We start from the raw sequence: 57671 nt of genomic DNA on the forward strand, positions 1-57671 counted from the left end.
GTCAATCGCGCGGTGGATCTGCTAACGCAGGCGAAAAAAATCGCCTTCTTCGGATTAGGCTCTTCCGCCGCCGTGGCGCATGATGCGATGAATAAATTTTTCCGCTTCAATGTGCCGGTGGTGTATTCCGATGACATCGTATTGCAACGAATGAGTGGTATGAACTGCAGCGATGGAGACGTTGTGGTGCTTATCTCACACACCGGGCGCACCAAGAGTCTGGTCGAACTGGCGCAACTGGCGCGTGAAAACGATGCCATGGTGATTGCGCTAACTACCGCGGGAACGCCGCTGGCGAGAGAGGCATCATTAGCCATCACGCTTGACGTACCCGAAGATACTGACATTTATATGCCGATGGTTTCGCGGCTGGCCCAGCTCACGGTGATTGACGTACTCGCGACCGGGTTTACCCTGCGCCGTGGGGCAAAATTCCGGGATAACTTGAAGCGGGTCAAGGAAGCGTTGAAGGAATCGCGCTTTGATAAGGAACTGCAGGTTAGCAGTGATAATCATTAAAAGTTTATAACAAGCTTGTAACCTATTTGTACATTCGGTTAAGTTCCAGCATTAGACTATGCACAGGTGAACGTCCGAATTCCTGTTCACGCAACACCAAAATTGTTTCAGCAATGGAGTATTACATGTCCAGAAGACTTCGCAGAACCAAAATCGTGACCACGTTAGGCCCGGCTACCGACCGCGATAATAACCTCGAGAAAGTGATAGCGGCTGGCGCTAACGTTGTTCGCATGAACTTCTCACATGGCAGCGCCGAAGATCATAAAATTCGTGCCGACAAAGTGCGCGAAATTGCGGCCAGACTGGGCCGCCATGTCGGTATCCTCGGCGATCTGCAGGGTCCTAAAATCCGAGTTTCCACCTTTAAGGAAGGCAAAGTCTTCCTTAATATTGGCGATAAATTCCTGCTGGACGCCAACCTCGGCAAAGGCGAAGGCGACAAAGAAAAAGTCGGTATCGACTATAAAGGTCTGCCTGCTGACGTCGTACCAGGCGACATTCTGCTGCTCGACGATGGTCGCGTACAGCTGAAAGTGCTGGATGTTAAAGACATGCAGGTATTCACCGAAGTGACCGTTGGCGGCCCGCTGTCCAACAACAAAGGCATTAACAAACTGGGCGGCGGCCTCTCTGCCGAAGCGCTGACTGAAAAAGACAAAGCCGATATCCAGACTGCCGCCCTGATTGGCGTCGATTATCTGGCCGTCTCCTTCCCGCGCTGCGGCGAAGACCTGAACTATGCTCGCCGTCTGGCGCGTGATGCAGGCTGCGATGCCAAAATCGTAGCAAAAGTAGAACGTGCAGAAGCCGTGTGCAGCCAGGACGCGATGGACGACATCATTCTTGCCTCTGACGTGGTGATGGTTGCCCGTGGCGACCTCGGTGTAGAAATCGGTGACCCAGAACTGGTCGGCATTCAGAAAGCCTTGATCCGTCGCGCACGTCAGCTGAATCGCTCGGTTATCACCGCGACGCAGATGATGGAATCGATGATAACCAACCCAATGCCAACCCGTGCAGAAGTCATGGACGTGGCGAACGCCGTGCTGGATGGTACCGATGCGGTGATGCTGTCTGCGGAAACCGCAGCCGGTCAGTATCCGTCTGAAACAGTCGCCGCGATGGCGCGCGTGTGCCTGGGTGCAGAAAAAATCCCAAGCATCAACGTTTCCAAACACCGCCTGGATGTGCAGTTTGATAACGTGGAAGAAGCCATCGCGATGTCAGCGATGTATGCGGCCAACCACCTGAAAGGCGTGTCAGCGATTATCACCATGACCGAATCCGGCCGTACCGCACTGATGACCTCACGTATCAGCTCCGGCCTGCCAATTTTCGCTCTGTCCCGTCACGAACGCACCCTGAACCTGACGTCCCTGTACCGTGGTGTAACCCCGGTTTACTTCGACAGTGCGACCGACGGCGTGGCCGCGGCGAGCGATGCGGTAAACCTGCTGCGTGACAAAGGCTATCTGGTTTCTGGCGATCTGGTTATCGTCACCCAGGGCGATGTGATGAGTACCGTCGGCACCACCAACACCACCCGTATTCTGACTGTCGAATAACCCGTCTGTGGGTAAAAAAAAGGTTCATCACGCTTAACCGCGATGAACCTTTTTTTATTTCTTCTTCGGGAACAGCTCTTTACGCTTATACGGCTCAATATCACCAGGCTTGCGGGTTTTGAGCAGCTTGAGGATCCAGGTGTACTGCTCGGTATGCGGAGTAACGAAGATTTCTACCTCTTCGTTCATCCGGCGCGCAATCGTCGTATCGTCGGCAGTCAAAATATCGTCCATCGGTGGGCGAATTTCTACCGTCAGACGGTGCGTTTTTCCGTCGTAGACCGGGAACAGCGGCACCACTCGGGCGCGGCAGACCTTCATCAAACGACCAATTGCTGGCAGTGTCGCTTTATAGGTCGCAAAGAAGTCGACGAATTCGCTGTGCTCAGCGCCATGATCCTGATCGGGCAGATAGTAGCCCCAGTATCCCTGACGCACCGACTGTATGAAGGGCTTAATGCCATCGTTACGTGCATGCATACGGCCGCCAAAACGGCGACGTACAGTGTTCCAGATGTAGTCGAAGATCGGGTTGCCCTGGTTGTGGAACATGGCTGCCATCTTCTGCCCTTTCGAGGCCATCAGCATTGCCGGAATATCCACCCCCCAGCCGTGCGGCACGAGGAAGATCACCTTTTCGTTATTGCGTTGCAGTTCTTCAATAATTTCGATGCCGTGCCAGTCGACACGTTTCAGGATCTTCTTCGGGTCCCGCAGACCCAGCTCCGCCATCATCACCATCGCCTGCGGCGCAGTGGCATACATTTCATCAATGATAGCTTCACGCTCGGCGTCCGTTTTTTCCGGGAAGCAGTAAAGCAGATTAATTTGCGCGCGGCGACGGGAGCTTTTTGCCAGTCGCCCGACCTTTTTGCCCAACGCGCCAAGGACAGGATCGCGGAAAGACGCAGGGGTGAGCGCAATACCCGCGAAAGCCAGAACGCCTAACCAGGAGCCCCAATAGCGCGGATGTAAAAAGGATTTTTCGAACTGAGGAATAAACTCAATGTTATTTTTTTTCGTTTCCATGCCTGTTCCAGAGTCGTGCCGGAAAAAGAGAAAGATGCTAATAGTTTAGCGACGTGCCCGGCTTCATACAAAAGAAAAAGCCGATGCCCCTTCAGGCATCGGCTTTTAAGGTCATTTAACCGTCAATGGCTAGTCGATTTGCAGCTGCGGAGCAACCTCTTTGACCTGCACCAGGTAATCACGACGATCGGAACCGCTCAGCCCTTCGGTACGTGGCAGCTTCGCCGTTAACGGGTTAACCGCCTGCTGGTTGATCCACACTTCGTAATGCAGGTGCGGGCCAGTAGAACGTCCGGTATTGCCGGAAAGCGCGATACGGTCACCGCGTTTCACCTTCTGACCCGGTTTCACCAGCAGCTTACGCAAATGCATGTAGCGCGTGGTGTAGGTGCGACCATGACGCAACGCGACGTAATAACCCGCCGCACCGCTGCGCTTCGCCACCACCACTTCACCGTCACCGACAGCCAGCACCGGCGTGCCCTGCGGCATCGCGAAATCGACGCCTTTATGCGGAGCAACGCGTCCAGTCACCGGGTTCAGGCGACGCGGATTGAAATTTGATGAGATGCGGAACTGACGCGAGGTTGGGAAGCGCAGAAAACCTTTCGCCAGCCCGGTACCGTTCTTGTCATAAAACTTGCCGTCTTCAGCGCGAATGGCGTAGTAGTCTTTGCCATCGGAACGCAGACGCACGCCCAGTAACTGACTCTGCTCACGCTTGCCATCCAGTATTTCGCGGGACATCAGCACTGAGAATTCATCACCTTTCTTGAGCTTGCGGAAGTCCATTTGCCACTGCATTGCCTTGATAACCGCGCCTACTTCACTGCTGGTTAATCCGGCATTACGCGCGCTGGTCACGAAGCTGCCGCCAACGGTGCCCTTCAGCACACTGTTGACCCAGTCGCCCTGCTGCGTTTCGCTGCTCATTTTGAAACCATTCGCAGCTTTATCGTAGGTACGGGTTTCGCGACGTGACATTTCCCAGGTCAGACGCTGCAAATCGCCGTCGGCGGTAAGCGTCCACGAAAGTTGTTGACCGATTTTCAGGTTACGCAGTTCTTTATCTGCGGAGGCCAGCTGGCTGATATCACCCATATCAATACCGTACTGGTTAAGAATGCTGCTGAGAGTATCGCCCGTTGACACCACGTATTCATGTACACCGGCTTCGTTATCCACTTTGTCGTCGAGCTCATCCTGCGGGATGGCTTCATCTTCCTGCGCCGCCTGATCGATAGGCTCACTGGCTTCAGGCAGAAGGGAACGGATTTCGCTCTTTTCGAGCTCAATGGTTCTGACAATAGGGGCTGAATCGGGATGGTACACGTACGGTCGCCATACGGCGACCGCTAAGGTGAGAACGGTCAACGACCCCAGCATAACGCGGTGGGGTCGCGGCAAATTATTAAATGCCAGGGCGACAGAGCGGGCTATCTGTTGCACGTATTCACTTCCTCGTTAATCTCCTTTCAGGCAGCTCGAATACTGGTTCGCCAGTTGGGTCAGGAAAGCGGGATAACTCGCTTTGCCCAACTGGATGTTGGTGCCAAGCGGATCCAGCGTTCCCATTCGAACGGAGGTTCCGCGGGCTACCGCTTCCACCACTGCCGGCCTGAATTGTGGCTCAGCAAAAACGCAGGTCGCTTTTTGCTCAACCAACTGTGTTCTTATTTCGTGTAAACGCTGCGCACCGGGTTGGATTTCAGGATTGACGGTAAAATGCCCCAGTGAGGTCATTCCGTAGTGTTTTTCGTAGTAGCCGTAGGCGTCATGAAAAACGAAATATCCTTTCCCTTTCAACGGTGCCAGCTCGTTACCCACCTGCTTATCGGTCGCGGCTAGATTCGCCTCGAAATCCTTCAGGTTGGCGTCAAGTTTGGCTCGACTTTGCGGCATAAGTTCCACTAATTTATCGTGGATTGCAACCGCTGACAGGCGCGCTATCTCTGGCGAGAGCCACAAATGCATGTTGTATTCACCATGATGGTGATCTTCGTCACCTTTTTCTGCTGCATCGTGATTATGACCGTGATCGTCATCATCATCGTCAGCCCCTTTCATAAGCAGCGGTTTTACACCGGGCAACGTTGAAATGGTGACCTTTTTCGCATCAGAAAACGCAGTAGCTGTCTTGTCCATAAATGCTTCCATCTCAGGACCAATCCATACCACTAAGTCGGCGTTTTGTAAGCGTTTTGCGTCACTTGGGCGTAATGAGTAGTCGTGTTCGGAGGCGCCGTCAGGCAGTAAAACCTCAGTCGGTGTAACCCCGTCGGCGATAGCTGAGGCGATGAATCCAAGGGGTTTCAGCGAGACCACCACGGCGGCACTCGCCTGGGTAGCGGCAGCACCCCAAAGTACGGTGGATAATGCTGCGAAAAGAAGCGTCTTTTTATGTAACATAATGCGTCTTATCATCGTAATGAATAAAAGAAGTGTGATATTATAACATTCACTGACTTGTGCAACCTCAAATTGTGATGACGAATCTGGTAACGCTCGAAAATATTTCTGTCTCCTTCGGCCAGCGCCGTGTCCTGTCTGATATTTCGCTGACGCTAAAGCCTGGCAAAATTCTTACGCTTCTTGGGCCAAATGGCGCAGGAAAATCGACGCTCGTCCGTGTGGTTCTTGGACTGGTAGCACCGGATTCCGGTGTCATCAAGCGCGAGGGCAAACTACAGATTGGCTATGTCCCGCAGAAAATACACCTCGATTCCACCCTACCCTTAACCGTTAGCCGCTTTTTACGGCTGCGCCCCGGCACTCGAAAAGACGACATACTCCCGGCGCTGAAACGCGTGCAGGCGGGACATCTGATGGATGCCCCGATGCAGAAGTTGTCCGGTGGTGAAACGCAGCGCGTGCTGCTGGCCCGTGCTCTGTTGAATAAGCCGCAGTTATTGGTGCTCGATGAGCCAACTCAGGGTGTAGATGTTAACGGCCAGGTGGCGCTGTACGACCTTATCGACCAACTTCGCAGTGAACTGAATTGCGCAGTACTGATGGTGTCCCACGACCTGCATCTGGTGATGGCCAAAACCGACGAGGTGCTGTGCCTTAATCATCACATCTGCTGTTCCGGCACGCCGGAAGTGGTGTCGATGCACCCGGAATTCATCTCGATGTTCGGCACTCGCGGCGCGCAACAGCTGGGTATTTATCGCCACCAGCACAACCATCGCCACGATTTACAGGGACGTATTGTTCTGCGTAGAGGGAACGACCGCTCATGATTGAATTACTGTTTCCCGGCTGGCTGGCCGGTGTGATGCTGGCTTGCGCTGCCGGGCCGCTGGGCTCATTCGTGGTCTGGCGTCGGATGTCCTATTTCGGCGATACCCTCGCCCACGCTTCACTGCTTGGCGTGGCGTTTGGCCTGCTGCTAAATGTAAATCCGTTTTATGCGGTGATCGCCGTGACGCTGATGCTGGCGGGCGGCCTGGTGTGGCTGGAGCGCCGCCCGCACCTTGCCATCGATACGCTGCTCGGGATTATGGCCCACAGTGCACTGTCGCTGGGTTTAGTGGTGGTCAGCCTGATGTCTAACGTTCGTGTGGATTTGATGGCCTATCTGTTTGGCGATTTGCTGGCCGTGACACCAGAGGATTTGATTTCGATTGGCCTGGGCGTTGTCGTGGTCGTGGCTATCCTGCTGTGGCAATGGCGCAACCTGCTGTCGATGACCATCAGCCCGGATCTGGCCTTCGTCGACGGCGTGAAGCTGCAACGCGTCAAACTACTGTTGATGCTGGTCACCGCATTGACCATTGGCGTAGCGATGAAGTTTGTTGGGGCGCTGATCATCACGTCGCTGTTGATTATCCCTGCCGCAACCGCACGCCGCTTTGCCCGCACGCCGGAGCAAATGGCCGGTATCGCCGTCGGCATCGGCATAGTTGCCGTCACCGGTGGCCTGACGTTCTCCGCCTTCTATGATACGCCCGCAGGCCCTTCGGTGGTGCTCTGCGCCGCAGTGCTGTTTATCTTCAGCATGACAAAAAAAACCGCCCAATAGGGCGGTTTGTGCATGAAGCATCTACAACGTGTTAAGGCATTTCCGGCGGAGTGATGCCGAAATGGTTCCAGGCCCGCACCGTCGCCATTCGCCCGCGCGGGGTCCGCTGTAAAAAGCCCTGCTGAATCAGATACGGCTCCAGCACGTCTTCAATGGTTTCACGCTCTTCGCCAATCGCCGCTGCAAGGTTATCCAACCCGACAGGACCGCCGAAGAATTTGTCGATAACCGCCAACAGCAGCTTACGGTCCATATAATCGAAGCCTTCCGCATCCACATTCAGCATATCGAGCGCCTGAGCGGCGATATCCCCCGAAATGGTGCCGTCGTGGCGCACTTCCGAGAAATCACGCACGCGACGTAGCAGCCGGTTCGCAATACGTGGCGTACCGCGCGCACGACGCGCCACTTCCAGCGCGCCCTCTTCGCTCATCTCCAGCCCCATGTAACGCGCACTGCGCCCCACAATGTGCTGAAGGTCGGGCACCTGATAAAACTCCAGGCGCTGTACGATCCCGAAACGATCACGCAGCGGCGACGTTAATGAACCCGCACGCGTGGTGGCACCAATCAGGGTAAACGGTGGCAGGTCGATTTTTATCGAGCGTGCGGCCGGGCCTTCACCGATCATGATATCCAGCTGATAGTCTTCCATCGCCGGATACAGCACTTCTTCCACGACCGGGGAGAGGCGGTGGATTTCATCAATGAACAGCACGTCATGCGGTTCAAGGTTGGTCAGCATCGCCGCCAGGTCACCCGCCTTTTCCAGTACCGGGCCGGAGGTGGTGCGAAGGTTAACGCCCATTTCATTCGCGACAATATTCGCCAGTGTCGTTTTCCCGAGCCCCGGCGGGCCAAAAATCAGCAGATGATCGAGCGCTTCACCGCGCAGCTTCGCCGCCTGAATAAAGATTTCCATCTGCGAGCGCACCTGAGGCTGGCCGATGTATTCCTCCAGCAGCTTCGGGCGAATAGCGCGGTCAACCACATCTTCGGGTACGACACTTTCTGCAGAGACCAGGCGGTCAGCTTCAATCATCCGTTACCTCACATCGCGGCGCGAAGCGCGTCGCGGATTAGCGTTTCACTGCTGGCATTCGGGCTGGCGATTTTGCTCACCATCCGGCTCGCTTCCTGTGGTTTATAGCCCAGTGCCACCAACGCAGCAACTGCTTCCTGCTCGGCGTCGTCGGTCGCCTGGCTGGCCGGAGAGGTCAGCACCAGATCGGACGCCGGGGTAAACAGGTCGCCGTGCAGGCCTTTGAATCGGTCTTTCATTTCGACCACCAGACGTTCGGCGGTTTTTTTGCCGATACCCGGCAGCTTCACCAGCGCCACGGAATCTTCACGTTCAACGGCATTGACGAACTGCGCCGCCGACATGCCTGAAAGTATAGCCAGCGCCAGCTTCGGTCCTACACCGTTGGTTTTGATGAGCTCGCGGAACAGGGTACGTTCTTGCTTATTATTAAAGCCGTACAACAGCTGCGCATCTTCACGTACCACGAATTGCGTGAAGACAGTGGCTTCATTGCCCTGCTCCGGCAGTTCGTAGAAACAGGTCATCGGCATATGCACTTCATAGCCCACGCCGCCCACTTCCAGTAATACCAGTGGGGGTTGTTTTTCCAGAATGATGCCTCTGAGTCTGCCGATCACGTGACGCTCCTGCGTTGGGGACAAAATACGAATGTCGTATCATAAAAAAAGGCTGGATAAATATCCAGCCTCCATTGTCTTATTTAGCGTAATCTTCCGCGTGCCAGATTCAGCCGCGTGTCGCTTATTTGCATCGCGTTCTGATTGACGTGGCAATGCGTGATAGCAATCGCCAGCGCATCGGCGGCATCGGCCTGAGGGTTTGCCGGCAGTTTGAGCAGGGTTCGCACCATGTGCTGCACCTGCGTTTTGTCCGCACCGCCGTTCCCCACTACGGTTTGTTTCACCTGACGTGCCGCGTATTCAAATACTGGCAAATCCTGGTTTACTGCCGCCACAATCGCCACACCGCGCGCCTGACCCAGCTTAAGGGCCGAGTCGGCGTTTTTCGCCATGAATACCTGCTCAATGGCAAAAATATCCGGCTGAAACTGGGTGATGATTTCCGATACGCCAGCGTAAATCAGCTTCAGGCGTGACGGCAAATCGTCCACCTTGGTGCGGATGCATCCGCTACCAAGGTAAGAAAGCTGCCGTCCGACCTGGCGAATAACGCCGTATCCGGTAATGCGCGAGCCCGGGTCAATGCCGAGAATAATGGACATCACGCGCCTCCAGAGGGGGTGTTAAGCAGACCCATTAGAGAGTCGCTGCAACCTCATCAGAGATCTCACCGTTGTGATACACTTCCTGCACGTCGTCGCAGTCTTCAAGCATATCAATCAGACGCAACAGTTTCGGTGCCGTTTCTGCATCCATGTCCGCTTTGGTAGACGGGATCATCGACACTTCAGCGTTGTCTGCTTTCAGGCCAGCCGCTTCCAGTGCATCTCGTACTGCACCCATCTCTTCCCACGCGGTGTATACGTCTATTGCGCCATCGTCGAAGGTTACAACGTCCTCAGCACCGGCTTCCAGTGCCGCTTCCATGATCACATCTTCATCGCCCGCTTCGAAGGAAATCACGCCTTTTTTGCTGAACAAATATGCTACGGAACCGTCAGTGCCGAGGTTGCCCCCGGTTTTGGTGAAGGCATGACGCACTTCAGCCACGGTACGGTTGCGGTTGTCGGACAGGCATTCCACCATTACCGCGGTGCCGCCAGGGCCATAACCTTCATAAATGATGGTTTCCATGTTCGAATCTTCGTCACCACCGACACCACGCGCGATGGCACGGTTCAGGGTGTCACGCGTCATGTTGTTCGACAGCGCTTTGTCGATAGCCGCACGCAGACGTGGGTTAGAACCCGCATCGCCGCCGCCCAGACGCGCAGCCGTCACCAGCTCACGAATGATTTTGGTAAAGATCTTACCGCGCTTGGCATCCTGTGCCGCTTTGCGGTGTTTGGTGTTGGCCCATTTACTATGACCTGCCATAAAAAATTCTCCACATCCCGTCGTCTTTGCGTTTTCGATTGCGTTGCCCGCGCCGAAAACACAATTTCTTGGGAAAACTAATTAAGGTTAATTACAAATTCTTCAATCGCCTGCCGGTTGCTCCACGACTTAGTAAGCGCCGCTGCTTCAGGAGCAGCAACCCAGTGCCAGGCGAGATGTTCACTTATCTCAATCTGGCGCTCATGGGGCAGCGCAAGACAGAACCACGATTCCGTATTGCGCTCGATACCCGGCGCGTAGCGATGGCGTAAATGCGTAAAAATTTCAAATTCCACCGTGCGCTGACAGTCAATTAAGGCCAGCGGCTCTGAGGCAACGTCAATGGCGACCTCTTCCTTTACTTCACGCGCGGCGGCTTGCAACGCGGTTTCCCCCTCTTCCAGACTGCCGGTTACCGACTGCCAGAAATCAGGGTCATCGCGTCGCTGCAACATCAGCACCCGCTTCGTATCCTGCGCGTAAATGACGACCAGAACCGAGACGGGACGCTTATACACTTTATCTTTCACGTTACCTCTTTGTTGGCTGCCTTCGTTCATCCCATTCACATAGTTATTTATGCTCATGGGAATTCACTGAGTTGCCGCCGCGATGCAACGCGAATGATTTGGTGTACATATGCCATATTCAGTTTTTCTCTTCCTTTTTCACCACTTCAATACCCAGCTCGGTCAGCGAAGCAGGATTTGCGAAGCTTGGGGCTTCGGTCATCAGGCATGCGGCAGCGGTGGTTTTCGGGAAGGCGATAACGTCACGGATGTTATCAGTGCCGGTCAGCAGCATGGTCAGGCGATCCAGACCAAATGCCAGGCCCGCGTGTGGCGGAGTGCCGTATTTCAGTGCATCGAGCAGGAAGCCAAATTTCTCGCGCTGTTCTTGTTCGTTGATGCCGAGAATGCCGAACACGGTCTGCTGCATTTCACCGCTGTGAATACGCACGGAACCGCCGCCGACTTCATAACCGTTGATGACCATGTCGTAGGCGTTCGCGACTGCGTCTTCCGGGGAGGCTTTCAGCTCTGCCGCAGTCATCTCTTTCGCAGAGGTGAACGGATGGTGCATTGCGGTAAGGCCGCCTTCACCGTCGTCTTCGAACATTGGGAAGTCGATAACCCACAGCGGCGCCCATTTGGCTTCGTCGGTGATGCTCAGGTCTTTACCGAGTTTCAGACGCAGCGCGCCCATTGAATCGGCAACCACTTTTTTGTTATCAGCGCCGAAGAAGATCATGTCGCCGTCTTGTGCACCTGTACGGGCAAGAATGGCTTCCACGATGTCAGAGTTCAGGAATTTAGCGACTGGGCTGGTGATACCGTCCAGACCTTTCGCACGCTCGGTGACTTTGATGTAAGCCAGGCCTTTCGCGCCGTAGATTTTAATGAAGTTACCGTAGTCGTCGATCTGCTTACGACTAAGAGCGGCACCACCCGGAACGCGCAGTGCAGCCACGCGGCCTTTGGCATCGTTTGCCGGGCCGGCAAACACGGCAAACTCAACGCTCTTCAGCAGGTCAGCTACGTCAACCAGCTCCATTGGGTTACGCAAATCCGGCTTATCGGAACCGTAACGACGTTCAGCTTCAGCGAAGGTCATGATTGGGAAATCACCCAAGTCCACGCCTTTGATTTCCAGCCACAGCTGACGAACCAGCGCTTCCATCACTTCACGCACCTGTGGTGCGGTCATGAAGGAGGTTTCTACGTCGATCTGGGTAAATTCAGGCTGACGGTCAGCGCGCAGGTCTTCATCACGGAAGCATTTAACAATCTGATAGTATCGATCAAAACCGGACATCATCAGCAGCTGTTTGAACAGCTGTGGAGACTGCGGCAGCGCGTAGAATTTGCCTTTATGTACGCGGCTCGGCACCAGATAGTCACGCGCACCTTCCGGCGTGGCTTTGGTCAGCATCGGGGTTTCGATGTCGAGGAAATCGTGTTCATCCATAAAGCGACGCACGAAGCTGGTGATCTTTGCACGGGTCTTCAGGCGGTTCGCCATTTCAGGGCGACGCAGGTCGAGGTAGCGGTACTTCAGACGCGCTTCTTCAGTATTGACGTGGTTAGAATCAAGCGGCAGGGCTTCTGAACGGTTGATGATTACCAGGTCGGACGCCAGCACTTCGATTTCGCCGGTCGGCATATCGGTGTTTACGTTTTTCGCATCACGCGCACGCACGGTACCGGTGATTTGAATGCAAAATTCATTGCGCAGTTCAGACGCCAGTTTTAAGGCCTCTGCGCGGTCCGGATCGAAAAAGACCTGCACGATACCTTCGCGGTCACGCATATCGATGAAAATAAGGCTGCCGAGATCACGGCGACGGTTAACCCAACCACACAGCGTCACCTGCTGCCCAACGTGGGACTGACGCAGCTGCCCGCAATATTCTGTACGCATGAGAGTTCCCTTAACTTAGCCGCAGGCACACTTGTCGCAGCTTTATCTGAATGTCACAACTGGATGAAAAAAGGGGGCTATTGTACTAGAAATTCTCGCCCACGATAAGACCGTCGAGCACCAGCCGCACGTTTGCTGTACGCTTATTGCGGGTACTCACAAAAATTAACAAAAATTGTGACGCACGCACGGCACGTCTCAGCGTATTGTTAGCCACCTAATTATGTGATTTAACGGGGATATATATGTTGGAACTGAACGCAAAAAAGACAGCACTGGTAGTCATCGATCTTCAGGAAGGCATTCTCCCGTTTGCTGGCGGCCCGCACACGTCCACTGACGTGGTAACAAAATCGGCCAAATTAGCGGCAAAATGCCGTGAACAAGGATCACCTGTGGTCATGGTTCGCGTGGGCTGGTCAGCGGATGGCGGCGACGCGGTGAAAACGCTGGTTGATGCTCAGGTTCCTGCGCATAAACTGCCAGAAAACTGGATGACCTACCCGACGGCGCTCGGCAAAAAAGACACTGACATTGAAGTCACCAAACGTCAGTGGGGCGCTTTTTACGGCACCGAACTGGAACTTCAGCTGCGTCGTCGCGGCGTAGACACCATCATTCTGTGTGGCATCTCCACCAATATCGGCGTGGAATCCACCGCACGTAATGCCTGGGAGCTGGGCTTTAACTTGGTTATCGCCGAAGATGCGTGTAGCGCCGCTGATGCTGAGCAGCATCAGGGCAGCATGACAAACATTTTCCCACGCATCGCCCGTATTCGTAGCACTGAGGAAATCCTCGCTGCGCTATGACCAACGCTAAGCATTTCACTTTGCAGGAAGGCGACAAGCCTGTGAGTCCCCGGGAGCTGACCGATGTCAGTGCCCGAGGTGAGCATGCGAAGTCAACACATTTGCAGCGTGAAAGGCGACGCGTTTACATCGGTTTGCCGCAATGGTCGCACCCCAAATGGGTGCGCCTTGGCATTACCAGTCTTGAAGAATATGCCCGCCACTTTAACTGCGTGGAGGGCAATACCACGCTGTACGCCCTGCCCCGCGCCGAAATAGTGCAGAGCTGGTATGCACAAACCACCGACGATTTTCGTTTTTGCTTTAAATTCCCGGCGACCATCAGCCATCAAGCCGCGCTTCGCCACTGCGACTCTCTCACCGCCGAGTTTTTCAGCCGAATGGCTCCGTTGGATCAGCGCATCGGTCAATACTGGCTGCAGCTTCCCGCCACCTTTTCGCCTGCCGACCTGCCTGCGCTTTGGCAGTTTCTCGATGGTTTACCCGATGCATTTGCTTATGGTGTCGAAGTGCGTCATCCCCTCTTTTTCGAAAAGGGCGACGCGGAGTTACAGTTCAATCGCGGGTTGCATGAGCGCGGTGTGAATCGCGTGATTCTCGACAGCCGTCCGGTACACAGCGCCATTGCGCACAGCGAAGCGATCATTGACGCCCAGCGCAAAAAGCCGAAAGTGCCAGTGCACGCCGTCGTTACGGCCAATCACCCGATGGTACGGTTTATCGGCAGCGATAACATGGCACAGAATCGTGAACTGTTTGCAGTCTGGCTTAAAGCCCTGCCCAAATGGTCGCAGACCACCACCCCTTTCCTTTTCCTGCATACGCCGGACATCGCCCAGGCGCCTGAGCTGGTTGAAACGCTGTGGACCCGTCTGCGTGACGTCCTGCCTGAGATTGGGCCCGCGCCCGCTATCCCACAGCAAAATTCGCTTTTTTGAGTTATCCTTCCTCGCATAGTCAGTGTCATCTGCTGGTCCGTACTCTACATAATTCGATTTGCGGGAAGGCGGCAGCCTGTGAGTCCCCTGGAGCTTACTCAAGTAAGATACTGGGGTAAGCAGGTGTGGCCATCGCACCTGCCGCTCGAAGTATGACGAGTATAAAGGGAGTTTATATGGTTAGCGCGTTGTACGCCGTGCTGGGTGCGTTGTTGTTGATTAAGTTTTCTTTCGATGTTGTTCGGCTGCGCCTGCAATACCGCGTGGCGTATGGCGACGGCGGCTTCAACGAGCTGCAAAGTGCTATCCGCATTCACGGCAATGCGGTGGAATACATCCCGGTAGGCCTGCTGTTGCTGCTGTTCATGGAGATGAATGGTGCACAAACGTGGATGGTACACGTGTGCGGCCTGCTGCTTATCGCCGGACGCCTGATGCATTACTGGGGTTTTCACCACCGACTGTTCCGCTGGCGTCGTTCGGCAATGAGCGCCACCTGGTGTTCGCTGTTGCTAATGGTGCTGGCAAATCTGTGGTATCTGCCCTGGGAGTTGGTTTTCTCCCTGCGTTAGCGCACAATATGCCGTTTTTTATTTTCTGGAATCACGTTATGCCCCATCGCGACACGCTTTTTTCTGCCCCGATCGCAAGCCTGGGTGACTGGACATTTGATGAACGGGTGGCCGAAGTTTTCCCCGACATGATCCAGCGCTCGGTGCCCGGTTATTCCAATATCATCTCAATGATTGGCATGCTGGCAGAGCGCTTTGTGCAACCCGACACTCAGGTTTATGACCTCGGCTGCTCGCTCGGCGCGGCAACGCTGTCGATCCGCCGCAATATCGCCCATGAAGGCTGCAAAATTATCGGCGTGGATAACTCCCCGGCGATGGTTGAACGCTGCCGCCGTCATATCGACGCCTATAAAGCGCCGACGCCGGTCGAGATTATCGAAGGCGATATCCGCGATATTGAGATTGAGAACGCCTCGATGGTGGTGCTCAACTTTACGATGCAGTTCATTGAGCCGCCTGAGCGCCAGGCATTGCTGGAAAAAATCCTCAAAGGCCTGAATCCAGGCGGTGCGCTGGTTCTGTCAGAAAAATTCAGCTTTGAAGACCAGAAAGTCGGCGAACTGTTGTTCAACATGCATCATGACTTCAAGCGTGCCAACGGTTACAGCGAGCTGGAAATCAGTCAGAAGCGCAGCATGCTGGAAAACGTGATGCTGACCGATTCCGTCGAAGCCCATAAAGCGCGCCTGCGCGCCGCCGGGTTTGCTCACAGCGAACTGTGGTTCCAGTGCTTCAACTTCGGTTCACTGGTGGCCCTGAAAGCCGGGGCAGACGAATGATCGAGTTTGGCAATTTTTATCAGCTGATCGCCAAAGATCCACTGCTCTCTCGTTGGCTCGAAACCCTGCCTGCACAGATCGGCGCCTGGCAGCGTGACGCGCTGCACGGTCAGTTTAAGCAATGGTCTCGCGCCGTAGAGTTCATGCCTGAAATTCAGCCGTGGAAACTCGACCTGCTGCACAGCGTTACCGCTGAGAGTGAACAGCCGCTCGGTGAAGGCCCCCTGATCCGCATCGACAAACTGCTGCGTAACCTGATGCCGTGGCGCAAAGGGCCGTTTTCGCTGTATGGCGTGAACATCGATACCGAGTGGCGTTCCGACTGGAAGTGGGATCGCGTTCTGCCGCACCTGTCTGATTTAACCGGGCGCACCATTCTCGACGTCGGCTGTGGCAGCGGATATCACATGTGGCGCATGATTGGCGCGGGCGCGAAGCTGGCGGTCGGCATCGACCCGACGCAACTGTTCCTGTGCCAGTTCGAAGCAGTTCGTAAGCTGCTTGGCAACGATCAGCGCGCGCATCTGCTGCCGCTCGGCATTGAGCAAATGCCGGTGCTTAACGCGTTCGATACTGTATTTTCGATGGGCGTGCTGTATCACCGACGTTCTCCGTTGGAGCATCTGTGGCAGCTGAAAGATCAGTTAGTCAGCGAAGGTGAACTGGTGCTAGAAACGCTGGTGGTAGAAGGCGATGAAAACACCGTTCTGGTGCCAGGCGACCGCTACGCACAAATGCGCAACGTGTACTTTATCCCGTCCGCGCCAGCGCTGAAGCAGTGGCTGGAAAAATGCGGGTTTGTCGACGTTCGCATTGTCGACATGAACGTCACCAGCACCGAAGAACAGCGCCGTACCGAGTGGATGACCACCGAATCACTGGCCGAATTCCTCGACCCGAACGACAGCAGTAAAACCATCGAAGGCTACCCCGCCCCGATGCGTACCGTAATCATCGCCAAAAAGCCGTAAATTGCCCTTGCAGGTTCAGCGGGGATCAGCCGTCGGCGGCGAAGTCAGTTTGTTTCCGGCAAGCGCGCAGGTCCCGGAGCGTACACATAGTACGTGAGGAGATCGAGCACTTCCCGGGGACAAAATGGCGAGTAAGCCAGGCTGAAAAAGGATAAAAAAAGGCCCCTGTTTAAAAGGCAGGGGCCTGGTACAAATACGCATCACATTGGGCGATATGATGCACGGTAAAAATCGCTATTTGCTGTAACGGTCAACTATCGCCTTCATCTCCGCTACCGATTCGCCATTTACGGCGTATCGTGAGTATTCGTCTGCCGTCGGGTCGGTTGACATCGACAGCCCCGGATTTCGGTATTGCATCACCGAGGGGATCCATTGTCCGGCCGAGCTGTGAAGCTCATTTACGCCTGCATCGAGGAACAATTCCAGGTTGTTCACCCGCACGCCTGCTCCGGCCATAATGATTGGAACATCACCTCGGGCAATTAGTTCCCCAAGAAGTGAAAGACCTTTTTCCGCCGTCTGCTGTTGACCGGATGTCAGAATGCGCGCCACGCCCAGTTCCGCAAGATTATCAAAGGCCTGCTGCGGATTGACGCACATATCAAACGCCCGATGAAACGTAACGGCAAGCGGGCCGGCAGCAGCCATGATTTCGCGCATCCGTGGCATATCGACATTGCCCTTTGCATCGAGAATACCGATAACCAGCCCCGGAAAACCGAGTTCACGCACCGTACGTACATCGTCCAGCATCGCTGCAAATTCACCGTCGGTGTAGCAAAAATCCCCGCCACGCGGGCGAATGATGGGATGTACAGGGATGGTCACCTGCTGGCGCGCCGATTTCAGTACACCTATAGATGGCGTTAAACCGCCTTCCAGCGGCGCGGCACACAGTTCAATTCGGTCAGCGCCTCTTTCCTGCGCCTCACGCGCACATTCCATGCTGTAACAGCACACTTCCAGCAAAGCCATTACCTTCTCCTTTTCGTTCGGGTACGCCATCATGACACAGTCTCAAAACACAGATCCCGAGTAAGCTCACATTGTGCCGTCGCCTGCTTCGCTCGCCACAATTTCTTCGATAGTCCACGGGTGAAATTTAATCGTGACCTTGCCGTCAGTAACCGCCAGCGTCGGATTAGGCAGACGTTCACGCTCACCTTTTGGTGAACTGGTTTTAACGAAAATTCCCGGCTGGCTCAGGCCTTCGTCGGACAGCAGTGCCAGCGCGCGTGCGTTTAAGGTCTCAGGGTCACCCGGCAGTACGATTTCAATATGTTCCCAGCCTTCGTGCGGGTAACGTTTTTCACCCGGCCACGGCAATTCCACCACGCTGAATTGCCAGTGCGCGACGCACACCGGCTCATGCAGTTTGAACAGGCAAATAGGACGACCGTTAATGATGTTTTCCGACAGCAGTTCGCCGCACTGCTCTAACCCACTGCGCCAGCGTTCAGCGGTCGTATTCTGGTGGCAGCGCAGGGAAATATGGTCGGCATTCAGCGGAGCGATGTGCAGGCCCAGACGGTCAGCAAGGTCGGTCAGCGCACGCGTAAAACGCGGCAGATCCGCCTCTATATCCTGTAATGCTTCGATGGTTTTCCAGTTCACGTTTCGCCCTCAGTCCGGTTTTTGCAGGCCGTTAATTTACCCTGTTGACTCCGTACAACCAACTGCTGATTAACGCGCCGCTCCAGGGCTGACGGGCCGCCGCAAATGCAGTATACTGACCGGCTTAATTTGTCCCCATTTCGGCGTTGTTCCGGCACGCGTACAGCGCCATAAACGTAAGGTATTCCGGTGAATATTCAGGCTCTTCTCTCAGAAAAAGTCAGTCAGGCCCTGATTGCGGCAGGTGCGCCTGCCGATTGCGAACCGCAGGTTCGTCAATCAGCAAAAGTACAGTTTGGTGACTATCAGGCCAACGGCGTGATGGCTGTTGCCAAAAAACTGGGCATGGCGCCGCGACAACTCGCAGAGCAGGTTCTGTCTCATCTCAGCCTCGATGGCATCGCCTATAAGGTCGAAATCGCCGGTCCTGGCTTTATCAATATCTTCCTCGACCCGGCGTTTCTGGCGCAGGGCGTGAGCGATGCGCTGAAATCTGACCGTCTCGGCGTAGCGCTGCCAGAAGCGCAAACAATCGTTATCGACTACTCCGCGCCAAACGTGGCAAAAGAGATGCACGTCGGCCACCTGCGTTCCACCATCATTGGTGATGCCGCAGTGCGTACTCAGGAATTCCTGGGTCATAAGGTTATCCGCGCGAACCACGTCGGGGACTGGGGCACTCAGTTCGGGATGCTGATTGCGTATCTGGAAAAACAGCAGCAGGAAAATGCCGGTGAAATGGCGCTGGCGGACCTCGAAGGTTTCTATCGCCAGGCGAAGCAGCATTACGACGAAGACGAAGCTTTCGCAGAGCGCGCGCGTAGCTACGTGGTGAAACTGCAGGGCGGTGATCCGTACTTCCTCGAGATGTGGCGCAAGCTGGTCGACATCACCATGGAACAAAACCAGATTACCTACAACCGTCTGAATGTCACCCTGACCCGCGACGACGTCATGGGTGAAAGTCTGTACAACCCGATGCTGCCGGACATCGTGGCAGACCTGAAAGATCAGGGTCTGGCGACCGAAAGCGAAGGCGCAACCGTGGTGTTCCTTGATGAGTACAAAAACAAGGACGGCGAACCGATGGGCGTCATCATCCAGAAAAAGGATGGCGGCTACCTCTACACCACGACCGATATCGCCTGCGCGAAATACCGTTTCGAAACCCTGTGCGCCGACCGCGTGCTCTATTACATCGACTCCCGTCAGCACCAGCACCTGATGCAGGCGTGGACCATCGTGCGTAAAGCCGGTTACGTGCCTGATTCCGTTCCGCTAGAACACCACATGTTCGGCATGATGCTGGGTAAAGACGGCAAGCCGTTCAAAACCCGCGCAGGTGGCACCGTTAAACTGTCTGACCTGCTGGATGAAGCGCTGGAACGCGCCCGTCGTCTGGTGGCAGAAAAGAATCCGGACATGCCTGCTGACGAGCTGGAAAAGCTGGCCAATAGCGTGGGGATCGGTGCAGTGAAATACGCTGATCTGTCCAAGAACCGTACCACCGACTACGTATTCGACTGGGACAACATGCTGGCGTTTGAAGGCAACACCGCGCCATACATGCAATATGCGTATACCCGCGTGCTGTCCGTGTTCCGCAAAGCCGGTCTGGAAGAGAATGCTATCGTCAATGCACCAGTGGTGATTAATGAAGATCGCGAGTCCCAGCTGGCGGCGCGTCTGCTGCAGTTCGAAGAAACCGTAAACGTCGTTGCTCGTGAAGGCACGCCGCACGTGATGTGTGCCTATCTGTATGACCTCGCGGGCCTATTCTCTGGCTTCTATGAGCACTGCCCAATCCTGAGCGCCGAAAGCGAAGAGATACGCAACAGCCGCCTGAAACTGGCGCTGCTGACCTCGAAGACGCTGAAGCTGGGTCTGGATATGCTCGGGATTGAAACCGTCGAGCGTATGTAATCACAAAAGGCTCGTCACTCTCGGTGACGGGCCTCTTCAACTCGCCTTAACGTATAATTCCCCGCGCAGAACGCGCAAAGAACCTGTCATAAAGCCCAATCACCGGGAAATCACTTTCCAGTATTTTTAATGACTTTTTCACTTCATCTATGGCAAGCGCCTGCTTGTAGACACGCTGATACAGCTCATGAATGAGACTCTGCTGTTCTTTATTTAACGCCTGGAACAGGCTGGATGCTTCATTCACGCCCAGCGGAACCGCATGATTTCCGCCCGCTATCACGAACGGCGGCACATCCTGAACGACGCCGGTCTGGTCAAGGATCCTGGCGCCACTGCCCAGCAGACAGAACTGATGGATGGCACACATGAAGCCAACCTGAGCATCATCATCAAGTACAACGTGCCCGGCAAGCCCGCTATTGTCGCCAATCATTGTCCCATTACCGACCACGCAATCGTGGCCGATATGCACGCCGTTGAGAAACCGATTGTCATTACCAATGACGGTGGTGCTTAGCCCCTGCACAGTCCCACGATGAATCGTGGCATTCTTGCCTATCTGATTCCGATCGCCGATAACGACAGTCGTGGGCTCATTCGCGTATTTAAGGTCCTGATTGGTTTCACCAATGGAAGAGTACTGGCCAAACGTATTGTCGCAACCAATCGTGGTCAGACCGTTAATCACCGAAAAGCCCCCAACAACGGAACCTTCACCTATCACGACGCCTGCAGAAATTACACAAAACGGACCAATGCTGACGTACGCACCGATAACAGCCCCGGGCTCCACCAGACTGCTGGCAGCGATACGGGACAAGGGAGAAATGGACAAAAGGTGATCCTGGTGGGGGGCAAGCAACAGTGCGGAGCATAATGAATTGTGCGGCACTTTACGTCATTTATTTAATATTAAATTTGAACGGGTTTGCCATGAATGTTGGCAGGGTTGATTTAGCTGGAGTTAACAGGCCTGGTCCCCAGGCCTGTCGGTACAATTAAAAGTATTTGCGCAAATATTCCGTTAAGCAGAGGATCGCCATCGCCTGGCCGTAGGGCATGGAGGTCAGCGGAATTTGGCGATAGAACTCCAGATTACTGCCCATGCCGGTGCCAAACGATGTTTGCAGCAGCTCCCCTTCCGGCGAGATATTTGCCACAATGCCCTGAATCGCTTTCTCTGCCACTTCTGCGTATTCCGCAGAAACGTAGCGTTTGCGCACGGCTTTCAGAATACCGTAGGCAAACCCGGCGGTTGCCGAGGCTTCCAGATAAGAGTGCGGATCATCCAGCAGCGTGTGCCACAGACCGCTATCGTCCTGACATTTCGCCAACGCGGCAACCTGTGCGTTCAGCACCTGCCCCAGATAACGGCGCACGGCGTTGTTCTCCGGTAAGTCCACCAGCTCGAGGAAATCCGGAATAACGATAGTCAGCCAGCTATTGCCGCGCGCCCAACGGGCATTGGCAAAGTTATGATTGCCTTCGTAACTCCAGCCGTGGAACCACAGTCCGGTCTCACGGTCCATCAGGTTTTGCACATGTAGCAGAAACTGATAAATCGCCTCTTCCACGTATTCAGGCCGGTCGAGCAGCTTGCCGATTTTCGCCAGGGGCATCACGGTCATCATTAGCGTGTCGTCCCACATCTGTTGATGGTTTTCTTCCGCCAGCGTGATGTGCTGCATGCCGCCATGTTCGGTACGCGGCATGTCGTGCATCGCCCACTCCGCCCAGCTTTCGAGCCACGGCAGATATTCCGGGTTACGTGTTTCTTCGTAGCGATACGCCAGGGTCAGGAACGGCGCCATTGTGTTCACATTTTTGGTGGTTGCCCCTTCGGCAAAGCGGTCGGCGAACCAGCCATCAATGATGTCGCGCATTTGCCCATCACCGGTCTGCTGGAAATACTGGTGAATGCCGTACAAACCCACGCCGTGCGTCCACTCCCAGCCCGCCCATCCTTTGGTATCAATCACCCGCCCGTCGTCCAGCCGCAGCAGGAACTCTCCACTCTCATCCTTGATATTGACCAGATTGTGGGTCACTTTCTGGATCAACGCCTTCAGTTCATCCCGGGCGATGAAGCGCTCCGGTTGACACAGTAACGGGCTATGTTTGACAGGCCAGACTTTCATTTGATTAACCTCTGTTATATTTCGAATTCAATAAAGCAGCCTGCTTCAGCGACGGTGCTGCAGGCTTATTGCGATTCAGATAACCGACATTGTTGTTGCCCCACAGGGTGTCGAACGGCATGCCCGCCAGCATTTCCACCGTGGCTTTCGCTTCTGGCGTTGCGGCTTCGGCAAAGGCATGTCCGGACTCACGCATTTTGGCAGTCTCTTCACGCAGGATGCTGTGGGTTTGCAGGTTCAATTTAAAGCGCAGGGAGACCAGGAAACCGCAGATCAGCACCACAACCGTTCCGACGCTTAAGATCATCAGGATGGTGTGATTGACCTGCGCAGTCTGAATTTTCTGCCCGGAGACAAAACCGGAAATCTGCATGATGATCCCAACCAGCATGATGGCTCCGGCCTGAGAGGCTTTGCGCGTCAGGGTCATGATCCCGGCGAAAATCCCCTCTCGGCGCTGGCCGGTGATCACTTCATCCACGTCGGCAATATAGGTGTAGGTATTCCACGGCACATAGTTGATGCCGCCGCGCCCCAGACCTGCCACGGCTGACACCAGCAGCATCAACGACCAGACATCGCTCAGCCCGGCGTAGTACAGAACGGCGTATGAAAGTGCGCTCAGACCAAACAGCACCACCACAATTCGGTATGACGGGGCAGGCCCAAAGCGGATGCACAGCGGCATCATGGCGATCACCGCGATGAACTGGAAACTCGCCATCGTCCCCATCAGGTTTGAAGCAAATGACGCTTCCTGCATCAGCACAAACACCACGTAGTAGGTAAACACCGCGTTAAACACGTCCTGCGCGATGTAGCCCCCGAGGTACATCCCGAGATGTTGGCGGAAAATTTTGATGCGCAGGGTGGAGTTCAGTTCGATGATCAGACGGTTCAGGCTCTGCGCCAGCGACAGCTGTTTTTTCTCTTCTTCAGCACGCAGCGCGGCTTCGCTCCAGTCTTCACGCGGACGCTCCCAGGTGTAGAACCAGACCAGCGTCAGCATTATTGCGCACAGCACTGAGAACACCAGGCTTGCGTAGAAGAAGGAAATCGCGTTGTCCTTACCGAAATGCGTCAGCAAGATACCCGGCAGGAACGAGGCCAGAATCGCCGACATTTGCGCCATCGAAATACGCGCCCCGGAGAATTTGGTTTTCTGTTTGAAGTCGTCGGTCATTTCCGGCACCAGCGTTTCGTACGGCACCAGAATCATGGTGTAGACGATATCAAACAGCAGATAGGTCAGCAGGTAGTACCAGAATCCCATGTCGCCGACCCACATAAAGGAGTAGCTGAACACGCACGGGATGCCGAGCATGATGAAGAATTTGCGGCGACCGAAGCGTTTGCCAAGCCAGGTTGAGCCGAAGTTATCGGTTAAGAAACCCATCAACGGGCTGACGACAGCATCCAGAACCCTCGCCGTCGCGAAGATTAGAGTGGCTTCAATCGGAGAGAGTCCGCAGAAGGTCGTGTAGAAGTATAAAAGCCAGGCAGCGGTGAGCGCGGTGGTTCCTGCGCCAAGAAAATCTCCCGAGCCGTAGGCAAGATAATTTGCTAATCCGATTTTACGTGTTTTCATTGCCGTAAATCCCGTGTTTTTATCAGGAAAGCCCGCCTCATCTGGTACAGAGGATGCCCTTACACGGCTACAGTAGAGTGATGCCGACGGTTAAACCTTTTTGTTTCTGCCAGATACTCATCGGGGATGGCAAAAATGCAAAGAGTCAGACTACGTGCTTCACTGATTTATAAAACAACGTTTTGATTGATTCAAAAGCAGAGGTCAAAATTGAGAGCCTGCCTGCAGAATGCAGACAGGTCAGAGGGTTCAGCAGGACAAGGTTTGCGTTAGCGGTAATTAACAATAACCTGGTTGCTCTGAACATTGAGCGCGGGGATCAGTCGTCCACCACCCGGCACTTCCCAGACGAAACGCAGTGGCTCCGACGCGGGGATATTCTGTAATCCCCACGTATTGCCGCTTTGCCCGTCGAGTTCGACGCAGCGGGTTTGCGAACATAAACGCACCCGTAGCCCGGCGGGGGTTGGGCCAATCAGCGTGTAACGCCACGCAATCATCGTCACCCGTCCGCTGGCCGGTTGCGATGATACGAGCGGCGAGGACGACATGGACTCGCCGCGATGGCTGAGCATCACGCCTCTGCTGCTGGCCTGCCAGGCGCCCTCACCCGCAGCCTGTGCCATCAATGGCAGTGCTAAAAGCCATAATAAATGACGCATTATTTGCCCCCGATGGTCGCGGTCATGCGAATCTGACGGTTGTCCGACAGCTCCAGATTCGACAACACCACTAACTGCGGCAGATTACGACGCAAGAAGCGCGACAACAGCGGGCGCAGGGCATGATTCACCAGCAGCACCGGTGGCGCACCGAGCATTTCCTGACGGGATAGTGCTTCCTGAGTCTGCGCTAACAGTCTGTCAGCCAGACCCGGCTCCAGCCCGCCACCGTTTTGTAATGCCTGTAACAGCAAGCGTTCCAGCGGCGTATCTAACCCAATCACCTGCACTTCGCCATTCCCCGGGAACCACTGCTGCGTTATCGCCCGGCCGAGCGCCACACGCACTACGTTGGTCAGCTCATGCGGATCGGTCTGCACCGGCGCATGTTCTGCCAGCGTTTCAAGAATGGTGCGCATATCGCGAATCGGCACTTTCTCATCAAGCAGATTTTGCAGCACTTTATGCAGCGTGGTCAGATTCACCACGCCCGGCACCAGATCTTCGGTCAGTTTCGGCATTTCTTGCGTGACTCTGTCGAGCAGCTGCTGCGCTTCCTGACGACCAAAGAGCTCAGCCGAGTGCAGGCTTATCAGATGGTTCAGGTGCGTGGCGACCACGGTACTGGCTTCCACCACCGTAAAGCCCTGAATTTGCGCCTGCTCTTTCAGCGCACTCTCAATCCAGATAGCCGCCAGACCAAACGCCGGATCGACCGTCTGCTCACCGGGAAGTGTGCCTGCCGCGGTACCAGGGTTTATCGCCAGCCAGCGGCCCGGATAGGCATCGCCACTGCCGATATCTACGCCTTTTAGCAGAATACGGTAGCGCGCGGGCGGCAAATCCATGTTGTCGCGGATGTGAACCACCGGAGGCAGAAAGCCCATCTCCTGGGCAAATTTCTTGCGAATTGAACGGATGCGGCCCAGTAGTTCACCGTCCTGCTGCGAATCCACCATCGGGATCAGGCGATAACCTACCTCCATTCCCAGAGTATCTTCCAGCTGCACGTCGTTCCACGTCGCTTCGATGGCCTGAGGATTTTCCTGCGCGCGCACCGGCGTCGCTTCCGCTGGCGCCTGCTGTTCACGACCGCGTAACCACCAGGCCAGGCCCAACAGCGCGGCGGTAAACAGCAGGAACACAAAGTTTGGCATTCCCGGCACCAGGCCGAGCAGGCCCAGTACTGCAGCGCTCAGCATCATGACTCGCGGGTTGCTGAACAGCTGGCCCACCATCTGCTCGCCGACATCCTGATCGGTGGCCACGCGGGTGACGATCACGCCCGCTGCGGTGGAAATGACCAGCGCCGGGATCTGCGCCACGAGGCCATCACCGATAGTCAGTAACGTGTAAGATTCAGCGGCCTTATCCAGCGACAAACCGTGCTGCAACACGCCAACTAACAGGCCGCCGATAACGTTAATCACCATGATCAAAATACCGGCGACGGCATCACCGCGCACAAACTTACTCGCACCGTCCATGGAACCGTAGAAGTCCGCTTCCTGGGTCACTTCCGAACGGCGACGTTTGGCATCTTCTTCACCAATCAACCCGGCGTTGAGGTCAGCGTCGATCGCCATTTGTTTGCCCGGCATCCCGTCCAGCACAAATCGCGCGCCCACTTCAGCGATACGCCCCGCACCTTTGGTGATAACCATAAAGTTGATGATAACCAGAATAACGAACACCACGATACCGATGGCAAAGTTACCGCCGACCAGGAAGTGGCCGAAGGCCTCTACCACTTTCCCCGCCGCAGCAGCCCCGGTATGTCCTTCCATCAAAATGATTCGGGTCGACGCGACGTTCAGCGCCAGGCGTAAAAGCGTGGTAAACAGCAAAATCGTCGGGAATGCGGCGAATTCAAGGGTGCGCTGGGTAAACATTGCCACCAGTAGCACCATGATCGACAGCGCGATATTAAAGGTAAACAGCAGGTCGAGGATAAACGCCGGGAGTGGCAGAACCATCATCGACAGGATCAGCAGGATGAGGATCGGCCCGGCGAGGACTTGCCATTGGGTCGATTTGAAGCTTGCGGGCAGACGCAGCATTGCGACTAAATTAGCCATCAGTGTCATTCTCGTTCAAAAAATCCAGTGCTTCAGGCACCGGCAAATTATCAGGTTTCTTCGGCGGCGAACCGCCCGCCAGACGCCAGCGTTTGAGTTGCCAGACCCAGGCCAGAACTTCTGCCACCGCGGCGTACAGCGTGCCGGGGATCTGTTGTCCAATTTCAGCATGGCGGTAGAGCGCTCGGGCCAGCGGCGGAGCCTGTAAAACCGGGATACGATTTTCTTCGCCAAGCTCTCGAATGCGCAGCGCCACCAGGCCCGCGCCCTTCGCCACCACTTTCGGCGCGCTCATTTTGTTTTCTTCGTACTTTAACGCCACCGCATAATGCGTTGGGTTCGTCACAATCACGTCAGCTTTCGGTACATCCGCCATCATGCGACGCCGCGCCGCAGCGCGTTGCATCTGACGAATACGCCCCTTAACGTGCGGGTCACCTTCGCTCTGTTTAAATTCGTCACGAATATCCTGACGGGACATGCGCAATTTTTTGATGTGGCTGAAAATCTGGAAGAAGACGTCAAACCCGACCATCGGGATCACGCCCAGCGCCACCAGTAAGGCGCAAAGTCCAACCAGATTCAGGGCGTTGCCCATCGCCGTCATCGGAGACTCACTGATCAGGCGCATCATGTCCGGCCAATGCACCCACACAAATATTCCGGCGACGCAGCCCACCAGCACCGATTTGAGAATGGCCTTCAGCAATTCTGCGGCCGACTGTGCAGAAAACATCTTTGCAATGCCCGGAAACGGATTCAGCTTATCGAATTTAAAAGCCAGCGATTTCGGACTAAACACCAGACCTCCCAGCATCACCGGGCCGAGGATCGCCACCACCACCACACCGACAATCAGCGGCATCAACGCCAGCATCGCCTGCTTGAGAAGCAAAATGATTTGACCAAGGATAAGGTTGGGATCGTTAACAATGCTGTGGTCAAAATGCAGCCCGGACGACAACAAACCCGCCAGCCTGCGCGCCAGCGATTCCCCGCCGAACCACAGGACACACACACCAACCAGCAAAATCAAAAATGAGGTCAGCTCGCGCGAACGCGGGATCTGCCCATCCTCACGCGCCTTTTCCAGCCGTTGGGGTGTGGGGGCTTCTGTTTTGTCTTCGTTGTCGCTGTCGTCTGACACAATTTGCTTCTGCGATGATTCACGATAAGACGCATTTTGCCCGATCCCGCTTTCACCAATGGGCAGAACAAGCGCGTGAATCAGGGTCTTTTACGCGTTTTGCACGTCTTTATCCATTTCCAGACCTTTCGTCGTGATAAGTATTTATATTTATACAGCGACTGATACTATTGAACCGCGCTAATGTTAAATGCACGGAATACAAGTCGAAATTTGACACATTAAATTCACATTTGATCACCCCAATTTCATTGATGGTCACAAGTGGACATTTAAATATTAAAACACCCGATCCAACCCAATGAAGCCAAAAAAAAACATAACCACAGAAAATATAAAAATGAAAATGATCTATGCAGGCTATATATTAATTCCATTCCTTTCCTGAGCCATGAGGAATATACTTACCCTATTTCTTTATCAACCACAGTAAGATTCAATAAGCTATTCACCGCACCTGATAGAAACAATACGCCACTATTATAAGGACGCCTCGAAATGAGCATCAAAAGGAAATTATTACTCACACTATTTTTAGCTGCTTCAATCGGTAGTGTTAACGCAGATGAAATGAATGCAGGAGTGGTTCACTTTACCGGGGAAATTATCGATCCGACCTGCGTCATTGATGGTAATGATGGGAAAGATAACAATGTCCCTTTAGGTACCTACCCTAGTAGTTTATTCCAGAATCCTGGCGACGAATCATCACTGATCCCTTTTACTATTTCCCTCAAAGATTGCCCGGTACAATCGACCGGGTTAATCAACATCCAGCTCACATTTGAAGGAACCACAGTCCCAACCAGTAATGCTGATTTACTCGCTGTCAGCACCATCACAACCGGCGGCACAACAGCAGCCACGAATGTGGCCATCGCCGTGAGTTCCATTAACGCCATAACCACGCTGATTAAAATGGATGGTTCTGAGGATCAACTCCTGGTTCGACTGCCAACAATTTCTGGCGATGCCGTCTCCGCTGATCTTGTCGCACGTTACCGGGCGGTTGCCGTGCCTGTGACAGCTGGCCCCGCCGATGCAGATATGACCGTCAATATTCTTTATCGCTAATGTCTTTTATGTGTTTTTTACATCTCAAATGAAAATAGTCACCAACTGCTGACCCATGATACCTGTGGGTCATATTGTATATTAGGGAAAATTCATGCCTGTTCCATTACCGATTATTGTATTAATTTTCCTGACCATGAACGCTATCAATACGGGGTTTGCTGCCGGTGGTATCCAAATTGGCCGGACACGGGTCATTTATGATGCCAGCAAGAAAGAAGTCGCACTGCCTGTCATCAATAAAGAAAATGAACTTCCGTGGTTAGTTCAGTCATGGGTTGATACGGGCGATGGAAAAACCCGTGGACCTTTTATCGTCACCCCACCTCTTTTTCGTCTGAATGCACAACGCGAACAAAGTCTGCGTATCATCTGGTCGGGTGCAGTTATGCAGGAGGATCGTGAGTCACTTTATTACATTAATGTGCGAACCATTCCTGGTAGTGATACGAAAGATGAGAATAAAAATGTGCTAAGGCTCATCTATAAAACTCGCCTGAAGTTATTTTTTCGTCCTAAAGATTTAGAAGGGGAACCCGGAGAAGCCTGCGCGCAACTGCAGTTCACGCTTAATGGCGACGACTTGCAAGTCAAAAATCCTTCCCGCTATTACATCGTGTTCGATTCACTGTATTTCGGTAACAAACAAATTCGCCACGCCGACATGATTGCACCTTTGGCCGGGACATCATTCCCTCTCCCCGTTAAAACAGAAGGCCATAACATTACCTGGCGCTGCATTACTGATTACGGCAATGCGTCCGACAAGTACAGCGATCCGCTGCCGAAGGGATAAGACATGTTGATGGATAAAACAGGGAACAAGAGACTATGCGTGTCGCTCAGGAAGCACTTTGTGATGCTCCATTCCCTGGGAGGATTGCTGTTGCTGGTAGCAGAACCACTGTATGCGCGCGATTTTTATTTTTCCCCCAACTCACTGGAAGGCGGCGCGAATACTTCACAGGTTACCGATCTGTCCATCTTCTCCAATCCGAAGGCGCAAATGCCGGGTAAATACCTTTCTTACATCCGCCTGAATCAGCAACCTGTTGACGAAACCCAGATCATCTACACCAGTGGCGCAGACGGTGCTTTGCACGCACAGTTGACTCCGCTAATGCTCCGTCAATGGGGTGTGAAGGTCGATGACTATCCGGAGATGGCGGCGCTCCCACAGGACCAACCGTTTTCTCTGCCCATTGGACACTATATTCCTTCGGCGCAGGCGGATTTCGATTTTGCCAGCCAGACCTTAAAATTGAGTCTGCCCCAACGGGCGGTGAGACAGGTCAGCGCCGGTTATATCGACCCTTCACGTTGGGATGACGGCATCCCCGTGCTGTTTAGCGATTATGCCTTCAGCGCGCGTGAAAACCATGGTGGTGATACCCGAAGCGATAACAGCCAGTATCTGAATTTACGCAGTGGTATGAACCTCGGGGGTTGGCAATTACGCAACTACTCGACATGGAACAACACGGGTGAAGAAAACGCGTGGCAGACGATCGGCACCTGGTTACAGCATGATATTCAACAACTTAAAGCACAGTTCACCGCTGGGGAAAACAGTACCCGGGGCGAAGTATTCGACAGCATCCAGTATCGCGGTATCAATATCATCTCCGATGAAGAAATGCTCCCGATCGGTGAACGTGGTTTTGCACCGGTTATCCGCGGTGTTGCCATGTCAAATGCCCAGGTCACAGTTAAACAAAATGGCTATGTCATTTATCAGTCCAATGTTGCCCCTGGCGCGTTTGAAATCACTGACCTGTATGCCTCTACGAACAGTGGCGACCTGGAAGTCAGTGTCAAAGAAGCCGATGGAACAGAACATCTGTTTACCCAACCCTTCTCCAGCGTCGCGTTAATGCAGCGGCCGCATCATCTGCGTTTCGAGACCACCGTGGGACGCTATCGTGCGGACAGCGGTAGCGATGATAAAGAACCCTCATTTTTTCAGGGTAGCGCCATTTATGGCGTCAACAATAGGCTAACCATCTACGGCGGAACAACCCTGGCGGAGGAGTATCTCTCCGGCGTCACGGGGGTGGGGGTTAATCTGGGTCAGTTCGGTAGTATTTCAGCCGATGTCACGATGGCACAAGCGCAGAGTCTTGACGGTGAAACCTACCGTGGCCAGTCATGGCGATTACTCTACACTTCCAGCATTGAAGCGACCAACACCCATTTCACGCTCGCGAGCTACCGCTATTCAACAAGCGGATATTACTCTTTTGCTGACGCCAACCATCTCAATCACGAAGACGATAACGACTGGCGTGACGATTATAACAAGCGTAATCGGCTCCAGATGAGCATCAGTCAGCCTTTTGAAAATGGCAGTTTCTATATTAATGGTTATCAGCAGGACTACTGGGGAACCCACCGAAAAGAGCGCAGCATTACTGCTGGTAGCAGCTATCAATATGCCGGGATTAGCTACCATCTCAATCTGAGCTGGAACGATACCCAGGATGATGACAGCGACAGAATGATCTCGTTCGGGGTAAGCATTCCTCTCAGCCGCTGGCTCCCTGACAGCTGGGTGAGCTACAACATCAGCAACACTAAAAATGGCGCGACGGCGCAAAACCTCGGATTGAATGGCACATTATTGGAAGATCGCAGCCTCAGCTACGGACTCCAGCAAAGTCACAGTAACGAATCCCCGCAAAACAGCAGCAGTCTTTACAGCACATGGCGGGCACCGTTCAGCAATCTGAGCGGTGGATATTACACCTCGTCAGACGGCTCACGCCAATACAGCTATGGTGCCAGCGGTGCGGTTGTCATCCATCCTCACGGTGTCACTTTGTCACAACCCCTGGGAGATCAATTTGCCATTATTGATACCGACGGTACTGCTGGCCTGCAATTCCAGAACCAGCGAGGTATACGGACAGACATGTGGGGAAATGCGGTCATTCCTTCGCTGACCGCCTACCAGGAGAATCGCATCGGTCTCGATACCACTCAGCTTCCGAATGACGTGGACAGCAGTGATACCGCCCTGATCGTTGTGCCATCACGTAATGCTGCTGTACGCGCTCATTTTTCCGCCCGTACTGGCTATCGAATGCTGATCACCCTGACCCGACCAGAGGGTAAAGAGGTGCCTTTTGGCGCAATGGCCAGCTCCGCCGACGGCGAACTGAACGGCATTGTTGATGATAACGGCGTGCTGTATCTGAGCGGTGTGTCGGACAAAACTGTGTTAACGGTTCAGTGGGGTACCGCCCCGGATGACCGTTGCAGCACCAGTATTGATTTTATTTCTCTCAGCGACAGCCAACAAGCCGCCCCTGTCAAAATGTTAACCGCCCTCTGTCGTCCGGGAGGACTACAATGACTCTCACTTTTTCTGCCTTTTACCCCATCAGGCGTTCATTGCTGATTGTCGTGTTAATGCTATCTCCATGGCGTGTCCATGCCGCTACCGTTTTACGAAACTGTTTCGCGGCACCCGGAGACTATCAGGTGTCATTAATCCATGACCTGGTCGCCAGTAACAATAGTGCAGGCACTGTATTCACGCCCTCCGGACATCTGGTTGGCAATGGCGCCGCCATCAATGCACAGTGTGATTGTCCGGGTACAATGTCGGCCTCAACCACCGTAATGGGCTACGTATTCGCCAGCACGTCGTTGTCCGCCGGTGTGCCAGGTTATGGCTATTTGACCGACAAAATAGATATCGATATTGATGCCTACACCAACGCCATTAACTCCCCTGACGGCGGTGGCCTGTTCCAGATAGCCCTGAATAACTACCCCTCGACCTCGCCGGTCAGCAAATCCGAAGCAATTACGTCTAACGAGTCCACTGAAACGGTATGCAGTCCGACCACGCAACCCGTTGTTGGCATTGCCGTTCGCCAGTTTAAATGGAACGTTATCGCCGCCCGTCTTTATATCAAAGTACCGATTCTGGGACAGGAGACTATTCCCTCTACGCTCGTCGTGCAAAGTTCGGCCTGCCTTTACTACGGTAGCGGAATGTGCGTCTATGGCGATGCACAACCGGTCGCCAATGTCTGGCTATCAGGGGCACTGAGTGCACCGTTGAGCTGCACCATTAATGCCGGAAGTGTTATCGAGGTTGATTTTGGTAGCCTTGTCAGTACACATTTCCGCGCCCAGGGGAGACCTCCAGACGGGTTTACCCTTAAAAATGTCGATATATCGTTTCATTGCGATGATGCCGCGGTCAGCAACTACGACAAAATTAAGCTGACGCTGACTGCCGATCAAGGGGTCAGCGATCCTGGTGAGGGATTAATCGCGAAAATGCTCGGCAGGGATGATATTGGCGTCAGAATGTATGACACCAATACGAACAACATTCGGCTTGATGGCAGCATGGATTTTCCCATTATTCTCGACGCTTCAGGGAACGGCATCATCAAATTTCAGGCTGCACCAGTGGCGACCAGCGGCAATAAACCCACCCCAGGAAAATTCGAAGGGAACGTAACAGTGAAAATGGATATTCGCTAAACAGTGCTTGAAAACTACGATGGCCCGTTGCAGGCCATCGTCGATTAAAAACCTAAACTGTCGAGCAAGTCATCCACCTGATCCTGACTGGCAACCACGCCAGCCTTGCTGGTATCAACCTGCGGACCATTAAGCAGACTGTCACTTTCACGTTTCTGTCGGGTTGATGCATCCGGCATATTTTCCAGCAGTACCATCAGCAGCTGGCGTTCTATCTCCTGGATAACATCCATCATCCGCTTGATTACCTGCCCGGTCAGATCCTGGAAATCCTGCGCCATCATGATTTCCAACAGTTGGGCATTGGTGAAGCTGGTGTGTTTCGGTACGTCTGATAAATAGCTGCGGGTGTCGGTCACCAGCTCACGCGCATCGCTCAGTTCGATAGGATTTTCAAACCACTGATCCCATCGGCCTGACAATGCTTTGGCTTCTTTTTCCATCTGGTTCTGGTGTGGCTGCGATAGCTCGACGCAGTTCAGCGCGCGCTCTGCTGCCTGTGCCGTCATCTGCACGACGTAATCGAGACGGTCACGGGCATCGGGAATGGCTTCTGCCGCTTCGGCAATCGCCTGATCCAGGCCGAGCTCACGCAAACTGTCGCGCAGCATACGGGTAAGACTGCCGATCCGGGCGATAATATCGCCCGCTGAATGCTCGTCAGTCGGTTTCACGGGGTGTTGGGTCATCGTCATCGCCTCACATACCGAGCTTTTCGAAGATTTTGTTCAGCTTCTCCTCGAGGATAGCCGCCGTAAACGGTTTGACGACATATCCACTGGCCCCGGCCTGCGCGGCGGCGATAATGTTCTCTTTCTTCGCTTCCGCCGTGACCATCAGCACCGGCAATGCTGACATAGCGCCATCACCGCGAATGGTTTTCAGCAGGTCCAGCCCGTCCATGTTCGGCATATTCCAGTCTGAAATCACGAAACCATATCCACCCGTCTGAAGTTTATTCAGCGCATCCACGCCATCTTCTGCTTCTTCAACGTTGTTGAAACCCAGCTCTTTCAGCAGGTTACGCACGATGCGACGCATGGTGGAAAAGTCATCCACAACCAGAAACTTAAGCTCTTTATCCGCCATTTAACTTCACTCCTCTTAAATACGTATTGCCTGTCCGGCACTGATTTTCGCCAGCATCTGCTGGCTTACCTGGCTAAGATCGACCACTTCGCTGACGCCACCCATATTGATGGCCTCACGCGGCATGCCGAACACCACACAACTTGCTTCGTTCTGTGCGATTGTCCAGGCGCCAGCCTGGTGCATCGCTAACATTCCTGCGGCGCCGTCGTTGCCCATGCCGGTGAGGATCACTCCCACCGCATTGCGCCCGGCGTTTTTCGCCACCGAATGAAACAGTACATCCACCGACGGACGATGCCGGTTAACCGGCGGCCCGTCATGAATTTTGATTTGATAGTTGGCCCCGCTACGCGCCAGCTCCATATGTTTGTCACCCGGAGCGATGTAAGCGTGGCCAGGCAAAACGCGCTCGCCGTCTTCGGCCTCTTTCACCGCAATCTGGCACAGCTTGTTCAGCCGTTCGGCGAACGAGCGGGTGAATCCCGGCGGCATATGCTGAGTGATTAAAATCGCCGGACTGGTCAACGGCAGCGGTTGTAGCACGTGGCGAATCGCTTCGGTGCCGCCCGTTGAGGCTCCAATCACCAGCAGCTTTTCAGAGCTGAGCATCGGCCCGGCCTTGAGCGCTACTGGCGCCGCCAGCGTTTTGTGCGCACTAATCTGCGCCCGCGAGGCGGCCCGCACTTTGTCGGCAATCATTTCGCTGTAGGCCAGCATCCCTTCACGAATGCCAATCTGCGGCTTGGTGACGAAGTCCACTGCCCCCAGCTCCAGCGCGCGTAGCGTGACTTCCGACCCTTTGCCGGTCAGCGAGGAAACCATCACCACCGGCATCGGCCGCAGCCGCATCAGTTTTTCCAGAAAATCGAGGCCGTCCATACGCGGCATTTCGACATCCAGCGTCAGCACGTCCGGGTTGTATTTTTTGATCAAATCCCGAGCGACCAGCGGATCAGGCGCAGTTGCCACCATTTCCATATCGCTGTGGCTGTTGATAATCTCCGTCATTATCTGACGCATCAGAGCCGAATCATCCACAGACAACACCCTGATTTTACTCATGATTTATCCTTACTCAGCGCGTACACCGTCTGCCCCCGCAGACTGAACTCGCGCACGAGATTGCTGAAGTTCTCTGAGTGCCCGGCAAACAGTAATCCGTCAGGCTTAAGCAGAGGAACAAAGCGGCGCAGGATCTCCTGCTGCGTCGTCTTGTCGAAGTAAATCATCACGTTGCGACAAAAAATCGCATCGAATGGCCCCGGAACGTTGTAGTTTTTATCCAGCAAATTCACCGGAGCAAAATCAACATAATTCGCCAGTTCCTGCCGCACGCGCACCAGGCCATTGTGTGGCCCGGTGCCACGCATGAAATAGTGCTGTAGCTGCTGCTGCGACAGAGTTTTCAGCTCATCCTGGCGATAAACGCCGTTCTGCGCTTTGTTCAGGACTTCAGTGTCGATGTCGCTGGCGAAAACCTTCCAGCGCCCCGGCGCTGTGCCCAACGTGTCGGCGAGCGTAATGGCAATGGAGTACGGCTCTTCGCCGGTCGATGCCGCCGCGCACCAGACGCGATACTCACCCTGACGCCGCTTCGCGTGCTCAGCCAACGTCGGGAAATGGTGCGCCTCGCGGAAAAATGCCGTGAGGTTAGTGGTCAGCGAGTTAATAAATGCTTGCCACTCGGCGTTATCCTGATTGGCCTCCAGTATTGCCAGATAGCGGCCAAAATCATCGAGACCGAGCTGGCGTAAACGCCGCACCAGCCGGTTGTACACCATGTCGCGCTTGTGATCGGCCAGCACAATACCTGCGCGCTGGTAGATCAGTTGGCATATCCGACGAAACTGCGCGTCGGATAGCGCCAGGCGCTGTGTCATCTGCATGAGGAATGACGATTGCCCGTTGGGCAGAGTTGCAGTCATAGCGCCTTCTTTTTACGTCCTTTCAGGAAACCACAGGCACGGCAACTGGCGGTGCCCCTTCTTGATGATGCGGTACTCTTTTTTCTTCAAGTTCAAATAACGACACCAGCGCGGTCAAGCTATCGGCCTGCCCTGCCAGCTGTTCGGTCGCCGCCGCCGCTTCTTCCACCAGCGAGGCATTTTGCTGTGTCACCTGATCCATCTGGCTTACCGCCAGCGCCACCTGTTCGATACCACGACGCTGTTCGTCAGACGCCGAAGCAATCTCACCCATGATGTCGTTAACCTGGGTGACGGAACGGACGATCTCGTTCATGGTGTTGGCGGCTGTGTCCACCAGCGCCGAACCTTCCTGCACCCGGGCGACCGACTCTTCAATCAGGCCTTTAATTTCTTTTGCCGCCTGGGCGCTGCGGCTGGCGAGATTACGCACTTCCCCGGCAACGACTGCAAACCCACGGCCCTGCTCGCCCGCGCGTGCCGCTTCTACCGCCGCGTTGAGTGCCAGAATGTTGGTCTGGAAGGCAATGCCGTCGATAACGCTGATAATGTCGCCAATTTTGCGAGAACTGGTGGCAATACCGTGCATGGTCTCCGCCACGTGTGACGCCTGCTCGCCGCCGCGTTTGGCCGTCGATGCCGCTGTGCTCGCCAGGCCAGATGCCTGTCGGGCATTGTCGGCGTTTTGCCCGACGGTGGCGGTCAATTGCTCCATGCTCGCTGCGGTTTCTGCCAGCGAAGCCGCCTGCTGTTCGGTGCGCGACGAGAGATCATTGTTACCTGCGGCAATCTCTGAAATCCCGGTATGCATCGCATGACTGCCCTGCCGCACCTGACTTACCGTGTCGCGCAACGCGGTTTGCATCGCTTTCAGTCCGGCAAAAATGGCTGAAATTTCGTTCTTGCCGAACACCGACACCGGTCGCGCCAGGTTGCCCTGAGCAATGCTGGTGAAGTGACTGCTAATAATGTTGAGCGGCTGAACAATCATCCGGCGCGTCCACAGCAGTGCGCCGCTGGTAATCATCGCGGCAAGCACTACCATCGCGATGAAAATTGCCGCCGAACGGTGATAATTTCCTTCGCTCGCGTGGCGCGCATTTTGTACATACGCCCCAATATTCTGCTGCCAGGTATGGTAGTTGGCATCAAACGCGTCCTGTGCCGTTTGCACCGGTGCGGTCATAAAGTCTGAAAGCTGGTTGCTTTCAAGCCAGGTCGCCTGGTGATCGAGCGCGGCGTGCAGGTCGGCATAGGTTTGCTTGCTTTGCGCCTGCAACGTTTTGGCTGCGTCATTCACCGGTGGGATCGCCATAAACTCAGCAAACTCTTTATCCGCCTGTTTCAGTTCCCGGCGTGCGCTGGTCATCAGCTTTTTGATCTCTTCCGGCGGATAACTCAGCGCGGTCAGCGTCCCGGCTTTATTCAGCGCGGTGCTGGCCTGAAGCAACACCACGCGGGCATCCATCAGACTGCTTAACTGCACATTCCCTTGCTCAACCTGACTGAGGTTTTTCTGTCCATCACGAAACGCCCAAAACGACAGCCCATTACTGCCCACCTGTAACAGGCCACACACCACCAGAATCAGAAACAAGGTGGTCGAGATACGAATTCGATTGAACATCACCACTCCCGATATACGGCAACAGGCCGCGTAAAGTTAAAAAGTTTCCCAGTTATCATCGGTTCCGGCGGCGGCAACGTGCGGGCGCAATGGCTCGCGGCTGGCCGGTGGAACGCTTGTCTTTTGACGCATTGCACGGCTACTGACGGTGGCAATCTGAAACGCGGAAACGGCGCGGGCCAGACTGCCTGACTGCTCTTCAAGTGCCGCAGCGGCGGCAGCAGACTGCTGCACCAGCGCGGCGTTTTGTTGGGTGACGCGATCCATTTCGGAGACGGCGAGAGCGACCTGATCGATACCGCGGCTCTGTTCGTCGGAGGCCGAGGAAATCTCACCCATGATGTCGGTGACCCGGGTGACGGCGTTGACAATATCGCTCATGGTTTCGCCCGCGCTTTCCACCAGTACCGAACCGGTGTCCACTTTCGACACCGAGTCTTCAATCAGGCCTTTGATCTCTTTTGCCGCCTGGGCGCTGCGACTGGCGAGGTTACGCACTTCGCCGGCTACGACCGCAAAACCACGGCCCTGCTCCCCTGCACGCGCGGCTTCGACCGCGGCGTTGAGTGCCAGAATGTTGGTCTGGAATGCAATGCCGTCGATAACGCCGGTAATATCAGAAATCTTTTGCGAGCTGGCGGCGATGTCGTGCATGGTTTTCACCACGCCATCCACCACTTTGCCGCCGCGCAGTGCAGTTTCGGAGGCGCTTAACGCCAGCTGTGACGCCTGACGGGCATTTTCAGCGTTCTGTTTCACGGTGGCGGTCAGTTCTTCCATGCTGGCAGCGGTTTGCTCGAGGGCTGACGCCTGTTCTTCGGTGCGGGAAGAAAGATCGTTATTGCCGACTGCGATTTCGCTCGTGCCGGTATAAATGGCGTCAGAACCCTGGCGCACACGGGTGACGGTGTCGATCAGCGACTGCTGCATCTGGTTAACGGTTTCGGCCAGCGTGGCGATTTCGTTACGTCCGCGCACGTTTATCGGCTGCGTCAAATCGCCCTGCGCAATTCGGCGCAAATGCCCCATTACGCCGGCCAGCGGATTAAGCAGAATGTGGCGAATGCCGTACCACGCTGCGGCAAGGATAATCACCAGCACAATGGCGATTGCCGCCAGCTGCAACTGGGCAAATTTATAATCACGTTTGCTGGTGCTGAAGGCGTGCTGATAGAGGGTTTCGCTTTGCGTCGCATATTGGGTCATCGCGTCGGCCAAGCCGTTTTGCATACCCTGCGTTGGCTGGGCGAAATAGGCATCCATGTTGCCGTTTTGCAGAAAGCCCACCAGTTCGGTCAGCCCGGCGAAGTATTTCTGGTAGCTCGTATCCACCGTACCGCTGACCTCCGCCAGTGCAGGCTGTGCGGCCAACTGCGTGAACGCCGCGTAATGTTTTGCCGCCTCCGCCAGTGAGGTTTTGGCGTTGTTCAGCAAGTCCGTTTTGGCGCTGCTTTGCTGATTAGCGGCGTCCATCATCATGCGCGCCGATGAGCGGCTCAGGTTGATGCGCGTTTGCAGCATCAGTTCCCAGGTTTTGCTCAGTTCGGTCTGACGGGTACGCAGCTCATTCGAGAGGGAAAAACTGTGCTGGTTTTGCTGCAGGGACGAGAACAGAAAGCCACCAGACAGCAGCTGAAGCAGTGCGAAGACGACCAGCACCAACATCAACAGGGTGACAACGCGGATACGGTTCAACATACAACACCTTTTCAATAACGTGATAGCGGTGTTATCGGCACGTATCCACAGAACTTTACGTTAAGTCACGCGACGTGATTAAAAGGTGACGTCCACCACCAGCGTGTCGGTGTAACTCCCGGCGGGCGGTGTGGTCTGCCCACTCAGCATTCGGGCGGTATAGTTATAGGTGTTCACCGTTCCGTCAGCGCTGACAGAACTCGCGGCGCTGCTTGCCCAGCGTTCACTCCCGCTCGGTCCCCAACGATTGTTGGTGCTGCCCTTATAGATGTCGTAACTCATCGAATTGTTACCACTGACCATTTTCCGCACCGTGCCGCTGCCCGCGTTCACACCGTTGTTGATGCCCACGGTGTAGACGCTGCCTTTGGTGCAGGTGATGGCGACGGATTGCGACACCGGCAGGAAATTGCTCACCAGTGGCGCACTGCCGAAATTGACATCCGGCGCGCTGATGGTGATGCAATCGGTGGTGACGGTCATGTTTAACAGCGTCGTTACGACAACGGTGCCGGTTTGCGGCGTGCCCAGGCAAATCCCGAGTAACCCGGTCGGACACACGTTATAGCTGATGCTCAGGTTGACGCTGACCTGATAGGTTCCAGCCCGGACGCTCTGCCCCGCCACCGTGCGGAAGTAAATCGGCAAGGTATAGCTTTTTGAGGTCAGCAGACCGAGCAGCGTATTCCCGCTCCAGGTATAGGTTTGCGCGATAGGGGTTTCGGTGGTGTTACTGCAAGAAGATGTGCCGCAGACCCTGACCGGAACCGCATCGGCGGCAGCGGTGTTTTTCAGCGCCGGGCGTGTGCCCGACGTGGCGGTGGCACTGACCACGTTCATGGAGACCGTATCACTGGTCAGCAGGTTCAGCACCGTGTCGCAGCTGACTATCAGATTAGCTGACGTTTGCTGCTCGGTTCTGTTGACCGTGAACGACGAGAGGCTACCCATTGATGCATTCGCCATGCTGACCGTACAGGCCGCGTGCACCGGCAGACTCACCAGGCAGAGAAGGACCAACACCCCTAAAGCGCGACGCATTATTTCGTCTCCCGGCAGATAAGCGGCCCGTAGGTCTGCAGTTTGTGGTCAGGATTCGGCTGCGTCGTGAAATTGACCGCGCAGCGTTTGCCGTCCGGCGTGGTGATGGTCAGTGGGTTATTGTCATTCAGGCTTTCAAGCCAGGCGATGCCATCGTAGCCCACCGGTGCGTCCGCTTTTCCGGCACGCGAAACGATGCTGGCGACGGGCAACGGTTTTCCGGCCTCATCATGGAGAATAACGCTCGCCACGCGTTCTTCTTCCATTGGAAATTCAAGCAGATATCCGCTGTTACGCCGTAACGCAATACGTCTTTCAGTCTGTTTAAGCTGGGTATCCGCCGGCAGGTTCAAGGCATTAATACTGTAGTTCGCGGGGTACCAGGCCGAGACGCCACTAATCAGCAGGTAGCCTTTGTCGTTGGTTTCACCCACCGGCTGATGCTCGTAGCTCACCGGTACCGACGGCTGTCCGTCGGTGCTGATCACCACAAACGCATCGTTGATTTTATTGGCAGCGAAGAGCTGACCATCCATCAGCACCAGCGATCCCATCGCTTCGCCCCACCAGGTCATTTCATTTTCTTCGCCGTAGCCACCGCCCTGCAACTCGATATTGTTGTTGCGCCAGCCGAGCGTCGCCTGTTGGTAGTTGCTCGATTGCGATTGCTGCGCCCAGGCCAGATTCCAGCTAAAGCCACCGTCAGACGGCATGGTGTGGTTGTAACTTACGCGCTGTGTATTACCGTAATCCGGCGTATTTTCGGTACTCACCGCCACGCTGTCCCTGTCGCCAAGCGGGATTTGCAGCGACATTGCCAGCGTCCAGTCTCCGCGCTGCTGGTCGCGGCTGGCCGCCAGATAAATACTGCTGCTTCCCCACAGGTTGCGGCTCCAGGAGAGATTCAGCAGTTCGGTTTTTTGGCTGTCAAAGCTCTGAACGCCAATCCATGCTGCGCCGATATTGCCGTAGTTGCCCATATTCAGCGACAGCGAATACTGGTCGCTGCGCTGGCTGAGGCTGGCGATCGGGTTATTATCGTCGTCGTACAGACGTGGGGTGTCGTATAGCGCGAGGTTGCCGAAGGTTTTATCGCGATGGGTATGCTGAGTAATAAAGCTGAATGCACCGGTGCTGTACTGATAGCCCCAGTTCAGCTGTTGGCCGCCTTCACCCTCCATCTGGCTATGGGTGTAGCTGCCGTTGACGATCCCAAACTGACCGAGCTTCACCAGCGCACCTGCCCCGCCGAGCGCCAGTGATTCCGCGCCTTCTGCGTGGCTTTCCAGCGTCAGATAATCATTCACGCCGTAGCGCCAGGTGCCACTGCCCACCGCCGGACCATAGTCAAAATTTTCAATACCGTAATTACGCCGCAGTGCGCCAAAGGTCACCGCGCCGTCGCTGATACCGGGTTTGAGCATTTCACTGGCGACGTAAAACGGCAGCGTGGTACTGACCTGTCGGCCTAGCGCATCAGTGGTGACCAACACCGCGTTGCCCGCGCCGTTGATGTAGGGCAAGTTGGTTAGCGTAAACGGTCCGGGCTGGAGCTGGGTCGAGCCTGCGCGATAGCCGTCAATGAACAAGTCCACCGACGTCGGCACCGCCGCATCCCCCGTAAAGGTAGGTAACGGCCAGGTAACCAGGTCAGGACGCAGCGAAAAATCGCGCCCGATACGCACCCCGCCGACGCGCACGCTGTTGCTCCAGCTCAGAGCATCGCTGATGGTATCGCCCAAATCCCATTCGAGGACATTGTCATCGTCGGTGTAGCTCAGGGTGGTGTCGTAGCGCATATAGCCGTCGGCGAACTGACTTTCGCCGCTGAGGTTTTGCCGGATGTAACCGGTGGAAGAGAGGCTGTTTTTTCCGCTGAAAAAGCGCAGTTCATGCCAGATGGCCGCCTGGCCCGCGCCGTGCTGAGTCTGACTGGTATAAACATCGTAATTGAGCAGCGCGCCTGTGCCGTCCAGCGGAACAGCGCGTTTGATCCCGCTCTGAAAAGTGGCTTCTTTAGCGGCGAACCAGCCGGACGGCACGGTGAGCAACATCCTCTGGCGGTTGCCGTCATACTCAGTTTTGACCTCATTCAGCGTCGAAATATCAACGTCGCCCGCCGGCAGTTTATCTTTCGGCAGCCCAGCGCGTTGCAGGTCGGCACTGGCGATAAACCAGTGGTTATCACGCAGGGTTACAGGCACCACCGTCTCAGTATCATAGTGGTTAATAATCAGCCCAAGCTGATACACCGAGTGCTGGTTAATCTCGCGTGGATCCGGCGGGGGAGGCAGCAAATCGTCGCCCGATTCTGCCCGACAAAGACCTGAGCTGGTTAGCAATATGCACATAGCAAGTTTTGTCAGTTGCCCGGTGCGGACTGCCATTTCGCGTCCTGTGCGTTGATGGTCGCGTTAATCTGATCCGGATGCGTCACCCCCGGCGGCAGCGGCCAGCGTCGGCTTTCGCCGGGCAGGACATATCCCAGCAGGCCGGGCGCGATTTGCCGTTCGCTGCCTCCCTGTCGCAGTGAAACGTCACTTAATCGCACGTGAACCCGATCGCGGTTGCGCACTTCGATAGCCGGTTTTCCATCGAGAGTGATGTTGTTCCAGCTCAGATTACGGTCATCGACCAGCACATGATTGGCACCTTCATCTTCCACCGGCACGCCCTGGCCGTAGACAAACAGTGGGATCGAGTAGCGCATTTGCAGCTTGAGGCCGATCTGCGGTTGGGTGTTCGCCGCCGGTTGTGGGATTTCATCGATGATAACTCGGTAGGCAAACTCTTTACCCTGCGACACCGGGCTCTGTTTGATCAGACGGATCAGCTGTTTCCCGCCGCGGTCGATGCGCAAAATCGGCGGGCTTGCCACGACATCTTGTTGCTGCTGATAGCGTTCAAAACCGCCCTGTTGCTGCCAGCGAACAATGCGCACCTGCATGGTGGTGGCGCTCGCACCCTGATTTTCAATCCACAGTTCGGTGGCTTTTTTATCCGCAGCCAGAAAAGGATCGATAGGCCAGATAAGCACCGTCGCAGCAGCATGTGCGCCTGTCGATGCCAGAAAGAGTCCGCTCAGACAAATCAGCGCGGACAACGCGCGCGGCAGACAGCTCTGATTCATTGTTTTTCTCCCTGTATTACCATGACAACGTCACGGTGAGTTGGTCAGTGTAATTTCCTGCCGGACTAAAGCCGGTTAACTGCGCGGCCCCATAAAGGGTGAGCGCAATACTGTCGCCGGTGGTGTAAGCCACGGAGACACTCTGATTGACCCCAATTTCACTGTTGGCCGCCAGACTACTGCTGGTGTACAGCCTGTAAGGCACCCGATCGGTGCCACCGGAACGCTGCATATTGCGCACCGTGGTGTAGTTTTGCCCGCCATTAATGCTCATGCTCAGCGCTACGCCCGGTGTACAGGCCAGCGTGAATGAGGCGTTCGGCACGAACTGGGTGCTGACCTGCCCAGACTTCACCCCGCTATAGCTGCCAAAATTCAGCGATCCCATCGCCCCGCCGGTGCCCGTCGCCACGGAACAGCCCGGCGTGATGGTGGCATTGACCTTGAATGACTGGGTGGAGACCGTCAGCGCCTGCACCGGAAAGCCCATAATCAGCAGCGCAACCAGTCCAAAAAGGCGTAACTGTTCCCGGACTTCCCGCAGGAAGCCTGACGCACCCCATGTCATTCGCGGGTTTAGTAATTGACGCTGACGTTAATCGTGTCGGTATAAGTGCCCGGCACGACGGTCACGCTGTTGCCGCCGCCCTGAATACGTCCGTACAAGGTGTAGCTGTCAACACCACCGGTGGTGGAGGCTATCGGCAACGCGGTGTTGTTGGTTATCACGTTGTTGTAGCCGCTGTCGCTATAGAGGCTATACGCTACCCCCTGCTCAGCATTAGTGGTGCTGATGAGATAGCGGCCCGGCGTACCTGGTGTGCCGACCACCGTGCCTGGCGCGGTACTGTTGGCATTTCCGGTGATGGTTACCGTATAGCTATCGGTGGTGCACTGGACGGTAAAGCTGTTGCCGCCGCTGGCGCCTGAAAGCTGAGTGGTGAGTGTGGCGAAAGTTGCCGGATGCGTACCAAAATCGAGCGAACCGAAGTTGATCCCGCTTTGGCTGGGTGAACCGTTGATCAGACAACCATTGGTTAGGGTTAAGGTTGCACCAATTGTGCCAAGGCTGGTCACAGCCTGTGCGCCTGAGGACGCCAGCGCCAGTAAACCGACGGAGGTAATAAGAAGACGTGTTCTGTTCATCGGGTCGTCTCCAGAGTCAGAAGTCCTGGCGCTTTTTTGTTGTGCGTCAGAAGGTTAGCAGGCCACCTCACAGGCGCCTTATCTGAAATTTAGTTCAGGAGATTTCATTCAACCAACTTCGGGAGGTAAATTAAGTCTTTTGCCGTATTTACTTATTTACGTTATATAAATCATGCAATTACAGACGTAACGGCTGACGTAAATGTCACGATGCAAACAATATATTCCCTCTATTGTGATGTAAATCACATATCGTTAACGGAAACATATTAGCGTTACTAACCTGTAGTTAAGGAAGGGTAAAACCAGAGGGGTATTTCCCCCGCAGTTACGGGGGGAAATCATTACGCGGCGCTGATGGCAGCGCTGTCGAGCAGAGACATTTCTTCGCTGTTAAGCAGCTTTTCGATGTTCACCAGAATGAGCATGCGTTCATCGAGTGCACCGAGGCCAGTAAGATATTCGGTCGACAGCGTGACAGCGAACTCCGGCGCCGGGCGAATCTGATCCGATGCCAGGGACAGCACGTCAGACACACCGTCGACTACAATCCCCACCACGCGCTGGCTGAGATTCAGGACAATCACCACCGTGTTGTCATTGTATTCCACATCTTCCTGGCTGAATTTCACTCGCAGGTCGACTATCGGCACAATCACACCGCGCAGGTTGGTCACGCCTTTGATGAACGACGGGGTGTTGGCAATGCGCGTCACCTGATCATAGCCGCGAATTTCCTGCACCTTCAGAATATCAATCCCGTACTCTTCATTCCCCAAGGTGAAGACCAGGAATTCCTGGCCCGAGGGTTCGCCCGCCAGTTTTGCTACATTCGTCATACCGGTCATTTTTTTCCCTTCTTCTTGCCATCAGGCGGCGGTGTTCGCCACACGTTGCTCACGATTCAAACCCTGCAAGGCCTGAACATCGACAATCAGCGCCACGCTGCCATCCCCGAGGATGGTGGCGGCTGAAATACCCGGCACTTTGCGGTAGTTGCTTTCCAGATTTTTCACCACCACCTGGTGCTGGCCGATCAGTTGATCCACCAGCAGCGCATAGCGGCGGCCTGCGCTTTGCAGGATAACCACGATGCCCTGAGTGGCTTCGGTTTTGGCCCCCTGAACATCGAAAACTTTCCATAATTCCACCAGCGGCAGGTATTCGCCGCGTACTTCCAGCACGCGCTCGCCGCCCGCCAGCGGATGCAAATCTTCATCACGCGGCTGTAAGGATTCCATCACCGCATTCAGGGGCAGAATGAAGACTTCACCGCTCACTTTCACCGACATGCCGTCGAGGATCGCCAGGGTCAGCGGCAGCAGAATGCGAATAGTGGTGCCCGCGCCCTGCTTCGATTTAATCTCAACGTGGCCGCCCATCTCCTGGATATTCCGTTTCACCACGTCCATGCCGACGCCGCGTCCAGAAACATCGGTCACCTGCTCGGCGGTAGAGAAGCCGGGGGCGAAAATCAGCATCCCGACATCTTCGTCCGTCATGTTTTCGCTGACCGCCATACCCTGCGACATCGCCTTTGCCAGAATACGTTCGCGGTTCAGGCCTGCGCCGTCATCGGTGACTTCGATGCAGATGTTTCCGCCCTGGTGTTCCGCTGAGAGAATCAGGTTTCCGACCGCAGATTTACCCGCCTCCATGCGGTTTTCTGGCGATTCTATGCCGTGATCGAGACTGTTACGCACCAGATGCGTTAACGGGTCGATAATGCGTTCGATCAGACTTTTATCCAGTTCAGTGGAGCTGCCCATCAGAGTCAGTTCGACTTGCTTATTCAGTTTACCTGCCAGGTCTCGCACCAGACGCGGGAAGCGGCTGAAGACATATTCCATCGGCATCATACGAATCGACATTACCGATTCCTGCAGGTCGCGAGCGTTACGCTCCAGCTGACCCATGCTGGTTATCAAATCGCCGTGCTCAACCGGATCAAGCTCGTTGGAACGCTGGGCAAGCATCGACTGGGTGATGACCAGTTCACCGACCAGGTTAATCAGCTGATCGACCTTTTCAACCGCCACGCGAATACTGGTCGATTCATTGGCCTTCGCCGGTTTTTCTCGCTCGACGCGCGGGGCTGGTGCGGTCTCTTTCGGCACGGCTTTGAGTACAGGGACATTGACCGCCGCAGGCACCGCAAGGGCTTCCACTTCCGTAGCCGTTTCGGCCACAGCGGTTGTCGCTGCGGTTTCAAAGGCAATCTGATCGGCTTCAATCACGAAACACAGCACCGCCACGATATCATCCTGCGAGACCGCGCCGTCGAGATTGGCGCTGAGGGTGTCGGCAGTTTTCACCACATGGCTTATTTGCGCGAGATTGCTGAGTTCTTCCTGCAACATCTCCGGTTCACCGGCTTTCAGGCGCGAAAGCACAATGCGGGTTTGACCCACGCTGTGTTCCGGGGCAATGACCACGTCACTTTCAGCGCCTTCGCTGTCGACCACGGTCAGTTTTGCGCCCGCCGCCGGAGGCACCGCCTCACCTTTTGCATCTAAGGCCAGCTGGCGCAGAGCCTGGCAGATGTATTCAAAGCTGGCAGCGTCCGGCTCCTGCGAGCTTTTATAGGCATCGAGCTGTTCCTGCATAATGTCTTTCGTTTCCAAAAACAGGTTGATAATGTCGGTATTGAGCTGCATCTCACCGCGCCGTGCGTCGTCCAGCAGGTTTTCCATCAGGTGCGTGGTTTCCTGCAAAACTTTAAAACCGAAGGTGCCCGCACCACCTTTTATCGAGTGCGCTGCACGAAAAATGGCGTTCAATTGCTCTGAGTCAGGAGCTTCTGGAACGAGATCCAGCAAGTGCTGCTCCATATCCGCCAACAATTCGTCGGCTTCATCAAAAAATGTCTGATAAAAATCGCTGATATCCATGCTCACGCTATCACCTCTGGAAGGATTGTGGCGCTGTGGGACTGGCCGCCGGAGGCAGTGCCGCCGGTTGCTGTAATACGCTTAATGGTTCGTTCTGGCTGGCAGCGTTTTCATGAAGAATGGCCTGCTCAGTCTGAGTGTTCAGCACCAGTAAACTGATGCGACGGTTGATAGCGTCATCACCGCCGTGCGGCTTTAACTTCATGGTGTTGGCCATGCCGATAACGCGCAGCACTTTGCCGTCGTCCAGACCACCGGCAACCAGCTCCCGGCGCGATGCGTTTGCGCGATCGGCAGAGAGTTCCCAGTTGCTGTAACCGCGGTCGCCGTTGGCGTACGGGTAATCGTCGGTGTGGCCTGAAAGACTGATTTTGTTCGGCACTTCATTCAGCACAGGGGCAATCGCACGCAAAATATCGCGCATGTACGATTCCACATCGGCGCTGCCGGTTTTAAACATCGGGCGGTTCTGACTGTCGATAATCTGAATACGCAGCCCTTCCTGCACCAAATCGATTTTCAGATACTGGCGCAGCGCACGCAGTTTCGGGTCGGACTCAATCAGCTGATCAAGTTCGCCGCGAATTTTCTTCAGCCGGTTCTGCTCCATGCGCTTTTTCAGCTCATCGATATTCGGCGCTTTTTTCACTTCGCCCTGCTGCTGGGTGTAATCATCGCCGCCACCGGGAATTGGGCTGTCACTGTTAGAAATACGCGCCCCGCCGGTGACCGCGGTGGCCAGCGGCGTGCGGAAATATTCGGCAATCTGAATCAGCTCTTTCGGGCTGGAAATAGAGATGAGCCACATCACCAGAAAGAAGGCCATCATCGCGGTCATAAAGTCGGCATAAGCAATTTTCCACGAGCCGTGCCCGGCGCTGCTGTGGCTTTTATGCTTACGTCGCTTAACGATGACGATTGGGTGGGCCTGATTTTTCATGCGTCCTCGGTGGTCGTCTGTTGTGCCGTCGGATTGCGCACCGCACGAACGTGCTCTTCCAGCTCAATGAACGATGGACGTTCGCTGGAGTACAGCGTCTTACGACCAAACTCCACCGCGATTGGCGGCGCATAGCCGTTGAGGTTCGACAGCAACGTGATTTTGACGCACTGCATCATCTTGGTGGTTTCAGCACTTTTCTGCCGCAGCACCGTGGCTAGCGGGGAAATGAATCCGTAAGCCAACAAAATACCGAGGAAGGTACCGACCATCGCGTGGGCAATCATCGCCCCCAACTCCGCCGCCGGACGGTCCGCTGAGCCGAGCGCGTGAACCACACCCATTACCGCCGCCACAATCCCGAATGCAGGCAGTGAATCGCCAACCAGCGCAAGGCTGTTGGCCGGCACTTCGGCTTCGCTTTCGTGAGTTTCAATTTCTTCGTCCATCAGCGCTTCAATTTCAAAGGTGTTCATGTTGCCGCTGATGATGAGACGCAGATAATCGACGATGAATTCCAGCATGATTTTGTCCGCCAGAATGCGCGGATAACTGGCGAAGATTTCGCTCTCAGTCGGGTTTTCGATATCGCGTTCGAGCGAGAACATCCCTTGCTGACGTGACTTGGCCATCAGCCGGTACAACAGCGCCAGCAGATCCATGTACATACTTTTGGTGTACTTCGAACGACGAAACAGTAACGGCAGCGCCTTCAACGTTCCCTTGATGGCTTTACCGTTGTTGCCAACGATAAATGCCCCTATGCCCGCGCCGCCAATAATAATCAGTTCAGCAGGCTGATAGAGTGCCCCAAGGTGTCCGCCGGTGAACGCATACCCGCCGAAAACTGTACCAAGAACAACCAGGTAACCTAATAAGATAAGCACGACATCATCCTTCCGCTATTGATAAGCCCGGGATGAACGGATGAGCATTTCACCGAAACGGCGGCAAAAAAAAAAGCAGCGGACCTGCGTCCGCTGCTGGAGTGTTTTGCCACACCTGATCGTCGGTTAAACAGCGTGCTCTATCTGTTCATCCAGCAGTTGTGGTGTTATATCGGCAGGTCCGCCGGAAAGTTTACGTCTTTTTACTGCACGTGACGGCGGCTGGCAGAGACTGCACACAAAGCTCCCCACGGGTTGGTGAGCATGGGTGATAAAATTGCCGCCACAGCTGTTGCAGCCGTTGAGTTCAAGCATACCGCTCTCAACAAAACGGACCAGGGTCCACGCACGGGTCAGGGCTAAAATAGGCCCATTTTCCTGCTGCGGACACTGTTCGAGATACAAACGGTAAGCCCTGATGACCGCATCAACGCCGTTGCACAGACCGGTTTTAAGCAAATACTGCCAGGCATTACAGAACATCGATGAATGGATGTTCTGTTCCCAGGTCATAAACCAATCGGTAGAGAACGGCAGCATGCCTTTTGGCGGCGGGCTACCGCGCAGCTCTTTGTACAACTTAATGAGGCGACCGCGACTCAGCTGTGTTTCGCTTTCGAGCATCTGCAAACGTGCTCCCAGCGTAATAAGTTCCATTGCCAGTTGTATGTCGCGGGCTTCCTGAACAATACTTTTTTCGCTCATGGTCAGGCCCTTTTTTTCCGTGCAGAGCCATCTGCGAGGCTAGCTTCCTTCAGTAAGCGAGTTGAGAGCAGAATGCCGGTGTGAATTTGTTGCAGGTCATCAACCCGCGACTCCTGCGTGAGTCGGGTGATGGTCTGGTGGCTGTCAAAGCGGAACTGACAAACCAACTGGTTTGTTTCCGCTATTTTCACCATCTGTGGAAGCGTCAGAGAGCCCAATGTTGTCGCCATCTCTTCGTTGATTCCGAGACGGAACATGGCAGAGGCTTTATCCTGACTTATCAAACGCTGTGCAAGTAATAAATAAGACAAATTAATGTCGTAAATATGCTTTAGCAACTCGGATGTATGCATTTTTCCCATCCCGAATAACCAACTATTATTTTATGCGGCATGGCCGCACCCCGTGATGTCGCCGGGTAAAAGACCCGGTAAAAAAGAAAAGGCCAAAATGCATAGCTGACTTAGACGCTGCATCCTTGCGGGTTGTAAGGTCATCTACTGCGGAACCAGGCTAAACCTACAATTTTAAATATTTCTTACAATTGACTAAGATTTTTCCTAATTCGCCGCAACTCTACTCGCCAGTTCTGACACATACAACGTGGCTTTACATAAAATTTGAACTTTATGTGACACGCGTCACATAAATCAGGTGAATCATAGCAGCAAACCCATCAGTTACCATTGTGATTTGTATAATTTTCACCCAGCTGACGTTTTTTTCTATTCCATATAACTGAATAATTCCCACGAACACGTTCTGTTGCTCTTTTTTTGCGCTAATACTAATAATCACCAACCGAAAGTATATCCACCTCGACTCTACAGGAGACACCTCCATAATTACCCTTAAAAAACAGAAAGTTACTCATTTTGTAAATCATGATAATTACGAATGAAGATTATGATGATTTTGTTAATACTGGTTGGAAATGCGTTGCGAATATATTATCAACATTAGATTTTTAGGATAAATGCGTAAAAAGTCACTCAAACCCGCTGTCAAGCGATATTCTTAATATAAGAATAATTAATGAATATTAGAAGGCCCTCACATTTCATGCCATTACGGCCCCTTGCGATGGCTTACAAAACAGGGTAATAGGAATGAATGGGCGTTTTCCCGTCCCTTTTGAAGGAGGCACAATGACCTACACTCACTTGTTAGTTGCTGTCGCACCGACACCGGAAAGTCATAAGCTGGTCAGTAAAGCGGTCTCCATAGCGCGGCCGGTCAATGCGCGGATCAGCCTCATCACTTCGGCGACCGATCCGGAAATGTATAACCAGTTCGCGGCCCCGATGCTCGAAAACTTACGCGAGCTGATGCAGGAAGAAACGCGGCAGTTTCTCGACGAACTGACGGCCCGCGCCGATTACCCCATCGCCAATACCCACATTGCCTGCGGTGAATTAAGTGAACACATTAAAGATTTTTGCCAGAAGCAGCAGGTCGATTTGGTTATCTGCGGGAATCACAATAAAAGCTTCTTTGCTCGCGCCACCTGTAGCGCGAAAAGTGTGGCAGGAAACAGCGGTGTCGATGTGCTGCTAGTGTCGCTGCAAGATGAATAAAAAAAACCCGGTTTTCACTCCGGGCTTTTTGCTATTTCACGCCAGTTCATTTATCACGCCAATTTGGGAAACGCCGCGACTTTATTCTGTAGCCGACTTTCCGCCGTGCGCGCGGTTATCTGCTTTAGATCGTTAATGAAACGCTCCTGCCAGTGGTAGATATCATTCTTCTTAATCACCTCCAGCATTTCCGCATGACGCGACACTCTCTCCGTGAGCGGCATAACCAGCGCCCTGTTCATCGCCGTAGCCACTTCGTCTCGGTCGTAGGGATTGACGATCAGCGCCGATGTTAATTCATTCGCCGCACCAGCAAACTGTGACAGCACCAGCACGCCAGGGTTAGCCGGATCTTGTGCTGCGACATACTCTTTCGCCACCAGATTCATCCCGTCACGCAGCGGCGTCACCAGGCCAACATCCGAATAGCGGAAAACCTTCATTAATAGCTTTCTGTCGAAGTGCTGATTGAGGTAATAAAGTGGTGTCCAGCCCAACTGCCCATAATGACCGTTGATGCGTCCGGCGGCGTTTTCCAGTTGATGACGAATATCCTGATAGGCCTGCACATCCCCCCGCGAGGTCGGCGCAATCTGGGTGTAACGGATTTTACCGTGATGCTGTGGATACTTCTCCAGCAGTGCCTCATAGGCCTGAAAGCGCTCCGGTAGACCTTTGGAATAATCCAGTCTCTCCACCGAGAAAATGTTCTGCACGCCTTTCAGTTCAGCTTTAAGCTGCGCCAGTTTCGGCGGCAGCGGCCCCTGCGCCTGGATAGCGATTTCTTTCGGATCGATGCCAATCGGATACACTTCGGTGCGGAACGTGTGGCCCCAGGCGCTGTGCGTTTTACTGCCGCGGCTGGTCAGACGTGTTTTACTGGAGATGCAGTCGAGAAACGCCAGACGGTCGTTCTCAGTCTGGAACCCAAGCAAATCGTAGTCACACATTTGCTCAAGCAGTTCCGCGTGCGTCGGTAGCGCGTTGAAGACTTCCGGCGTAGGGAAAGGAATGTGCAGGAAAAAGCCAATGCGGTTATTCACGCCGCGTTGACGCAATTCGCTGGCGAACGGCAGCAGGTGATAATCGTGTACCCACAGCGTGTCATCTTCCTTTACCAGCGGCAGCAGTTTGTCAGCCAGCGTCGCGTTAACGCGCAAATACCCTTCCCAGGCTTCACGCTGAAAGTTGACTAAATCCAGACGATAGTGAAATGCGGGCCACAGTACGGCGTTGGAAAACTGGTTGTAATACAGGTCATGATCCTGCTCATTGAGGTTGAAGGACGCCCAGGTAATGTCACCGCGTGTCACTTTCTTTAGCGGCTTGTCCTCATCACCGGTTTCCCCACTCCAGCCAAACCACAGCCCACCTGCGGCCTTAAGCGCCCCCAGTACACCTACCGCCAGCCCACCTGCGCTGGATTTTATGTCATCCGGCGGGGCAATACGATTAGATACGACGACCAAGCGACTCATAGCCTTTTCTCCTGTCAGTTAGCGCGTGTTGTTGTGCGAGCTCGAGCAACCATTGATGGGTGTGCGCTACGCTTGCCAAACGAAAATGCGCATGCGTCTCTCCCGGCCCGACTTTTACCGAGACTCCCCCGGCAAGATTGACCACGTCAAATCCTGCCTCATCGGTCAGATCATCGCCGATAAACACCGGCTGTCGGCCAAGGAACGGCGCTTCCTGCATGAAGGCCGAAATGGCGGCCCCTTTATTAATTCCTGTCGGTTTAATTTCCACCACGCATTTGCCCGGCTGCAGCGTCAGTCCCTCAAAATGGGACACGGTCTGTGCCGCCAGCTGTTCAACCGCCTTCTGGTGCTGCGGGGCCTGGCGATAATGCAGCGCAAAGGCCATCCCTTTGTTTTCCACTTCACAGCCCGCCAGCGGAGCCATGCCTGCGTTCAGCCACGCCAGAATCTTCTCTGCAAGCGTGGCGGGTAATCTCACAATGTGTGTTTGACCCTTGATATCACGGCGTTCAGCCCCGTGCACACCCGCCAGCGGGAAGTGATAAGGGGCTGCGAGCGCATCCAGCTCTACCATTGAGCGCCCTGAAATCAATGCCAATGCCCCTTCCTGCTGTTCAGACAATTGCTGCAGCGTCATGCGGATGGGCCCGGGAATAATGACCTGATCGGGATGCGGCATGATGTCTGCCAGCGTGCCATCCAAATCAACGAAAAATGCGTAGTTTCCGCGCAAAACCGGCGGAGCGGTTAACGGGTCTGTCACCCTGAATACCTCCTCGGATCTTCTGTCCTTCTGTAAATGTTAAGTAAACGTTAGCAGTGTAAGTATAGACAGTGTGACCAGGCTCGCCATTTTCAAATGAAAACGCCAGGGAAATTACCCCCTGGCGCGTTGATCTCTTACACTTAAAAGTTAGGGCTAAATCAGACCGCCCGTTTCGCTTTTTGCTTGTAGCGGTCGAAGATAACCGCCGCCAGTAAAATCAGACCGCGCACCACATATTGCGAGAACGGCGAAATGTTCAGCAGGTTCATAGCATTCTCAACGGTGCCCAGAATCAGGATCCCCGCCACTACATAAGAGATCTTACCGATCCCACCTTTCAGCGACACACCGCCGAGCACACAGGCCGAGATAACAATCAATTCATAGCCCATCGACGTCATCGGCTGGCCGCTGGTCATCCGCGAGGCGAGGATAATGCCCGCCGCCGCTGAGACTAATCCGGAAAGCACAAAAATGATGATTTTGGTGCGTACTACTGGCACTCCCGCCAGCCGCGCCGCTTCTTCATTACCGCCAATCGCCAGTGTATTGCGACCAAAGGTGGTTTTATTGAGCAACAGACCGAACACAATCAGACACGCCACCGTCAGCCAGATAGGCGCAGGCAGACCCAGCCAGTTTGCGTAGCCGAGGGTAAAGAAGCGCTCGTCTTCAATGCCCACCGCTTTACCATCAGAAATGATGTACGCCAGACCACGCACGATTTGCATGGTGGCCAGCGTCGTTATCAGCGCGTTGATTTTCAGGCGCGCAATCACGAAGCCGTTCACCAGCCCACTCAGTGCGCCGAGCAGCAGCCCGGCAAACACGCCGAGCCACAGGCTTTCCGACAGGTTTATAACCACCGCAGTGGTCACGCCTGCGCAGGCAATCACCGACGCGACCGAGAGGTCGAAATCACCCGACGCCAGGCAGAACAGCATCCCACAGGCCACCATCCCGGACATCGAAATCGCCAACAGCAGCCCTTTCATGTTCACGAAGCTGGCAAAGTTCGGCACAAAAATGGCGCAGGCGAGGAACAGTACAGCGAACACCACCAGCATGCCGTACTGATCCCAGATGCGCCCCACGCTAAAGGTATTCCGGCGTGGGCCGGAGGTTGTCACAGCGGACATAATTGACTCCTTCGTCAGGCTTTCAGGCAACGGCCTGAGTGGTTTTCGGCATCGCCAGGCTTAACGCCTGCTGTTCATTCGTGCTTTCGTGCATCAGCTCGCCTGCAATTTCTCCTTCCCGCATCACGATGATGCGGTCGGCTACGCCGAGCACTTCTGGCAGGTCACTGGAGGCAAACAGTACCGCCACACCCGATCTCGCCAGTGCATAAATAACGTTATAGATTTCGTGCTTCGCGCCCACGTCAATGCCGCGCGTCGGTTCATCGAGCAGAATGACTTTCATATCTTCGGACAGCCAGCGCCCCAGAATGGCTTTCTGCTGATTACCGCCGGAGAGGTTCATGATCAGCTGCTCCGCACCGGGCGTTTTAATGTTCAGCGATTGAATATGGTGCGCGGCATTGCTGGCTTCCCAGGCGTTATTGATCAGGCATCCGGCATGGATGTGCCTGCGACGGGCACTGATATTGATGTTGTCGCGGACCGAATGCACCGGGATTATCCCGTCGGCCTTCCTGTCTTCCGGGCACAGCATCATCCCGGCGCGGATAGCATGGGCCGGCTTGCGAATATTTACTGGCTGACCGTCAATCATCACCTGGCCGCCAGTAATTCGTGTGCCGCCAAACAGTCCTTTCATTAATTCGCTGCGACCCGCCCCCACCAGCCCGAACAGGCCGACGATTTCGCCGCTTTTAACCGACAGGCTGATCGGCTGACGCACGCCCGGCGCTTTGACGTTATCAAGACGCAGACGCTCCGCGCCGTATTCACGCGGCTGCCAGCCATAAATATCGCCGATTTCACGGCCAACCATCGCCTGCACCAACTGGTCGTGATTCACCTGTTTGGTGTCGTCAAAGGTGCGAACGTAACGCCCGTCTTTAAACACGGTGATCGCATCGCTGAGGGCAAAAATTTCCTCCATGCGGTGCGAGACATAAATGATGACCCGGCCTTCGTTACGCAGCTCGCGGATAACCCGGAACAGATTGTCGATTTCACGCGCCGAGAGCGAACTGGTCGGCTCATCGAATGCAATAACCTTGGCGTTGCGCGCCAACGCTTTGGCAATTTCCACCATCTGCCATTGGCCGATGGAGAGGTATTTGAGCGGCATCTGCGGGTCGATATCCAGCCCGAGGTGTTCCAGCTGGAGACGCGCCTCGTAGTTCAGTAGCGAGCGGTTAACAATCCCACCCTTGTGCGGCATCTGCCCAAGATAGATATTTTCCGCCACCGTCATTTCAGGCACCAGATGCAGTTCCTGATAAATGATGGCCACCCCGGCGTTGAGCGCTGCGGTGGTATCGGCAAAGCTGACTTCCTCGCCGCGAAGCGCCAGCATCCCGCCCGTTGGGGCGTAGTTACCGCTAAGGATTTTCAGTAGCGTGGATTTTCCGGCACCGTTTTCACCCATCAGCGCATGCACCTGTCCGGCATAGCAGTCGAAGCTAATGTCGGTGAGGGCTTTCACGCCGGGGAAAGTTTTGCTGATACCGCGAAATGAGAGGTATGGCTGTGACTGTTGCATAAACACTCCACATTCTTTTCTGCCCCCGACACGCGTGCCGGGGGCGACAGCGTCAGGCCTTACAGCCCTTTCTTCGCCAGCTCTGCTTTAAAGTTGTCGCGAGTGATCAACACCACGTCGGTAACCGCAGTGAATTTCGGTGGCTCCGCGTCTTTGGTCACCCAGTTATAGAGCATCTGGCTAGTTTTGTAGCCGTGAACGTCCGGGCTTGGCAGCAGTGAACCGTAGAACCCGGTCGGCTGCGCTTTAGAGAGTTCATTCACCGCATCCACGCCGTTGATGCCAATACCGATAACGTCTGGCGCTTTAAAGCCCTGACCTTCTGTCGCACGCACGCCACCCAGTACGGTGTTGTCATTCATGCCCAGCACCAGCCAGTGTTTCACGCTCGGATGCTGAACCAGCAGGGAGTTACCGGCGTCAAATGCGCCAGGGATATCGTTAGATTTGGTTGGTACCTTATAGATTTGCGCGGCAGGGAAACCGGCTTTTTTCAGCGCGTCCATTGAACCGGTAGTGCGACGGCGGGCGGTATCGAGTTCATCGGCGGTGATGGCCATCACGCCAGTCTCTTTCACATCCCAGCCACGTTTTTGCATTTCTTTATACAGTTCGTCACCCTGGCGGGCGCCAATTTCGCTGGCTGCCATCATGACCAGTGGCACGGTGTCCACCGGT

The 57671-nt window shown here is 54.6% G+C and carries 54 protein-coding genes (2 of these 54 cut by a window edge); 15 read left to right on the forward strand and 39 right to left on the reverse strand.

Features of this window, described 5'->3' with window-relative positions; translation table 11 throughout:
- Positions 1-519: the 3' portion of a MurR/RpiR family transcriptional regulator gene (locus MUU46_RS14805; protein ID WP_159755407.1), read on the forward strand. The gene continues 351 nt to the left of window position 1, outside the view; the window shows 519 of its 870 coding nt (coding positions 352-870); the start codon falls outside the window, past its left edge; its stop codon occupies positions 517-519.
- A 125-nt stretch (positions 520-644) separates the two neighbouring features.
- Positions 645-2087 carry a pyruvate kinase gene (pyk, locus tag MUU46_RS14810; protein ID WP_159755404.1) on the forward strand — a complete coding sequence of 481 codons (1443 nt, stop codon included), beginning with the start codon at positions 645-647 and terminating at the stop codon, positions 2085-2087.
- A 54-nt stretch (positions 2088-2141) separates the two neighbouring features.
- Here pyk and lpxM read toward each other — a convergent pair whose 3' ends face one another.
- The 3 genes from lpxM to znuA all read right to left on the reverse strand — a co-directional run bounded on the left by lpxM (position 2142) and on the right by znuA (position 5525).
- On the reverse strand, positions 2142-3116 hold the full coding sequence (gene lpxM / locus MUU46_RS14815) for a lauroyl-Kdo(2)-lipid IV(A) myristoyltransferase (protein WP_258965895.1): 975 nt from the start codon (positions 3114-3116) through the stop codon (positions 2142-2144).
- Between the two features lie 129 nt (positions 3117-3245).
- A complete protein-coding gene (gene mepM / locus MUU46_RS14820) occupies positions 3246-4565 on the reverse strand; it encodes a murein DD-endopeptidase MepM (protein WP_159755398.1) in 1320 nt (439 codons plus the stop codon).
- 15 nt (positions 4566-4580) lie between these two features.
- Complete coding sequence (gene znuA / locus MUU46_RS14825) at positions 4581-5525, reverse strand: zinc ABC transporter substrate-binding protein ZnuA (protein WP_258965896.1); 945 nt, start codon at positions 5523-5525, stop codon at positions 4581-4583.
- A gap of 77 nt (positions 5526-5602) precedes the next feature.
- On the opposite strand from znuA, the gene znuC reads away from it, so the two are divergent.
- Positions 5603-6358, forward strand: a complete 756-nt coding sequence (gene znuC / locus MUU46_RS14830) for a zinc ABC transporter ATP-binding protein ZnuC (RefSeq protein WP_159755392.1) — start codon at positions 5603-5605, stop codon at positions 6356-6358.
- Positions 6355-7140 (forward strand): zinc ABC transporter permease subunit ZnuB, encoded by a 786-nt coding sequence (znuB, locus tag MUU46_RS14835; protein ID WP_159755389.1) that lies wholly within the window; start codon positions 6355-6357, stop codon positions 7138-7140. The genes znuC and znuB overlap by 4 nt, the downstream gene beginning before the upstream one ends.
- Positions 7141-7171: 31 nt before the next feature.
- On the opposite strand, the gene ruvB is transcribed toward znuB, so the two are convergent.
- From ruvB to aspS, 6 genes are all read right to left on the reverse strand, one after another.
- The gene (gene ruvB / locus MUU46_RS14840; RefSeq protein WP_159755386.1) at positions 7172-8182 is read right to left on the reverse strand and encodes a Holliday junction branch migration DNA helicase RuvB; all 1011 of its coding nucleotides are present in this window, start codon (positions 8180-8182) and stop codon (positions 7172-7174) included.
- 8 nt (positions 8183-8190) lie between these two features.
- Positions 8191-8802 (reverse strand): Holliday junction branch migration protein RuvA, encoded by a 612-nt coding sequence (gene ruvA, locus MUU46_RS14845; protein ID WP_110512263.1) that lies wholly within the window; start codon positions 8800-8802, stop codon positions 8191-8193.
- Positions 8803-8885: 83 nt separating this feature from the next.
- Positions 8886-9407, reverse strand: coding sequence for a crossover junction endodeoxyribonuclease RuvC (ruvC, locus tag MUU46_RS14850; RefSeq protein ID WP_110512264.1), 522 nt, complete (start codon positions 9405-9407; stop codon positions 8886-8888).
- Positions 9408-9441: 34 nt separating this feature from the next.
- Entirely contained in the window at positions 9442-10182 is a 741-nt protein-coding gene (locus MUU46_RS14855) for a YebC/PmpR family DNA-binding transcriptional regulator (protein ID WP_110512265.1), read from the reverse strand.
- A gap of 77 nt (positions 10183-10259) precedes the next feature.
- On the reverse strand, positions 10260-10712 hold the full coding sequence (nudB, locus tag MUU46_RS14860) for a dihydroneopterin triphosphate diphosphatase (RefSeq protein WP_258966017.1): 453 nt from the start codon (positions 10710-10712) through the stop codon (positions 10260-10262).
- 118 nt (positions 10713-10830) lie between these two features.
- Positions 10831-12603, reverse strand: a complete 1773-nt coding sequence (aspS, locus tag MUU46_RS14865; protein WP_258965897.1) for an aspartate--tRNA ligase — start codon at positions 12601-12603, stop codon at positions 10831-10833.
- 245 nt (positions 12604-12848) lie between these two features.
- Here aspS and MUU46_RS14870 point away from each other — a divergent pair, with 245 nt between their 5' ends.
- From MUU46_RS14870 to cmoB, 5 genes are all read left to right on the forward strand, one after another.
- The gene (locus MUU46_RS14870; RefSeq protein WP_159776173.1) at positions 12849-13415 is read left to right on the forward strand and encodes a hydrolase; all 567 of its coding nucleotides are present in this window, start codon (positions 12849-12851) and stop codon (positions 13413-13415) included.
- On the forward strand, positions 13412-14353 hold the full coding sequence (locus MUU46_RS14875) for a DUF72 domain-containing protein (RefSeq protein WP_258965898.1): 942 nt from the start codon (positions 13412-13414) through the stop codon (positions 14351-14353). The genes MUU46_RS14870 and MUU46_RS14875 overlap by 4 nt, the downstream gene beginning before the upstream one ends.
- A gap of 176 nt (positions 14354-14529) precedes the next feature.
- Positions 14530-14925 (forward strand): MAPEG family protein, encoded by a 396-nt coding sequence (locus tag MUU46_RS14880; protein WP_159776825.1) that lies wholly within the window; start codon positions 14530-14532, stop codon positions 14923-14925.
- Positions 14926-14963: 38 nt separating this feature from the next.
- Positions 14964-15707, forward strand: coding sequence for a carboxy-S-adenosyl-L-methionine synthase CmoA (cmoA, locus tag MUU46_RS14885; RefSeq protein WP_159755371.1), 744 nt, complete (start codon positions 14964-14966; stop codon positions 15705-15707).
- Complete coding sequence (gene cmoB / locus MUU46_RS14890) at positions 15704-16678, forward strand: tRNA 5-methoxyuridine(34)/uridine 5-oxyacetic acid(34) synthase CmoB (protein ID WP_159755368.1); 975 nt, start codon at positions 15704-15706, stop codon at positions 16676-16678. The genes cmoA and cmoB overlap by 4 nt, the downstream gene beginning before the upstream one ends.
- Before the next feature lie 234 nt (positions 16679-16912).
- Here the strand turns inward: cmoB and cutC are convergent, their stop codons facing one another.
- Both cutC and MUU46_RS14900 read right to left on the reverse strand, forming a co-directional pair.
- Entirely contained in the window at positions 16913-17656 is a 744-nt protein-coding gene (gene cutC / locus MUU46_RS14895) for a copper homeostasis protein CutC (RefSeq protein WP_258965899.1), read from the reverse strand.
- A gap of 66 nt (positions 17657-17722) precedes the next feature.
- Positions 17723-18295 (reverse strand): VOC family protein, encoded by a 573-nt coding sequence (locus MUU46_RS14900; protein WP_258965900.1) that lies wholly within the window; start codon positions 18293-18295, stop codon positions 17723-17725.
- A gap of 189 nt (positions 18296-18484) precedes the next feature.
- Between MUU46_RS14900 and argS the strand changes: the two genes are divergently transcribed.
- Positions 18485-20218 (forward strand): arginine--tRNA ligase, encoded by a 1734-nt coding sequence (gene argS, locus MUU46_RS14905; RefSeq protein WP_258965901.1) that lies wholly within the window; start codon positions 18485-18487, stop codon positions 20216-20218.
- A gap of 46 nt (positions 20219-20264) precedes the next feature.
- On the opposite strand, the gene lpxA is transcribed toward argS, so the two are convergent.
- The 6 genes from lpxA to flhB form a co-directional block, all read right to left on the reverse strand.
- Positions 20265-21056 carry an acyl-ACP--UDP-N-acetylglucosamine O-acyltransferase gene (gene lpxA / locus MUU46_RS14910; protein ID WP_258965902.1) on the reverse strand — a complete coding sequence of 264 codons (792 nt, stop codon included), beginning with the start codon at positions 21054-21056 and terminating at the stop codon, positions 20265-20267.
- A gap of 163 nt (positions 21057-21219) precedes the next feature.
- Complete coding sequence (gene bglB / locus MUU46_RS14915) at positions 21220-22359, reverse strand: beta-galactosidase BglB (protein ID WP_159755353.1); 1140 nt, start codon at positions 22357-22359, stop codon at positions 21220-21222.
- Between the two features lie 4 nt (positions 22360-22363).
- On the reverse strand, positions 22364-23947 hold the full coding sequence (locus tag MUU46_RS14920; RefSeq protein WP_159755350.1) for an MFS transporter: 1584 nt from the start codon (positions 23945-23947) through the stop codon (positions 22364-22366).
- A gap of 269 nt (positions 23948-24216) precedes the next feature.
- Positions 24217-24609, reverse strand: a complete 393-nt coding sequence (flhE, locus tag MUU46_RS14925) for a flagellar protein FlhE (protein ID WP_258965903.1) — start codon at positions 24607-24609, stop codon at positions 24217-24219.
- On the reverse strand, positions 24609-26687 hold the full coding sequence (flhA, locus tag MUU46_RS14930) for a flagellar biosynthesis protein FlhA (RefSeq protein WP_258965904.1): 2079 nt from the start codon (positions 26685-26687) through the stop codon (positions 24609-24611). The genes flhE and flhA overlap by 1 nt, the downstream gene beginning before the upstream one ends.
- Positions 26680-27834 carry a flagellar biosynthesis protein FlhB gene (gene flhB, locus MUU46_RS14935; protein ID WP_159755341.1) on the reverse strand — a complete coding sequence of 385 codons (1155 nt, stop codon included), beginning with the start codon at positions 27832-27834 and terminating at the stop codon, positions 26680-26682. Before flhB ends, flhA begins: the two co-directional genes overlap by 8 nt.
- 498 nt (positions 27835-28332) lie before the next feature.
- Here flhB and MUU46_RS14940 point away from each other — a divergent pair, with 498 nt between their 5' ends.
- The 4 genes from MUU46_RS14940 (at position 28333) to MUU46_RS14955 (ending at position 33411) form a co-directional block, all read left to right on the forward strand.
- Entirely contained in the window at positions 28333-28908 is a 576-nt protein-coding gene (locus MUU46_RS14940) for a fimbrial protein (protein ID WP_258965905.1), read from the forward strand.
- A gap of 94 nt (positions 28909-29002) precedes the next feature.
- Positions 29003-29704, forward strand: coding sequence for a fimbrial biogenesis chaperone (locus tag MUU46_RS14945; RefSeq protein ID WP_159755335.1), 702 nt, complete (start codon positions 29003-29005; stop codon positions 29702-29704).
- Positions 29705-29767: 63 nt separating this feature from the next.
- On the forward strand, positions 29768-32263 hold the full coding sequence (locus MUU46_RS14950; RefSeq protein ID WP_258966018.1) for a fimbria/pilus outer membrane usher protein: 2496 nt from the start codon (positions 29768-29770) through the stop codon (positions 32261-32263).
- A 128-nt stretch (positions 32264-32391) separates the two neighbouring features.
- Entirely contained in the window at positions 32392-33411 is a 1020-nt protein-coding gene (locus MUU46_RS14955) for a fimbrial protein (protein ID WP_258965906.1), read from the forward strand.
- A 44-nt stretch (positions 33412-33455) separates the two neighbouring features.
- On the opposite strand, the gene cheZ is transcribed toward MUU46_RS14955, so the two are convergent.
- The 17 genes from cheZ to flhD all read right to left on the reverse strand — a co-directional run bounded on the left by cheZ (position 33456) and on the right by flhD (position 50846).
- On the reverse strand, positions 33456-34100 hold the full coding sequence (gene cheZ, locus MUU46_RS14960; protein WP_159755329.1) for a protein phosphatase CheZ: 645 nt from the start codon (positions 34098-34100) through the stop codon (positions 33456-33458).
- 10 nt (positions 34101-34110) lie between these two features.
- Positions 34111-34500 (reverse strand): chemotaxis response regulator CheY, encoded by a 390-nt coding sequence (gene cheY, locus MUU46_RS14965; protein WP_110512346.1) that lies wholly within the window; start codon positions 34498-34500, stop codon positions 34111-34113.
- A 15-nt stretch (positions 34501-34515) separates the two neighbouring features.
- Positions 34516-35565 (reverse strand): protein-glutamate methylesterase/protein-glutamine glutaminase, encoded by a 1050-nt coding sequence (locus tag MUU46_RS14970; RefSeq protein ID WP_159755326.1) that lies wholly within the window; start codon positions 35563-35565, stop codon positions 34516-34518.
- A complete protein-coding gene (cheR, locus tag MUU46_RS14975; RefSeq protein ID WP_258965907.1) occupies positions 35562-36428 on the reverse strand; it encodes a protein-glutamate O-methyltransferase CheR in 867 nt (288 codons plus the stop codon). The genes MUU46_RS14970 and cheR overlap by 4 nt, the downstream gene beginning before the upstream one ends.
- A gap of 22 nt (positions 36429-36450) precedes the next feature.
- The gene (gene tap / locus MUU46_RS14980; protein ID WP_159755320.1) at positions 36451-38055 is read right to left on the reverse strand and encodes a methyl-accepting chemotaxis protein IV; all 1605 of its coding nucleotides are present in this window, start codon (positions 38053-38055) and stop codon (positions 36451-36453) included.
- Between the two features lie 36 nt (positions 38056-38091).
- A complete protein-coding gene (tar, locus tag MUU46_RS14985; protein WP_258965908.1) occupies positions 38092-39753 on the reverse strand; it encodes a methyl-accepting chemotaxis protein II in 1662 nt (553 codons plus the stop codon).
- 78 nt (positions 39754-39831) lie between these two features.
- The gene (locus MUU46_RS14990; RefSeq protein WP_258965909.1) at positions 39832-40794 is read right to left on the reverse strand and encodes a Csu type fimbrial protein; all 963 of its coding nucleotides are present in this window, start codon (positions 40792-40794) and stop codon (positions 39832-39834) included.
- A complete protein-coding gene (locus MUU46_RS14995; protein ID WP_258965910.1) occupies positions 40794-43181 on the reverse strand; it encodes a fimbria/pilus outer membrane usher protein in 2388 nt (795 codons plus the stop codon). Before MUU46_RS14995 ends, MUU46_RS14990 begins: the two co-directional genes overlap by 1 nt.
- Positions 43157-43924, reverse strand: coding sequence for a fimbrial biogenesis chaperone (locus MUU46_RS15000; RefSeq protein ID WP_159755309.1), 768 nt, complete (start codon positions 43922-43924; stop codon positions 43157-43159). The genes MUU46_RS14995 and MUU46_RS15000 overlap by 25 nt, the downstream gene beginning before the upstream one ends.
- 16 nt (positions 43925-43940) lie before the next feature.
- Positions 43941-44414: a Csu type fimbrial protein gene (locus MUU46_RS15005; RefSeq protein WP_258966019.1), complete on the reverse strand. Its 474-nt coding sequence runs from the start codon at positions 44412-44414 to the stop codon at positions 43941-43943.
- 86 nt (positions 44415-44500) lie between these two features.
- A complete protein-coding gene (locus MUU46_RS15010; RefSeq protein ID WP_258965911.1) occupies positions 44501-45070 on the reverse strand; it encodes a Csu type fimbrial protein in 570 nt (189 codons plus the stop codon).
- Positions 45071-45414: 344 nt separating this feature from the next.
- Positions 45415-45918 carry a chemotaxis protein CheW gene (gene cheW / locus MUU46_RS15015; protein ID WP_125351895.1) on the reverse strand — a complete coding sequence of 168 codons (504 nt, stop codon included), beginning with the start codon at positions 45916-45918 and terminating at the stop codon, positions 45415-45417.
- Between the two features lie 21 nt (positions 45919-45939).
- Positions 45940-47967 carry a chemotaxis protein CheA gene (gene cheA / locus MUU46_RS15020; RefSeq protein WP_258965912.1) on the reverse strand — a complete coding sequence of 676 codons (2028 nt, stop codon included), beginning with the start codon at positions 47965-47967 and terminating at the stop codon, positions 45940-45942.
- 4 nt (positions 47968-47971) lie between these two features.
- A complete protein-coding gene (motB, locus tag MUU46_RS15025) occupies positions 47972-48901 on the reverse strand; it encodes a flagellar motor protein MotB (protein WP_258965913.1) in 930 nt (309 codons plus the stop codon).
- Positions 48898-49788, reverse strand: a complete 891-nt coding sequence (gene motA / locus MUU46_RS15030) for a flagellar motor stator protein MotA (RefSeq protein ID WP_159753432.1) — start codon at positions 49786-49788, stop codon at positions 48898-48900. Before motA ends, motB begins: the two co-directional genes overlap by 4 nt.
- A 126-nt stretch (positions 49789-49914) precedes the next feature.
- Positions 49915-50493, reverse strand: a complete 579-nt coding sequence (gene flhC / locus MUU46_RS15035) for a flagellar transcriptional regulator FlhC (protein ID WP_159753429.1) — start codon at positions 50491-50493, stop codon at positions 49915-49917.
- A gap of 2 nt (positions 50494-50495) precedes the next feature.
- Positions 50496-50846 (reverse strand): flagellar transcriptional regulator FlhD, encoded by a 351-nt coding sequence (gene flhD / locus MUU46_RS15040; RefSeq protein WP_258965914.1) that lies wholly within the window; start codon positions 50844-50846, stop codon positions 50496-50498.
- 795 nt (positions 50847-51641) lie between these two features.
- Here flhD and uspC point away from each other — a divergent pair.
- Positions 51642-52070 carry a universal stress protein UspC gene (gene uspC / locus MUU46_RS15045; protein WP_159753423.1) on the forward strand — a complete coding sequence of 143 codons (429 nt, stop codon included), beginning with the start codon at positions 51642-51644 and terminating at the stop codon, positions 52068-52070.
- A gap of 53 nt (positions 52071-52123) precedes the next feature.
- On the opposite strand, the gene otsA is transcribed toward uspC, so the two are convergent.
- The 5 genes from otsA to MUU46_RS15070 form a co-directional block, all read right to left on the reverse strand.
- A complete protein-coding gene (gene otsA / locus MUU46_RS15050) occupies positions 52124-53548 on the reverse strand; it encodes an alpha,alpha-trehalose-phosphate synthase (RefSeq protein WP_258965915.1) in 1425 nt (474 codons plus the stop codon).
- Positions 53523-54314, reverse strand: a complete 792-nt coding sequence (otsB, locus tag MUU46_RS15055; RefSeq protein WP_258965916.1) for a trehalose-phosphatase — start codon at positions 54312-54314, stop codon at positions 53523-53525. Before otsB ends, otsA begins: the two co-directional genes overlap by 26 nt.
- Positions 54315-54475: 161 nt before the next feature.
- Positions 54476-55456 (reverse strand): L-arabinose ABC transporter permease AraH, encoded by a 981-nt coding sequence (gene araH, locus MUU46_RS15060; protein WP_110512327.1) that lies wholly within the window; start codon positions 55454-55456, stop codon positions 54476-54478.
- Positions 55457-55478: 22 nt separating this feature from the next.
- Positions 55479-56993: an L-arabinose ABC transporter ATP-binding protein AraG gene (gene araG, locus MUU46_RS15065; protein ID WP_258965917.1), complete on the reverse strand. Its 1515-nt coding sequence runs from the start codon at positions 56991-56993 to the stop codon at positions 55479-55481.
- A gap of 59 nt (positions 56994-57052) precedes the next feature.
- Positions 57053-57671: the 3' portion of an arabinose ABC transporter substrate-binding protein gene (locus tag MUU46_RS15070; protein WP_258965918.1), read on the reverse strand. The gene runs 362 nt beyond the window's last position; the window shows 619 of its 981 coding nt (coding positions 363-981); its start codon lies beyond the right edge, outside the window; the stop codon is at positions 57053-57055.

The sequence above is a fragment of the Scandinavium tedordense genome, from assembly GCF_024764965.1.
Lineage (GTDB): Bacteria > Pseudomonadota > Gammaproteobacteria > Enterobacterales > Enterobacteriaceae > Scandinavium > Scandinavium tedordense.

Coding starts and splice junctions, on each gene's coding strand:
- araG (WP_258965917.1), bottom strand. CDS start 56,993: ATGCAACAGTCACAGCCATACCTCTCATTTCGCGGTATCAGCAAAACT.
- ruvC (WP_110512264.1), bottom strand. CDS start 9,407: ATGTCCATTATTCTCGGCATTGACCCGGGCTCGCGCATTACCGGATAC.
- aspS (WP_258965897.1), bottom strand. CDS start 12,603: ATGCGTACAGAATATTGCGGGCAGCTGCGTCAGTCCCACGTTGGGCAG.
- MUU46_RS15010 (WP_258965911.1), bottom strand. CDS start 45,070: ATGAACAGAACACGTCTTCTTATTACCTCCGTCGGTTTACTGGCGCTG.
- araH (WP_110512327.1), bottom strand. CDS start 55,456: ATGTCCGCTGTGACAACCTCCGGCCCACGCCGGAATACCTTTAGCGTG.
- tap (WP_159755320.1), bottom strand. CDS start 38,055: ATGTTCAATCGAATTCGTATCTCGACCACCTTGTTTCTGATTCTGGTG.
- MUU46_RS14945 (WP_159755335.1), top strand. CDS start 29,003: ATGCCTGTTCCATTACCGATTATTGTATTAATTTTCCTGACCATGAAC.
- bglB (WP_159755353.1), bottom strand. CDS start 22,359: ATGAAAGTCTGGCCTGTCAAACATAGCCCGTTACTGTGTCAACCGGAG.
- flhE (WP_258965903.1), bottom strand. CDS start 24,609: ATGCGTCATTTATTATGGCTTTTAGCACTGCCATTGATGGCACAGGCT.
- MUU46_RS14870 (WP_159776173.1), top strand. CDS start 12,849: ATGTTGGAACTGAACGCAAAAAAGACAGCACTGGTAGTCATCGATCTT.
- MUU46_RS14990 (WP_258965909.1), bottom strand. CDS start 40,794: ATGCGTCGCGCTTTAGGGGTGTTGGTCCTTCTCTGCCTGGTGAGTCTG.
- uspC (WP_159753423.1), top strand. CDS start 51,642: ATGACCTACACTCACTTGTTAGTTGCTGTCGCACCGACACCGGAAAGT.
- MUU46_RS14950 (WP_258966018.1), top strand. CDS start 29,768: ATGCTCCATTCCCTGGGAGGATTGCTGTTGCTGGTAGCAGAACCACTG.
- cmoB (WP_159755368.1), top strand. CDS start 15,704: ATGATCGAGTTTGGCAATTTTTATCAGCTGATCGCCAAAGATCCACTG.
- MUU46_RS14940 (WP_258965905.1), top strand. CDS start 28,333: ATGAGCATCAAAAGGAAATTATTACTCACACTATTTTTAGCTGCTTCA.
- znuA (WP_258965896.1), bottom strand. CDS start 5,525: ATGTTACATAAAAAGACGCTTCTTTTCGCAGCATTATCCACCGTACTT.
- cmoA (WP_159755371.1), top strand. CDS start 14,964: ATGCCCCATCGCGACACGCTTTTTTCTGCCCCGATCGCAAGCCTGGGT.
- MUU46_RS14995 (WP_258965910.1), bottom strand. CDS start 43,181: ATGGCAGTCCGCACCGGGCAACTGACAAAACTTGCTATGTGCATATTG.
- MUU46_RS14855 (WP_110512265.1), bottom strand. CDS start 10,182: ATGGCAGGTCATAGTAAATGGGCCAACACCAAACACCGCAAAGCGGCA.
- cheZ (WP_159755329.1), bottom strand. CDS start 34,100: ATGACCCAACACCCCGTGAAACCGACTGACGAGCATTCAGCGGGCGAT.
- znuB (WP_159755389.1), top strand. CDS start 6,355: ATGATTGAATTACTGTTTCCCGGCTGGCTGGCCGGTGTGATGCTGGCT.
- MUU46_RS15000 (WP_159755309.1), bottom strand. CDS start 43,924: ATGAATCAGAGCTGTCTGCCGCGCGCGTTGTCCGCGCTGATTTGTCTG.
- MUU46_RS14875 (WP_258965898.1), top strand. CDS start 13,412: ATGACCAACGCTAAGCATTTCACTTTGCAGGAAGGCGACAAGCCTGTG.
- cutC (WP_258965899.1), bottom strand. CDS start 17,656: ATGGCTTTGCTGGAAGTGTGCTGTTACAGCATGGAATGTGCGCGTGAG.
- lpxM (WP_258965895.1), bottom strand. CDS start 3,116: ATGGAAACGAAAAAAAATAACATTGAGTTTATTCCTCAGTTCGAAAAA.
- ruvB (WP_159755386.1), bottom strand. CDS start 8,182: ATGATTGAAGCTGACCGCCTGGTCTCTGCAGAAAGTGTCGTACCCGAA.
- flhC (WP_159753429.1), bottom strand. CDS start 50,493: ATGAGCGAAAAAAGTATTGTTCAGGAAGCCCGCGACATACAACTGGCA.
- motB (WP_258965913.1), bottom strand. CDS start 48,901: ATGAAAAATCAGGCCCACCCAATCGTCATCGTTAAGCGACGTAAGCAT.
- flhA (WP_258965904.1), bottom strand. CDS start 26,687: ATGGCTAATTTAGTCGCAATGCTGCGTCTGCCCGCAAGCTTCAAATCG.
- tar (WP_258965908.1), bottom strand. CDS start 39,753: ATGTTGAACCGTATCCGCGTTGTCACCCTGTTGATGTTGGTGCTGGTC.
- MUU46_RS14920 (WP_159755350.1), bottom strand. CDS start 23,947: ATGAAAACACGTAAAATCGGATTAGCAAATTATCTTGCCTACGGCTCG.
- cheR (WP_258965907.1), bottom strand. CDS start 36,428: ATGACTGCAACTCTGCCCAACGGGCAATCGTCATTCCTCATGCAGATG.
- cheW (WP_125351895.1), bottom strand. CDS start 45,918: ATGACCGGTATGACGAATGTAGCAAAACTGGCGGGCGAACCCTCGGGC.
- znuC (WP_159755392.1), top strand. CDS start 5,603: ATGACGAATCTGGTAACGCTCGAAAATATTTCTGTCTCCTTCGGCCAG.
- otsA (WP_258965915.1), bottom strand. CDS start 53,548: ATGAGTCGCTTGGTCGTCGTATCTAATCGTATTGCCCCGCCGGATGAC.
- pyk (WP_159755404.1), top strand. CDS start 645: ATGTCCAGAAGACTTCGCAGAACCAAAATCGTGACCACGTTAGGCCCG.
- MUU46_RS14970 (WP_159755326.1), bottom strand. CDS start 35,565: ATGAGTAAAATCAGGGTGTTGTCTGTGGATGATTCGGCTCTGATGCGT.
- MUU46_RS15005 (WP_258966019.1), bottom strand. CDS start 44,414: ATGGGCTTTCCGGTGCAGGCGCTGACGGTCTCCACCCAGTCATTCAAG.
- cheY (WP_110512346.1), bottom strand. CDS start 34,500: ATGGCGGATAAAGAGCTTAAGTTTCTGGTTGTGGATGACTTTTCCACC.
- MUU46_RS14880 (WP_159776825.1), top strand. CDS start 14,530: ATGGTTAGCGCGTTGTACGCCGTGCTGGGTGCGTTGTTGTTGATTAAG.
- flhD (WP_258965914.1), bottom strand. CDS start 50,846: ATGCATACATCCGAGTTGCTAAAGCATATTTACGACATTAATTTGTCT.